The sequence below is a fragment of the Haemophilus sp. HMSC61B11 genome, assembly GCF_001838615.1.
Lineage (GTDB): Bacteria > Pseudomonadota > Gammaproteobacteria > Enterobacterales > Pasteurellaceae > Haemophilus_D > Haemophilus_D parainfluenzae_AD.
Genome location: NZ_KV838003.1, coordinates 91,013 through 148,683 on the forward strand (window position 1 = coordinate 91,013; position 57,671 = coordinate 148,683).

General features: G+C 39.7%; 53 protein-coding genes and 1 pseudogene (1 of these 54 cut by a window edge). 32 read left to right on the forward strand and 22 right to left on the reverse strand.

Going from position 1 to position 57,671, the window contains the following annotated elements:
• Positions 1 to 30: 30 nt before the first annotated feature.
• The 3 genes from HMPREF3263_RS09565 to pssA all read right to left on the reverse strand — a co-directional run bounded on the left by HMPREF3263_RS09565 (position 31) and on the right by pssA (position 3,047).
• Positions 31 to 663, reverse strand: a complete 633-nt coding sequence (locus HMPREF3263_RS09565; protein ID WP_049383195.1) for a BamJ family beta-barrel-assembly machinery protein — start codon at positions 661 to 663, stop codon at positions 31 to 33.
• A 21-nt stretch (positions 664 to 684) separates the two neighbouring features.
• On the reverse strand, positions 685 to 1,554 hold the full coding sequence (asd, locus tag HMPREF3263_RS09570) for an archaetidylserine decarboxylase (RefSeq protein WP_070853242.1): 870 nt from the start codon (positions 1,552 to 1,554) through the stop codon (positions 685 to 687).
• A 125-nt stretch (positions 1,555 to 1,679) separates the two neighbouring features.
• Complete coding sequence (gene pssA, locus HMPREF3263_RS09575) at positions 1,680 to 3,047, reverse strand: CDP-diacylglycerol--serine O-phosphatidyltransferase (RefSeq protein ID WP_070853243.1); 1,368 nt, start codon at positions 3,045 to 3,047, stop codon at positions 1,680 to 1,682.
• 149 nt (positions 3,048 to 3,196) lie between these two features.
• Here pssA and HMPREF3263_RS09580 point away from each other — a divergent pair, with 149 nt between their 5' ends.
• Both HMPREF3263_RS09580 and gss read left to right on the forward strand, forming a co-directional pair.
• Complete coding sequence (locus HMPREF3263_RS09580; RefSeq protein WP_005698721.1) at positions 3,197 to 4,270, forward strand: tRNA/rRNA methyltransferase; 1,074 nt, start codon at positions 3,197 to 3,199, stop codon at positions 4,268 to 4,270.
• A 169-nt stretch (positions 4,271 to 4,439) separates the two neighbouring features.
• Positions 4,440 to 6,329 carry a bifunctional glutathionylspermidine amidase/synthase gene (gene gss, locus HMPREF3263_RS09585; protein ID WP_070853244.1) on the forward strand — a complete coding sequence of 630 codons (1,890 nt, stop codon included), beginning with the start codon at positions 4,440 to 4,442 and terminating at the stop codon, positions 6,327 to 6,329.
• A gap of 51 nt (positions 6,330 to 6,380) precedes the next feature.
• Here gss and HMPREF3263_RS09590 read toward each other — a convergent pair whose 3' ends face one another.
• The 9 genes from HMPREF3263_RS09590 to trmB form a co-directional block, all read right to left on the reverse strand.
• The gene (locus tag HMPREF3263_RS09590) at positions 6,381 to 7,019 is read right to left on the reverse strand and encodes a NapC/NirT family cytochrome c (RefSeq protein ID WP_005698705.1); all 639 of its coding nucleotides are present in this window, start codon (positions 7,017 to 7,019) and stop codon (positions 6,381 to 6,383) included.
• A gap of 11 nt (positions 7,020 to 7,030) precedes the next feature.
• Positions 7,031 to 7,459 carry a nitrate reductase cytochrome c-type subunit gene (locus tag HMPREF3263_RS09595; RefSeq protein WP_005696807.1) on the reverse strand — a complete coding sequence of 143 codons (429 nt, stop codon included), beginning with the start codon at positions 7,457 to 7,459 and terminating at the stop codon, positions 7,031 to 7,033.
• A 21-nt stretch (positions 7,460 to 7,480) separates the two neighbouring features.
• Positions 7,481 to 8,371 (reverse strand): quinol dehydrogenase ferredoxin subunit NapH, encoded by an 891-nt coding sequence (napH, locus tag HMPREF3263_RS09600; protein WP_070853245.1) that lies wholly within the window; start codon positions 8,369 to 8,371, stop codon positions 7,481 to 7,483.
• Positions 8,371 to 9,276, reverse strand: coding sequence for a ferredoxin-type protein NapG (napG, locus tag HMPREF3263_RS09605; RefSeq protein ID WP_070853246.1), 906 nt, complete (start codon positions 9,274 to 9,276; stop codon positions 8,371 to 8,373). The genes napH and napG overlap by 1 nt, the downstream gene beginning before the upstream one ends.
• Before the next feature lie 119 nt (positions 9,277 to 9,395).
• The gene (napA, locus tag HMPREF3263_RS09610) at positions 9,396 to 11,882 is read right to left on the reverse strand and encodes a nitrate reductase catalytic subunit NapA (RefSeq protein ID WP_070853247.1); all 2,487 of its coding nucleotides are present in this window, start codon (positions 11,880 to 11,882) and stop codon (positions 9,396 to 9,398) included.
• Positions 11,883 to 11,945: 63 nt separating this feature from the next.
• Positions 11,946 to 12,209 carry a chaperone NapD gene (locus tag HMPREF3263_RS09615; protein ID WP_005699783.1) on the reverse strand — a complete coding sequence of 88 codons (264 nt, stop codon included), beginning with the start codon at positions 12,207 to 12,209 and terminating at the stop codon, positions 11,946 to 11,948.
• On the reverse strand, positions 12,196 to 12,738 hold the full coding sequence (napF, locus tag HMPREF3263_RS09620; protein WP_005699834.1) for a ferredoxin-type protein NapF: 543 nt from the start codon (positions 12,736 to 12,738) through the stop codon (positions 12,196 to 12,198). Before napF ends, HMPREF3263_RS09615 begins: the two co-directional genes overlap by 14 nt.
• A 222-nt stretch (positions 12,739 to 12,960) precedes the next feature.
• On the reverse strand, positions 12,961 to 13,302 hold the full coding sequence (locus tag HMPREF3263_RS09625; RefSeq protein WP_005696799.1) for a YggL family protein: 342 nt from the start codon (positions 13,300 to 13,302) through the stop codon (positions 12,961 to 12,963).
• A gap of 49 nt (positions 13,303 to 13,351) precedes the next feature.
• Positions 13,352 to 14,098, reverse strand: a complete 747-nt coding sequence (gene trmB, locus HMPREF3263_RS09630; protein ID WP_070853248.1) for a tRNA (guanosine(46)-N7)-methyltransferase TrmB — start codon at positions 14,096 to 14,098, stop codon at positions 13,352 to 13,354.
• 113 nt (positions 14,099 to 14,211) lie between these two features.
• Here trmB and priA point away from each other — a divergent pair, with 113 nt between their 5' ends.
• From priA to HMPREF3263_RS09655, 5 genes are all read left to right on the forward strand, one after another.
• Entirely contained in the window at positions 14,212 to 16,401 is a 2,190-nt protein-coding gene (priA, locus tag HMPREF3263_RS09635) for a primosomal protein N' (protein WP_070853249.1), read from the forward strand.
• Positions 16,402 to 16,495: 94 nt separating this feature from the next.
• On the forward strand, positions 16,496 to 17,386 hold the full coding sequence (gene ftsN / locus HMPREF3263_RS09640; protein WP_070853250.1) for a cell division protein FtsN: 891 nt from the start codon (positions 16,496 to 16,498) through the stop codon (positions 17,384 to 17,386).
• 156 nt (positions 17,387 to 17,542) lie between these two features.
• A complete protein-coding gene (locus HMPREF3263_RS09645; protein WP_070853251.1) occupies positions 17,543 to 18,121 on the forward strand; it encodes a TetR/AcrR family transcriptional regulator in 579 nt (192 codons plus the stop codon).
• 30 nt (positions 18,122 to 18,151) lie between these two features.
• Positions 18,152 to 19,348, forward strand: coding sequence for a multidrug efflux RND transporter periplasmic adaptor subunit AcrA (locus HMPREF3263_RS09650; RefSeq protein WP_070853252.1), 1,197 nt, complete (start codon positions 18,152 to 18,154; stop codon positions 19,346 to 19,348).
• 13 nt (positions 19,349 to 19,361) lie between these two features.
• The gene (locus tag HMPREF3263_RS09655) at positions 19,362 to 22,466 is read left to right on the forward strand and encodes a multidrug efflux RND transporter permease subunit AcrB (RefSeq protein ID WP_070853253.1); all 3,105 of its coding nucleotides are present in this window, start codon (positions 19,362 to 19,364) and stop codon (positions 22,464 to 22,466) included.
• A 126-nt stretch (positions 22,467 to 22,592) separates the two neighbouring features.
• On the opposite strand, the gene HMPREF3263_RS09660 is transcribed toward HMPREF3263_RS09655, so the two are convergent.
• A complete protein-coding gene (locus tag HMPREF3263_RS09660) occupies positions 22,593 to 23,372 on the reverse strand; it encodes a M48 family metallopeptidase (protein WP_049384031.1) in 780 nt (259 codons plus the stop codon).
• Between the two features lie 120 nt (positions 23,373 to 23,492).
• On the opposite strand from HMPREF3263_RS09660, the pseudogene mtr reads away from it, so the two are divergent.
• The 4 genes and pseudogenes from mtr to tsf all read left to right on the forward strand — a co-directional run bounded on the left by mtr (position 23,493) and on the right by tsf (position 27,464).
• Positions 23,493 to 24,748, forward strand: a pseudogene (gene mtr, locus HMPREF3263_RS09665) (tryptophan permease).
• Between the two features lie 65 nt (positions 24,749 to 24,813).
• Complete coding sequence (locus HMPREF3263_RS09670) at positions 24,814 to 25,587, forward strand: class I SAM-dependent methyltransferase (RefSeq protein ID WP_070853254.1); 774 nt, start codon at positions 24,814 to 24,816, stop codon at positions 25,585 to 25,587.
• A gap of 169 nt (positions 25,588 to 25,756) precedes the next feature.
• On the forward strand, positions 25,757 to 26,479 hold the full coding sequence (rpsB, locus tag HMPREF3263_RS09675) for a 30S ribosomal protein S2 (protein WP_005698638.1): 723 nt from the start codon (positions 25,757 to 25,759) through the stop codon (positions 26,477 to 26,479).
• A gap of 133 nt (positions 26,480 to 26,612) precedes the next feature.
• Complete coding sequence (gene tsf / locus HMPREF3263_RS09680) at positions 26,613 to 27,464, forward strand: translation elongation factor Ts (RefSeq protein ID WP_070853255.1); 852 nt, start codon at positions 26,613 to 26,615, stop codon at positions 27,462 to 27,464.
• A gap of 72 nt (positions 27,465 to 27,536) precedes the next feature.
• Here tsf and HMPREF3263_RS09685 read toward each other — a convergent pair whose 3' ends face one another.
• Entirely contained in the window at positions 27,537 to 29,096 is a 1,560-nt protein-coding gene (locus HMPREF3263_RS09685) for a phosphoethanolamine transferase (protein ID WP_005698668.1), read from the reverse strand.
• A 125-nt stretch (positions 29,097 to 29,221) separates the two neighbouring features.
• Between HMPREF3263_RS09685 and pyrH the strand changes: the two genes are divergently transcribed.
• The 15 genes from pyrH (at position 29,222) to HMPREF3263_RS09760 (ending at position 45,116) form a co-directional block, all read left to right on the forward strand.
• Positions 29,222 to 29,935 (forward strand): UMP kinase, encoded by a 714-nt coding sequence (pyrH, locus tag HMPREF3263_RS09690; RefSeq protein WP_005698626.1) that lies wholly within the window; start codon positions 29,222 to 29,224, stop codon positions 29,933 to 29,935.
• Positions 29,936 to 30,059: 124 nt separating this feature from the next.
• Complete coding sequence (frr, locus tag HMPREF3263_RS09695) at positions 30,060 to 30,617, forward strand: ribosome recycling factor (RefSeq protein ID WP_005696784.1); 558 nt, start codon at positions 30,060 to 30,062, stop codon at positions 30,615 to 30,617.
• 88 nt (positions 30,618 to 30,705) lie between these two features.
• A complete protein-coding gene (gene ispC / locus HMPREF3263_RS09700; protein ID WP_070853256.1) occupies positions 30,706 to 31,905 on the forward strand; it encodes a 1-deoxy-D-xylulose-5-phosphate reductoisomerase in 1,200 nt (399 codons plus the stop codon).
• A 40-nt stretch (positions 31,906 to 31,945) separates the two neighbouring features.
• Positions 31,946 to 32,665 (forward strand): polyprenyl diphosphate synthase, encoded by a 720-nt coding sequence (gene uppS, locus HMPREF3263_RS09705; RefSeq protein ID WP_070853257.1) that lies wholly within the window; start codon positions 31,946 to 31,948, stop codon positions 32,663 to 32,665.
• 11 nt (positions 32,666 to 32,676) lie between these two features.
• A complete protein-coding gene (locus HMPREF3263_RS09710) occupies positions 32,677 to 33,543 on the forward strand; it encodes a phosphatidate cytidylyltransferase (RefSeq protein ID WP_005696781.1) in 867 nt (288 codons plus the stop codon).
• A 9-nt stretch (positions 33,544 to 33,552) separates the two neighbouring features.
• Positions 33,553 to 34,884, forward strand: a complete 1,332-nt coding sequence (rseP, locus tag HMPREF3263_RS09715; RefSeq protein WP_005698720.1) for a sigma E protease regulator RseP — start codon at positions 33,553 to 33,555, stop codon at positions 34,882 to 34,884.
• A gap of 26 nt (positions 34,885 to 34,910) precedes the next feature.
• Complete coding sequence (bamA, locus tag HMPREF3263_RS09720; RefSeq protein ID WP_070853258.1) at positions 34,911 to 37,298, forward strand: outer membrane protein assembly factor BamA; 2,388 nt, start codon at positions 34,911 to 34,913, stop codon at positions 37,296 to 37,298.
• Between the two features lie 103 nt (positions 37,299 to 37,401).
• Positions 37,402 to 38,010, forward strand: coding sequence for an OmpH/Skp family outer membrane protein (locus HMPREF3263_RS09725; RefSeq protein ID WP_005696778.1), 609 nt, complete (start codon positions 37,402 to 37,404; stop codon positions 38,008 to 38,010).
• A gap of 12 nt (positions 38,011 to 38,022) precedes the next feature.
• Positions 38,023 to 39,048 carry a UDP-3-O-(3-hydroxymyristoyl)glucosamine N-acyltransferase gene (lpxD, locus tag HMPREF3263_RS09730; protein WP_005698702.1) on the forward strand — a complete coding sequence of 342 codons (1,026 nt, stop codon included), beginning with the start codon at positions 38,023 to 38,025 and terminating at the stop codon, positions 39,046 to 39,048.
• 95 nt (positions 39,049 to 39,143) lie between these two features.
• Positions 39,144 to 39,593 carry a 3-hydroxyacyl-ACP dehydratase FabZ gene (gene fabZ, locus HMPREF3263_RS09735; RefSeq protein ID WP_005696774.1) on the forward strand — a complete coding sequence of 150 codons (450 nt, stop codon included), beginning with the start codon at positions 39,144 to 39,146 and terminating at the stop codon, positions 39,591 to 39,593.
• Between the two features lie 23 nt (positions 39,594 to 39,616).
• Positions 39,617 to 40,405, forward strand: a complete 789-nt coding sequence (gene lpxA, locus HMPREF3263_RS09740; RefSeq protein WP_005698632.1) for an acyl-ACP--UDP-N-acetylglucosamine O-acyltransferase — start codon at positions 39,617 to 39,619, stop codon at positions 40,403 to 40,405.
• Between the two features lie 95 nt (positions 40,406 to 40,500).
• Positions 40,501 to 41,670, forward strand: a complete 1,170-nt coding sequence (lpxB, locus tag HMPREF3263_RS09745) for a lipid-A-disaccharide synthase (protein WP_005698622.1) — start codon at positions 40,501 to 40,503, stop codon at positions 41,668 to 41,670.
• Positions 41,663 to 42,265: a ribonuclease HII gene (gene rnhB, locus HMPREF3263_RS09750; protein WP_005698648.1), complete on the forward strand. Its 603-nt coding sequence runs from the start codon at positions 41,663 to 41,665 to the stop codon at positions 42,263 to 42,265. The genes lpxB and rnhB overlap by 8 nt, the downstream gene beginning before the upstream one ends.
• 35 nt (positions 42,266 to 42,300) lie before the next feature.
• Entirely contained in the window at positions 42,301 to 44,154 is a 1,854-nt protein-coding gene (locus tag HMPREF3263_RS09755) for an SLC13 family permease (RefSeq protein ID WP_005698661.1), read from the forward strand.
• A gap of 98 nt (positions 44,155 to 44,252) precedes the next feature.
• Positions 44,253 to 45,116 carry a lysozyme inhibitor LprI family protein gene (locus tag HMPREF3263_RS09760; protein ID WP_005698614.1) on the forward strand — a complete coding sequence of 288 codons (864 nt, stop codon included), beginning with the start codon at positions 44,253 to 44,255 and terminating at the stop codon, positions 45,114 to 45,116.
• 41 nt (positions 45,117 to 45,157) lie between these two features.
• Here HMPREF3263_RS09760 and aspA read toward each other — a convergent pair whose 3' ends face one another.
• From aspA to ureA, 8 genes are all read right to left on the reverse strand, one after another.
• A complete protein-coding gene (aspA, locus tag HMPREF3263_RS09765) occupies positions 45,158 to 46,576 on the reverse strand; it encodes an aspartate ammonia-lyase (RefSeq protein ID WP_005698683.1) in 1,419 nt (472 codons plus the stop codon).
• A gap of 160 nt (positions 46,577 to 46,736) precedes the next feature.
• Entirely contained in the window at positions 46,737 to 47,549 is an 813-nt protein-coding gene (locus tag HMPREF3263_RS09770) for an urease accessory protein UreD (protein ID WP_005698677.1), read from the reverse strand.
• Between the two features lie 52 nt (positions 47,550 to 47,601).
• Positions 47,602 to 48,237, reverse strand: a complete 636-nt coding sequence (gene ureG / locus HMPREF3263_RS09775; RefSeq protein ID WP_005698685.1) for an urease accessory protein UreG — start codon at positions 48,235 to 48,237, stop codon at positions 47,602 to 47,604.
• Positions 48,238 to 48,319: 82 nt separating this feature from the next.
• Positions 48,320 to 49,027 carry an urease accessory protein UreF gene (locus HMPREF3263_RS09780; RefSeq protein WP_005698658.1) on the reverse strand — a complete coding sequence of 236 codons (708 nt, stop codon included), beginning with the start codon at positions 49,025 to 49,027 and terminating at the stop codon, positions 48,320 to 48,322.
• Positions 49,012 to 49,569 (reverse strand): urease accessory protein UreE, encoded by a 558-nt coding sequence (ureE, locus tag HMPREF3263_RS09785; RefSeq protein WP_005698643.1) that lies wholly within the window; start codon positions 49,567 to 49,569, stop codon positions 49,012 to 49,014. The genes HMPREF3263_RS09780 and ureE overlap by 16 nt, the downstream gene beginning before the upstream one ends.
• A gap of 70 nt (positions 49,570 to 49,639) precedes the next feature.
• Entirely contained in the window at positions 49,640 to 51,358 is a 1,719-nt protein-coding gene (ureC, locus tag HMPREF3263_RS09790) for an urease subunit alpha (protein ID WP_005698665.1), read from the reverse strand.
• Between the two features lie 11 nt (positions 51,359 to 51,369).
• A complete protein-coding gene (gene ureB, locus HMPREF3263_RS09795; RefSeq protein ID WP_005698637.1) occupies positions 51,370 to 51,675 on the reverse strand; it encodes an urease subunit beta in 306 nt (101 codons plus the stop codon).
• Positions 51,676 to 51,747: 72 nt separating this feature from the next.
• On the reverse strand, positions 51,748 to 52,050 hold the full coding sequence (ureA, locus tag HMPREF3263_RS09800) for an urease subunit gamma (RefSeq protein ID WP_005698682.1): 303 nt from the start codon (positions 52,048 to 52,050) through the stop codon (positions 51,748 to 51,750).
• A 165-nt stretch (positions 52,051 to 52,215) separates the two neighbouring features.
• Between ureA and HMPREF3263_RS09805 the strand changes: the two genes are divergently transcribed.
• The 6 genes from HMPREF3263_RS09805 to alaS form a co-directional block, all read left to right on the forward strand.
• A complete protein-coding gene (locus tag HMPREF3263_RS09805) occupies positions 52,216 to 52,506 on the forward strand; it encodes a co-chaperone GroES (protein ID WP_005629492.1) in 291 nt (96 codons plus the stop codon).
• A gap of 22 nt (positions 52,507 to 52,528) precedes the next feature.
• Positions 52,529 to 54,175 carry a chaperonin GroEL gene (gene groL, locus HMPREF3263_RS09810; RefSeq protein WP_005698641.1) on the forward strand — a complete coding sequence of 549 codons (1,647 nt, stop codon included), beginning with the start codon at positions 52,529 to 52,531 and terminating at the stop codon, positions 54,173 to 54,175.
• 111 nt (positions 54,176 to 54,286) lie between these two features.
• Positions 54,287 to 54,835, forward strand: a complete 549-nt coding sequence (locus tag HMPREF3263_RS09815) for a YecA/YgfB family protein (RefSeq protein ID WP_005698612.1) — start codon at positions 54,287 to 54,289, stop codon at positions 54,833 to 54,835.
• 12 nt (positions 54,836 to 54,847) lie between these two features.
• Positions 54,848 to 56,140: a Xaa-Pro aminopeptidase gene (gene pepP, locus HMPREF3263_RS09820; protein ID WP_005698609.1), complete on the forward strand. Its 1,293-nt coding sequence runs from the start codon at positions 54,848 to 54,850 to the stop codon at positions 56,138 to 56,140.
• A 103-nt stretch (positions 56,141 to 56,243) separates the two neighbouring features.
• Positions 56,244 to 56,669 (forward strand): universal stress protein UspA, encoded by a 426-nt coding sequence (gene uspA, locus HMPREF3263_RS09825; RefSeq protein ID WP_005698692.1) that lies wholly within the window; start codon positions 56,244 to 56,246, stop codon positions 56,667 to 56,669.
• A gap of 186 nt (positions 56,670 to 56,855) precedes the next feature.
• On the forward strand, positions 56,856 to 57,671 hold the start of the coding sequence (alaS, locus tag HMPREF3263_RS09830) for an alanine--tRNA ligase (RefSeq protein ID WP_005698656.1). The gene runs 1,809 nt beyond the window's last position; the window shows 816 of its 2,625 coding nt (coding positions 1–816); it begins with the start codon at positions 56,856 to 56,858; the stop codon falls past the right edge of the window.

Consider the following 57,671-nt stretch of genomic DNA (forward strand, 5'->3'; position numbering starts at 1 on the left):
TGCGGTTAATTTTAACCGCACTTTTTCTTTTTAAAGAATATCGAGTAATTCGACTTCAAACACTAAGGTTGAGAATGGAGGGATAGATGCACCCGCACCGCGTTCACCGTAAGCCAGTTCGTGTGGAATAGTGAGTTTCCATTTAGAACCAACAGGCATCATTTGTAATGCTTCAACCCAACCACGAATTACGCCATTTACTGGGAATTCAGCTGGTGCACCACGAGCAACAGAACTATCGAATACGGTACCATCTGGTAATGTACCTGTGTAGTGAACACGTACTTTATCAGTTGCAGATGGTTTGTTTCCGTTACCTTCGCTTAAAATTTCGTATTGTAAACCGCTGTCAGTCACGTTTACGCCCGCTTTTTTCGCGTTTTCTTCTAAGAATTTTTTACCTTCTTCTTCAATCGCTTTAAATTGCGCTTGTTGTGCTTCAGCTGCTTGTTGTTGAAGTGCTTGAACAGAATGCATTAAATCATTAATTTCTAATGCAGGTTGATTACGGTTTAACGCATCGAAAATGCCTTTTGCTACCGCTTCAACAGAAATATCCATTTGGCTATCTGCTAATTGTTGACCGATTTGTAAACCGATACCGTAGCTGCCTTTTTCAGAAATACTTTCTAATTTTACTTGTTCAAAAATTTGAGCTGTCATGTTTTTTCCTTTGTTGTAAAACTATTTTTTCAATGCCAAGATTTCACCCATGCGAACAGGTTCATCAACACTTAAATGATCGGCAATTTTCACTTGGCCGGCTTGGAATAAATTAATCACGGTAGAACCAAGTTGGAACCAACCCATTTCTTGACCCTTGCTTAATTTAACCGCACTTTCACCTTCATAAGTCCACTCTTTCACTTCGTTATGACGTGGTGGGTTAATAACGCCAGCCCAAACAGTGCCGATACTCGCAGTGATTGTTGCGCCCACTAAGATTTGTACCATGGTGCCGAATTCAGTATCAAAGACACAAATTACACGCTCATTACGCGCAAAGAGGTTCGGCACATGTTTCGCTAAAAACGGATTGACGGAGAATAAATCACCCGGTACGTAAATCATTTTGCGAAGAGTACCATCACATGGCATATGCACACGGTGATAATCACGTGGTGATAAATAAGTGGTGATGAATTCCCCATTTTTAAAGGTCTCGGTTAAATCTTTATCTTCCGCTAATAAATCATTTAAGCTGAAGAAGTGACCTTTCGCTTGTAATAGGCGGTCATCATCAATGTGTCCACATTCACTTACACGGCCATCCGCAGGGCAACAAAGTGCGGTTGGATTTTGGTTAATTGGTCGTGCATTTTCTTTTAATGGACGGATAAAGAATTCATTAAAACTGGCGTAATCACTGAATTTTTCTTTTTCAGCAATGCTCATATCAATGTTGTATTTTTTTGCAAACGCTTTAATCACAAAATGTGTCACTGCGCCCCATTTTTGTTTAGCTAACCAACCTGCTGCTTGTGTCATATAGATTTGTGGCATCACATATTGAAATGCAACTTTTAGGCGTTGCCAATAAGAAATTGGGTTCATTGATTTCTCCGATAAGATTAAAAAGTTGGGCGATTATAACAACTTATTTCACTTGCGCAATGTTAGTTGATATTTTTGCGTAAGATCAAAGCAATAAGCCGACATTTGCCGGCTTATTTTTATGTTTATAAAATCATTTTGACTAATTTATCTGCTTGAATCCGCGCAAACTTCTTCAAGAGTTTTTGCACCGGTTCAGGATATTGCGTTAATTCTTCTAATTCAGAATAATCTTGCAATACTTTGGTATGTTGGCGGATATGCGACAATTCTTTTTCCACTTGTGGCAGAAGTTCTTGTTTTGGATCGTGGATTAATAATCCATTTTCCGCATCTAAACGCCATGCGCGCGGGTTTAAGTTGTTCCCCGTTAAAAGAATATACTGGTTGTCCACCCAAACACCTTTGAGGTGATAAGTGTTATCGCCATCTTTCCATAAACGCACCGTTAAATGGCCATTTTTAATGTAAGCATCAAATTTCTCGCAGAAACGACGAAGATTGCTTTCATATAAATAAGGCAATGCACCTGCCATTTTAAATGGCTGCTCTGGTGGAATATAGAAATCGTTCGCGACTTTATCACCCACGATAATTTCGACACGCTTTCCTTGCTCTAATAAGCGGGCAAGTTTACTTCTTAGTGTGCGAGGGAAGTTGAAATAAGGGGTGCAAATCACCAATTTTTCCTGCACTTGTAAGAATAAATCTTCGATAACTTGGTTTAATTCATTGCCCGATGCACCTAAACCAAAAAGTGGTGAAATGGTTAAAACATCGGAAAAACCAACCGCACTTTCCAACTGATATTCCGCATGGGCAGATAAGTTTTTACGATAAGCTTTTATTGCACTACGAATTTCTTTGGTGCGAGGACGATTAGCCACATCTAATGGATGTACTGCGCTGAAATCCAATAAATAATCATTGATGAAATTAACCATAGAGTCTGCCAGTGCAGCATTATGGATTTTTTGATAGCGGTCGTAACGGTATTTATCTTGTTGTTGTAAATACACGTTATTGATGCTTGCGCCGCTATAAAGCACGGTATCGTCAAAGATAAAGCCTTTAATATGCAACACGCCGAAGACTTCACGGGTATTAATAGGTACACCGAAGAACATATTGGGTTCATCAGGAAGTTGATAGGTTTGGCGTTGTTCACAATACCAATCAGCGTTAGTAGCTGATTTTTCTGCACCGAGTAAATTGCGTTGTCCACGATGCCAATCTACTAAAATTTTCACATCCAATTCTGGATGATCTTGTTTTACGCGATAAATTTCATTGAGAATTTCTTGTCCCGCTTCATCTTTTTGCCAATAAAGCGCGGTCACGTAAATACGTTTTTTAGCTTGGCGAATTAATTCTATAATTTGTGCTTTGAATTCAAGCGGACTAAACAGAAACTCAACCTGTTCAGCCTGTAAAGGAAGAAAAGGCAAATTTTTTAAATTTTGTTCTGCTCGTTTAGCTTTATTGATTAACATAATCGATCTCTACACTAAAAATTAATGCTCTAGTTTACAATATTTCCTTTGAGGATTGATAGAAAAAAGGTTTTTTTTCGTTATAATGCTCACAAATTTTCGCATTTTTTGGCGAATTATTATCCAATTTTTCCTTCGAGAAGCAAATTATGAGCAATTCACGCAAACCATCATTCCAAACAAATTCCACCAAATCTTTTCAAGAGCGTAGCCCAAAACGAACATTTAATGATAAAGAACGTCGCTTTGATGAACGTCGTAATAATGAAAAACGTGAGGGAAATCGACCGCACTTTGATAAAAAACGGGATGATCGTAAACCTTCTCGAGGTTTCCAACAGCAAGAAGTGAGAGAACCGAAAATTGCTGAACTTTCATTAAATAAAGCCAATGGTGAAAGTGGCTCGGTAAAAGTAACAGTAAAAAGTACTGGCGTGAGTTATAAAGCGAAAGAAAAGAAAACGGGTGCATTATCACCACGAGCACCAGAGAAAATTAAAAAGAATCGCGCTGAAGAAATGAAAGTGTATGGTGAAAATGCATGCTTAGAATTGTTTGCAGAACGTCCAGAGAGCATCGTTCGCGTATGGGCAACGGTGCAAATGGCGCATCGAATTGGCGAGATTTTCAGTTATTTAGCCGCAAATAAAAAAGTGTATCACGTGGTGGATAGTGATGAGCTAAGCTTAGTAAGCGGCACGGAGCATCATGGCGGAATTTGTATGTTAGTGAAAAAACAACGTACTTTTTCTTTGCAAGGTTATTTAGATGTACCGCATCAAGAAGACTGTTTAGTCGTGCTTGATCAAGTCAATAATGCGCAAAACCTAGGTAGCGTTGTGCGTACTTGTGCCTTCTATGGCATTAAAAATGTGGTAACAAATCAAGTTGAACAGCTTTATGCACCGGCTGCGATGCGTGTAGCTGAAGGCGGAATGGAGCATATTCGTATTTTAGAAACAGAAAGCACTGAAATTGCTTTAGAGGCTTTACGTAAGGCTGGCTATCAGATTATTCATGTATCAACCAATAAACAAGGTGTGGCGTTGGAACAACTCAAATTTGCAGAGAAAGTCGCGTTGGTATTGAGTGAAGGTAGTACGGACGATATTCGTGAGAAACAAGATGTAAATGTGCGTCTTTCTTTAAGTAATCCACTAAAAGCAGGATTAAATATTGCAGTAAATACAGGGATTTTATTAGCACATTGGTATGTGAAATAACCTTAAGTGCGGTTATTTTTAGGTTTGTTTTGGGGCTGACATCTGTCAGCCCTTTTTCTTTTTCAAAATTGTGTGAGATTAAAATTTCGATATTTCTTTTAAAAGCCTTTGGGGGGAATCAGACAAAAGATCTATACTATTTCTAGTTGTTATTTAACAGGGAGTTTTTATGCCTGAACGTTCAGCAAACATCAGTACACACGATCCTTTCGGGAGCTTATTAGGCTATGCACCGGGCGGCATTGCGATTTATTCATCCGATTATCATACAGCCGATGAGAAAGAGTATCCGGATGATGCTGCCTTTCGCAGTTATTTAGGGCGAGAGTATATGGGATATAAATGGCAGTGTGTGGAGTTTGCACGTCGCTATCTCTATCTCAACCATGGCATGGTGTTTACTGATGTAGGAATGGCTTACGAGATCTTTTCTTTACGATTTTTACGTCAAGTGGTGAATGATGCCTTATTACCTTTACAAGCCTTTGCAAATGGTTGCAAACGTAAGCCTGAAGCAGGTGCATTGCTAATTTGGCAGGAGGGCGGTGAATTTAAACATACAGGGCATGTGGCGATCATTACCGAGGTATTAGAAGATAAAATCCGTATTGCTGAGCAAAACGTGATTCACTCTCGCTTACCTAGCGGGCAGCAATGGACGCGTGAATTACCGATGACAGTTTCTGAAACAGGCTATTTTTTGCATGATACCTTTGATGACACCGAAATTTTAGGTTGGATGATCCAAACGGAAGACACCGAATACAGTTTGCCGCAGCCAACGCCAGAAAAAGAGACACTTGAAATTCATGCAGAACATATTGAAAACAACGGTCAGTTTGAGCATAAATGGCTGAATGAGCAAAATGAATTTGAAGCTGCCTATGTGAAGGCTATGGGAGGGCATAAAGTCAGCCATTCGGATCAATATCGCTATTTTACGATATCTGAAACAGCACAACATGAGTTGATTCGTGCAACCAATGAATTACATTTAATGTATTTGCATGCCACAGATAAAGTTTTAAAAGACGATAAGCTATTAGAATATTTCAATATTCCAAAATTATTATGGCCTCGCTTACGGTTGTCTTGGCAAAATCGTCGTTATCAAACCATTACGGGGCGTTTAGATTTCTGCATGGATAATCGAGGATTGAAAGTGTATGAATACAACGCAGATTCAGCCTCTTGTCATGCGGAAGCCGGTGAGTTTATGAATCGATGGGCAATCCAAGGCGGATTGAATATGGGTGAAAATCCTGCTGATGGTTTACGTAATGCGCTAGCAGATTGCTGGAAACACAGTGAAGCTACGTCGCTTGTTCATATTATGCAAGATCATGATGATGAAGAAGATTACCACTCATTGTTTATGCGTAACGCACTGGTTCAAGCGGGATTTCAAGCCAAAATTATTCATGGCACAGAGGGATTACATTGGGATAGTCGTGGTCGTTTAATTGATGATGAAGACAACCAGATAAAAACGGTATGGAAAACATGGGCTTGGGAAACCATGTTAGAGCAACTTCGTGAAGATGCGACAGGTATGGAAGTCGCTCCACCAATTCGTACGGGATATCCAGAAGACAAAGTGCGGTTGATTGATGTGTTACTTCGTCCAGAAGTTCTAGTTTATGAGCCACTGTGGACGGCTATTCCGAGTAATAAAGCGATCTTACCAGTGTTGTGGTCACTATTCCCAAACCATCGTTATCTACTAGAAGCAGGATTTGAATTGACGCCTGAGCTGATTAAAAATGGTTACGCACAAAAGCCAATTGCAGGTCGCCGAGGTGATAATGTGAAACTAATTGGTGAGTGCAAATCTGTACTTGATAGCACAGATGGCCATTTTGATAAGCAGGAAAGTATTTATCAACAGCTTTGGTGTTTACCAAAAGTGGAAAACCAATATGTTCAGGTCTGTACTTTCACTGTAGGGGGGCATTATGGTGGTAGCTGTTTACGCTCAGACCCGAGTTTAGTTATTATGGGAAATAGCGATATGCAACCGTTAAGGGTATTATCTGATAAAGGCTTCCTTAAAAAATAAAAATAAAATCGGCACTCATTTTGAGTGCCGATTTATTATTTCGCTATAAGATTATTTAGCATCTTTGTTATCTGCAGGTTTTTCATTTGCTTTTAACATATCCGCAGGAATAAAGCTTTGTTGTACTTTTTCCATGTGTGGAAGGTTATGCGCAATACCTTTGTGACAATCGATACAGGTTTTGTTTTGTTCCTGTGCAAGGGCGTGCATTTGTTGTGCCACAGTTTTTTGTTGAGTAAAGTCCATATCATTGAAGTTATGGCAGTTACGGCACTCTTGTGAGTTATTCGCTTTCATACGCGCCCATTCGCGTTCTGCCATTTCTAAACGATGTTTTTCGAATTTTTCTTTAGTATCGACTTTACCTGTAAAGTGAGCATAAACTTCTGTCGATGCCTGCATTTTTCGGATCATTTTAGGTACAAATTCATGCGGAACGTGACAGTCTGAACAAATTGCTTTCACACCTGAACGGTTACTAAAGTGGATTGACGCTTGGTATTCAGGTACAACGTCATTAGTATGACAGTCTGAGCAGAATTGCTCTGTATTGGTTGTTGCCATTCCTGCATTAAACAGGTTAGTTCCAACGATAGTACCAATGATAGTTAATAAAATAACCCCACCAATTGCCATTTTGCTTGGAGAGCGTAACCAACGGCAAACTTTCTGAATGCTTGATTTAATCATGGTTTAGCTCCTTATTTACCTTGCATTTGACGAATGGTTTCGAATTTATTTTGAATAATTGGATTTACGTTAGTTTGCTGAACGTGGCATTGTAAACAGAAATAACGACGAGGTGAGGTACCTTCTGTTTTTTGGCCATCTCGTGTTAAAAAATGACTTTCAGGTACGCGAGGTGCCCCCGTTGTTGGAGCAACATCCGGAGAGTGGCAGCCTAAACATTGGTTTGCATTTTTTGTTACTTGTAAGCCACGTACACTATGCGGGACTAGTGGGGGCTGATTTGGGAAAGTTACTGGAATATTGCCTACATCTTTATAAGGGTTAGTAAATGCAGGTGCAATACTTTCTGTTGCTTTGTCGATGCTATTTGCAACTTGTGGCGCATCAGCAAATGCCAATCCGCTACATAAAGCTAGCATGAAAATAAATGATTTTTTCATGAAATCCACTCCATTAAATAATTAAATATTTTTAATTTTTATTTGTTTCTCAAAGCGAGATCCAAATGCAAATACATTTTCTGCGCAGACGTCAATACAACGTCCACAAGTAATGCAATCTTTTGCCAGTATAATTTGGCTATCTTCTGGTCCACCGTGCAAAGGAAGTCTTAATACTTGCGGTTCAGGGCAAACATTATAACAGTCCATACAACGGTCACAGCGATCGCGATCGATTACGTTAATTTTTATCAGGCTTTTAGCGCCAATGACACCATATATCGCACCAATTGGGCAAAGGTGACCACACCAGCCATGCTCAGCAACAAGTAAGTCAAATAAAAAGATGACTGCGACCAACCAAAGGGTTGCACCTGTTCCAAAGACAAAGATACGTCCAAGCGCTGCAACAGGGTTTACCCACTCCCATAAGAGCGTACCCGTTATTGCACTACCTATTAAAATCACGGTTAAAATCACATAACGAAGTTGACGTGAAATTTTTAATGATTGTCGAATACCTAATTTTCTACGTAACCAAGCTGCTGCATCAGTCACAATATTCATTGGGCAAACCCAACTACAAAAGGCTTTGCTTGCAACTATGGCGTAGAATATGATAATAACCAAGGCGCCAATAATCGTTGTAATTTCTGGTAAATAACCTGTCGCTAAACTTTCAGCAGTAATCAATGGATCTGTCAATGGCACAGTATCCAAAAGCATGCTTGAGCTGTAATTGCCTTTTAAAATCCAAACTTGACAAATAGGGCCACTTAAGAACATTAAAATAATACTTAATTGACTGATTCGACGTAGAATTAAAAAGCGATAAGCATGCCACCAACCGAGTTTTTGGCGTGCCTCTAAGCCGGCATCTTTTGGCTTATTTGGGGTATATTTTTCAGCCATTATTTTACCCCCTTAATGTTCAAGTCCAGATTAGGGAATTGCTCAGCTTCTGGAACTGTCGTTGGATTCGGCACATAATCCATTGTTGCACGATTCGGTGTTGCCACCTTTTGGTTCGGTTGAACCTGCATCGGCTGATAAACCGGCTCATGTAAGCCTTCCGGCATACGAGCATCCATTGCTGGACGTAAGCCATCCGGATGTTGCTCCTCAATTAAGGATTTTCCGGCATTTTGTTTTTCTTTCCAGCCTAAGCGATAGTGGCGACCAAGTAGTCCTTTGGCGATATCCATCGGTAAGACTTTAATTGCCGCTTCTTCTAATACACAAGCTTGTTCGCATTTACCGCATCCGGTGCAAGCATCAGAGTGAACAGTTGGAATAAGCTTCGCATGAATACCCGTGCGATCATTATGAATACGTTCAAGTGTAATCGCTTTATCTACTAATGGACAAACGCGGTAACACACATCACAACGCAACCCCTGCCAGTTAAGACAAGTTTCATGGTCTAGCAATACGGCTAATCCCATTCTTGCATCATTGATATCTTTGAGTTCTTCACTTAATGCACCACTTGGACAAGCATTCATACAAGGAATATCAGGACACATTTCGCAAGGTTTATCCCGGGCGATAAAATAAGGTGTGCCAGCTTCCATTGGGGAAATGAGCGAAGCTAAATACAACATATCGTATGGACATGCTTGGACACACTGTCCGCAGCGGGTACAAGCTGCCAAGAAATCCTTCTCCGGTAAAGCACCAGGTGGGCGTAAGGCAACCCCTTCTTTGGCTTTAGCTTGTTGTTGCTGTAAGCCAAGAATCACTCCAACTCCACATACTCCAGCTGCCGTTCTTGTCACGTTTTTTAGAAACTGACGACGGTTAGGATCAAGTTTCATCTGCGTTTCCTTTTATAAGCGGTCTTGTTTTGTAAAAACGTTGCAAAATTTGACCGCTCTTATTTTTAAATTCCTCTCTTTAGTTTAAAGAGAGAGAGACTAGAAACGAAAGGGAAAACCTATGCTTTCACCACTTTAACCGCACATTTTTTGAAGTCGGTTTCGCCAGAGATTGGGTCGGTTGCATCCAATGTTAATTTGTTCGCAAGCTGACCTGCATCAAAGAAGGTGGTGTAAATTAAACCCTGAGGACATTTGTTACGACCACGGGTATCTAAGTAAGAAATCATTTCACCACGGCGTGTAATTAATTTCACTTTATCCCCATGACGTAAGCCATATTTTTTCGCATCTGCTGGGTGCATCCAAACTAAGTTGTTCGGGAATGCACGGTGTAATTCAGGTACGCGACGTGTCATGGTACCGGTATGCCAGTGTTCAAGTACACGACCAGTACATAACCATAATGGATATTCTTCATCTGGTGATTCAGCTGGAGCCTCATAAGGTACACCTAGAATAATCGCTTTTTTATCTGGATAGCCATAGAATGCGATATCTTCACCTGGTTTGACATACGGGTCAAAGCCTTCACGGTAACGCCATAAGGTTTCTTTACCGTCAACAACTGGCCAACGCAAACCACGTACTTGGTGATAAGTATCGAATGGCGCTAAGTCATGACCATGACCACGACCGAAGTCAGCGTATTCTTCGAATAAACCTTTTTGCAAGTAGTAACCGAAGTAATCAGCTTCATCGTTAATATAGCCAGGAACATCTGTTGGTACTTTAAATTTGTTTACTTCACCATTTTCGTAAAGCACTTCATATAAAGTTTTGCCACGATATTCAGGCATTTGAGCTAATAATTCTTCACCCCATACTTCATCAGTTTTGAAGTATTTGGCGAATTCAACAATTTGCCATAAGTCAGAACGAGACTCACCTGGGCCTTTTACTTGTTGACGCCATAATTGAGTACGACGCTCAGCATTACCGTAGCCCCCTTCTTTTTCTACCCACATACAAGTTGGAAGAATTAAGTCAGCTGCAACTGCAGAAACTGATGGGTAAGGGTCTGAAACAACGATAAAGTTTTCAGGATTACGCCAACCAGGGAAAATTTCGTCGTTGATATTTGGACCGCCTTGCATGTTGTTGGTGCTCATTTGCCATAAGAAATTCAGTTTACCGTCTTTTAAGGCACGGCTTTGTTGTACCGCTGCATAGCCAGGTACAGTTGGAATTGTACCTTTTGGTAATTTCCATTTTTTCTCGGTGATTTCAACGTGTTTCGGATTAGTTACAACCATGTCCGCTGGTAAACGGTGAACGAAAGTACCTACTTCACGCGCTGTACCACAAGCTGAAGGTTGACCAGTTAATGAGAACGGACCACAACCTGGTTTAGAAATTTTACCGGTTAATAAGTGTACGTTATAGGTCATGTGGTTAACCCATACACCACGAGTATGTTGGTTAGAGCCCATTGTCCAGTAAGACACTAAGTTCTGTTCTGGATCTGCGTACATCTTCGCTAAAGTTTCAAGTTGATCTTTTGGTACACCAGAAATACGGTGTGCTTCATCTAATGTATAAGGTGCAACGATTTTCTTGAATTCTTCGAAGTCAGAGTCATGCATTTTACCTGCAGTTTTACGATTTTTCGCTGCAACTTCAAGTGGATGTTCTGGACGTAAACCGTAACCGATATCGGTTTCACCACGTTTGAATTTGGTGTGTTTGTTAACGAAATCCCAGTTTACTTTATCATTTTGGATAATGTAGTTTGCAATGTAGTTAAGAATTGCAAGATCTGAATGTGGATTAAATACGATAGGCACATCAGCTAATTCAAACGAACGGTGTTCGAATGTTGACATAACCACAACTTTCACATTATCAGAAGAAAGACGACGGTCAGAAATACGAGACCACAAAATTGGGTGCATTTCCGCCATGTTTGAACCCCAAAGCACAAACGCATCAGTTTTTTCGATGTCGTTATAGCAGCCCATAGGTTCATCCATACCAAATGTACGCATAAATGCAACTGCTGCAGTCGCCATACAGTGACGAGCATTCGGGTCGATAGTATTAGAACGGAAACCAGCTTTCCAAAGTTTTACTTTTGCGTAACCTTCGTAGATGGTTGTTTGACCTGAAGAGAACATACCGACAGCATTCGGTTCTTTTTTCTTCAAGATGTCTTTAATTTTTTCCGCCATGATAGTGAAAGCTTGATCCCAAGAAACTGGTGTAAAGTCACCTTCTTTATGGAATTTACCATCTTTCATACGTAATAACGGAGTTTGTACACGGTCTGCACCGTACATGATTTTAGAAAGGAAGTAACCTTTGATACAGTTTAAACCGCGGTTTACCTCTGCATCTGGGTCACCTTGAGTTGCGACAACTCGACCATCTTTGGTTCCTACCAATACGCTACATCCTGTACCACAGAAACGACATGGCGCTTTATCCCATTTGATGCCCATATCTTCTGCCGCATCAACCTGTTTAACAGGGATGGTCATACCGGCAGCCGCAGCTGCTGCAAGCGCAGCATTGGCTTTCATAAAATCTCTACGATTAAGTTCCATAGTTTTCCCCACTCGTTGTTGAATTTTTTAGAATATACAAAATGGCATGTATACCTAAATTATTTATTTTTCATCTAAGTAATTAGAAATTAAAGACACGACAATTACTCCTGGGATATCTTTAATTTCATCCATAAGATCCGCTAAAGCTAATTGACGGTTACTTTCAAGGGTAACCACCAATTTGCCTTCTTCAGATTTTTCACCATGAATTTCAGCACCTGAAATAGCTAAAATAGCTTCTTTGACTTGGCTGAGTTTTTCAGGTCTGGCTTGCACAACAATACTGCATACATACCAGTTTTCATTTTCGCTAAATTGACTCATCTGTATTTGTTTCAAAATTAAGAATTTTTATTGCTTTTGTTGGGCAAACGCTTAAACAAGCACCACAACCATTACAACTTTCTAAATCTAAAATAGGTTTTGCCACACCACCAAGCTGTAATCGAAAACGGATGGCATTCATCGGACAGCTATCTTGGCAACTTCGACATTCCACTCGATTTTCGGTTAGGCACTGCGTTGTAATCTCAACTTTATGTGCCCAAGGCTCTTCTTCTAATGAACGAAAAATCGGTTGTTCGCAGACTAAAACACATTTTTGGCAGAAAGTGCATTCGCCTTTGTCAAATTGTATTTCAGGAAAGCCGCCATCGCCTTTTACGATAATTTGGGTTTCGCATACCAGTATGCAATCACCGCATCGAGTACATTTATCTGTAAAGTCTGCTTCGTTTACCGACCAAGGTGGACGTATAGCATTAATACCTTGAATTTTAGCGCTTTCAGAATGTAACGATTGCAAAAACTGCCCACGTAATAACTGTCTGCGAGAAGGGTTCTCAATCGCCATATTTTTCTTTAAAATTCGGTATTTTCAGGGGGTGCATTATCTAGTTCTAATGATAAAATAGTAACTACCTAAAAGGAGTAATTTTTAAAAAATATACACTTTTATTGAGTTAGATCAAGGATATTTTTAAAATATGTTATTAATGTAAATAAATTGTTAAGAAATAAGTGAAAATGATTATTAAAAAGGGCGGAAAGCCCGCCCTTAAAAATATTTAAAACATTATGCGTTTTTGGTTGGGTAATCCCACCAAATATCGAATAATTCGCTGATTTCGATTTGTTGCAATTTATTCTCTTCTAACCATTTTTGCACTAATTGGCGATGGCTTTCATCACATTTGCCGATTTTCTCTAAGCACACTAAGCCTTCCCAATGTAAATAGCCGCTACCTTCATAAGCTAAGCCGTTTGGTTGAATCACTTCAGCAATAAAACGATCAACGGTTTCATCGATAGTTTCGATGCTGGTTCCTTCAGCAAATTGCCAATTCACTAAAAAGCCTAATTCTTGGAATTCAGCTAAGTGAAGTTTTTTACGTTGACGTTGATTACGAGTTTTCATTTTCAATGTTCTCCTATGTTAAGGTAATGGGTATAGTCATCATTGATGATCATTTTTTCTTAAAGTATAAATCCCATACGCCGTGACCTAAGCGATGGCCGCGTGCCTCAAATTTTGTAAGAGGGCGGAAATCAGGACGTGGAATATAATCTTGTTCGGCAGTATTGATTAAGTTTTCATTCGCTGAAAGCACTTCGAGCATTTGTTCCGCATAGTTTTCCCAATCTGTTGCCATATGAATAAAGCCATTTGGTTGTAATTTTTGGACGACTTGCTCCACAAAGTGCGGTTGAACAATGCGGCGTTTATGATGTTTCGCTTTATGCCACGGATCAGGGAAGAAAAGCTGCAAACCGCCTAATTCGCCGTCTTTTACACAATCACGTAAAATTTCAGTGGCATCATGGCAAATTACGCGAAGGTTTTTCACGCCTTTTTCTACCGCATAAGCAATACAGGCTCCCACACCAGGCGTGTGTACTTCAATACCGAGATAATTTTTATCAGGATTCGCTTCAGCCATATCCACTAACGATTTCCCCATCCCGAAGCCAATTTCTAATATAACAGGATTCGAATTACCGTAAATCGCCGCAAAATCAAAAGGGGCGTTTTGATAATCTAATCCAAGATCAGCCCAGTGATCGTTCATCATATTTTTTTGAAAATCACTTAAGCGACCAGTCCGCAACACAAAGCTACGAACTTTACGTTTATAACGACCATCTTCTGTAAATTCAGCCGTTTCAACGGTTTTACGTTTTTGATCAGCAAAGGTTTTTTGCGCTTCTGTCATGGTTTTTATTCGCTCAATTAAAATTGGCGGCGATTATACACTAAAAGGCAAGGTTGTGGGATTTTTCCACCTAATTCCCGTATAATGGCGAAAATTTTTAATTGTTTTTTATTATGAATATTGTCCGAGTTGCATTAGCCGTACCGCTTCCCCGATTTTTTGATTATCTCTATGCGCCCGACTTGACACCAATCGTTGGTGGACGAGTGTTGGTGCCTTTTGGTTCGCAAAAACGAGTCGGGATCGTGGTGGATTTGCCGGCTTCTTCGGATGTCGCAAAAGAGAAGTTAAAACCGATTATTGATGTACTTGATGCTGAATCACTTTTTAATTCCACAACGTGGGATTGGTTGGCTTGGTCCGCTAATTATTATCGTGCAGCATTAGGCGATGTGTTGTTTCAAGCGTTGCCAGTCAAACTCCGCAATGGAGAAAGTGCGGTTAAAAATGACCGCACTTTTTGGCGTATTACGGACCTTGGAAAACAAGCGTTAGAATCGGGTGAATTAAAACGCGCCAAAAAACAAATTGAAGCCTTAAATTTATTGCTAACGCAAGATTTAGAAAAAGGTAACAATGAAATCAGTTCCGCAATTTGGTCAGCGCTTAAAGGCAAAGATTATGTAGAAGAGATTATTGTGCCAACAGAACAAAAAAGTTGGCAACAGACTTTAGGGAATAATCCTTTAGTTAATCTTGATAACCGATTGACCTTAAACAAGCAACAAGCCCTTGCATTTAGCCAGTTGATTTTCCAAGAAGGCTTTAATGTGTGGTTGTTAGAGGGCGTGACTGGTTCAGGTAAGACTGAAATCTATCTGCAATACATTGAAGAGGTTTTAAAGAAAGGTAAACAGGTTTTAGTGCTTGTTCCTGAAATTGGGCTTACCCCTCAAACTGTGAGACGTTTCCAAGCACGTTTTAATGTGGAAATTGATGTATTGCATTCTAACTTGAACGATACGCAACGCTTAAATGTTTGGGAGCGTGCAAGAACAGGACAGAGTGCAATCGTGATCGGCACGAGATCAGCGCTCTTCACCCAGTTTTCAGATCTCGGCTTAATCATTTTAGATGAAGAGCATGACGGCTCGTTTAAACAGCAAGATGGTTGGCGTTATCATGCAAGAGATTTAGGTATTGTTTTAGCGCAAAAGCTCAATATCCCTATCTTATTAGGTTCTGCGACCCCTAGTTTGGAAAGTGTGAATAACGTACAAAATGGTAAATATCATCATTTGGTCTTATCAAAAAGAGCAGGAAATGCGACCGCACTTCGTCAATTTGTGATTGATTTAAAACATCAACGAATTCAAAACGGCTTATCGGAACCGCTATTGCAACGTATGCAAGAACACTTAGAAAAAGGCAACCAAGTATTGTTATTCCTTAATCGACGTGGATTCGCCCCCGTGTTGTTATGCCATGAATGTGGTTGGATTGATGAGTGCCATCATTGCGAAAAACCTTATACCTACCATCAACATCAGCGTGTTTTACGCTGCCATCATTGTGGTGCGCAAAAAACAGTGCCGATGCAATGTGGTCATTGTGGTTCAACGCATTTAGTCACAACGGGTTTAGGCACAGAACAGTTAGAAGAAACCTTAAAAGCACGTTTCCCACAATACAATATTGCACGTATCGATCGTGATAGCACGGCACGAAAAGGCAAGCTTGAAGGTTATTTAGAGGATATTCAGCAAGGTAAAAGCCAGATTTTAATTGGTACCCAAATGTTAGCCAAAGGACACCATTTCCCGAATGTCACTTTGGTTGCTTTAGTGAATGTTGATAATGCCTTGTTTTCCCTTGATTTCAGAGCCGAAGAGCGTTTAGCACAGCTTTATGTTCAAGTGGCGGGGCGCTCAGGCAGAGCAGAAAAACAGGGGGAAGTGGTTTTGCAGACGCATTATCCGGATCACCCGTTATTAACCACATTACTTGAAAAAGGTTATCAAGCCTTTGCAGAAGAAACGCTGAAGTTACGCCATAATATGGGCTTGCCTCCGTTTAGTTTCCAAGCGTTGTTTAAAGCACAATGTCGTCATTCTGAAGAGGCGGAAAATGCATTGTCGCAATTGGCGTCTTTCTTCTATGAGCAAAAAATTGAAGGCTTGCAAGTGTTGGGGCCAATTCCTGCACCGTTCAGCAAAAAAGCGGGACAGTATCGTTGGCAATTGTTGTTACAACACGCTTCTCGAAAACAATTACAGACGGCATTAAGTCGATATTCTCCAGAGCTGATAAAGTCTTCTCAAGTGCGGTTGATTTTAGACGTGGATCCATTGGATTTGAGTTAGCAAAAATTCCCTAGAAAAATGCACTGTTTTCCAGTAGAATTAAGCGTTTTTTTATACTCTAAGTTTAATTTATCGAATATTTTAGGATTTTATCGTGGCTCATCGAGATTTTGCGGGTCGAAGCGGCTCAAAAAATAATAAAAAGAAAACAAAGAAAAGTTTTAATCGCAATACCTTAATTGTTCTTGCGTTGGTGGCGGTATTAGGTTTTGGATTAGGGCTTTACTTTTTAAAAAGCAAAACACCAGCACCTGTAGTGACGACAAATGTTCAGCCGGAAAAACCACAACCGAAAAGTGTGTTACCAAATCGCCCAGAAGAGGTGTGGCACTATATTAAAGAATTAGAAACTCGTACGGTGCCGGTGGATAATAATCCTTCTTCAGTTGAAAAAAATATGCGTTTGACGGAAGAACAGCGTCAAGTGCTGATTCAAATGGAAAAAGAACAAAAAGCGGCAGAAGAAGCGAAAAAATTAGAAGCTCAACGTAAAGAGCAAGAAGCGGCGAATGCGGAAAAAGCCGCGGCTCAAGCACAGCAAGCTCAACCAGCACAGACAGTGCAAGCTCAGCCAACACAGCCACAGCAAACAGCAAAAACGGAAGTGAAAAAGCCTGAGCCAGTTAAAAAAACAGAGCCAGTTAAAAAGCCTGAACCTCCGAAAAAAGTAGAAGTAGTGAAGGCGGAACCAGCTAAAACGGAACCAGCTAAAACTGAGCAACTGAAAAAAGCAGAACCGAAACCCGCTGAACAACAAGTACAGGCTGGCGGCAAAAGATTTGGCTTACAATGTGGTGCATTTAAAAATCGTGCACAAGCAGAAAGCTTACAAGGTCGTCTAGCGATGGCTGGCGTAAATGCACAAATTGCGACAAGTGAAGAATGGAACCGCGTACGTGTAGGACCATTTGGTAGTCGAGATGCAGCAACAGCAGCACAAGATAAAGCAAAATCAGTAGCGAGTTGCGTTGTGATTGGAATGTAATTCAGAGTTTAAAAGTGCGGTTAAAAATAACCGCACTTTTTTTATATTTTCACTTGCCAAAAAACGAAAAATCAATAAAATGAACGTTCATTCATTTTAAGTATTCATCTTAAATGACCTTTCTCATATATAACCCTAAGAATTTAATTTTTTATTATGCGACAAGTAAAAGCCTCTAAAACGAAGCTTGATGTCAGCGAGCAGATCTTTGATGCAACAGATCGTCTTATGGCAAAAGAAGGATTACATTATCTTTCTATGCATAAGTTAGCCAAGGAAGCTGGCATCGCAGCGGGTACGATTTATCTTTATTTTAAGAGTAAAGACGAGTTATTAGCACAATTTGCTCGTCGAGTGTTCAATAAGTTTGTTATGGCGATTGAAGAAGGTTTTGATGAAAATCAACCTTTTTTCGAACAATACAGAAAAATGTGGTGGAATATTTGGCATTTTCTTCAAGAAAATCCAACGGTTTTGTCAAATATGAACCAGTATAAATCTTTGCTGGAGTTTATTGAAACCTGCAAAGAAATGGAGCATTCGTGCTGGGATCAGTTTTGTCTCAATGGACAAGCAGCAAATGTGTTAGCTAATTTAGAACCTCGAATTTTATTTTTGCTGAGTCTAGATACTGCAATAGTTTTAGCCTCAGATAACAAATTTCTCGGTATAGCGGTTACCGATGTTGTGTTAGAATCTGTCATTGAACGCTCTTGGCGTGCAATTCAGAAATAGTCATTTTATTGTCTTAATGGAGTTTTCCAAATGAGTATAACTCAAACTAATAGACCAAAGCGCTCACACGTTTTCTTTTTGAAATTAGCGTTAGGCGTATTTGTGTTAATTTTTGCTGCAATGATTTTTCTTAATCATATGAAAGCAAAAGGTATTGCTGATTTCTTAGCAAATAAACCTGAAACAGCTTCTCCTGTTACCGCAATGACAGTTAAGGCTTCAGAATGGACGCCGATCATTGAAACAACAGGTCTTGTTCGTCCAAATCAAGGGGCGATGTTAAGTGCACAAAGCGCTGGAACCGTGTCTAAAGTGCTCGTGCAAAATGGCCAAAGCGTGAAAAAGGGTGATTTGTTAGTTGAGTTAGATAGTTCCGTTGAGCGTGCAAGCTTACAAGCGGCTCAAGCTCAAGTGGTGTCATTACGTCAAACTTATCAACGTTATGCAAACCTTGCTGGCAGCGGTGCCGTTTCTCGTCAAGAATTAGATAACGCAAAATCAGCTTATGAAGCACAAGCGGCAAATATTGAGTCATTAAAAGCAACCATTGAGCGTCGCCAAATCGTCGCGCCATTTGATGGTAAAGCCGGTATCGTGAAAGTGAATGTTGGTCAATATGTTTCAAACGGTACTGAAATTGTGCGAGTGGAAGATCGTTCTTCTATGAAAGTGGATTTTGCGATTGCTCAAAACCTATTAGATAAATTGCATATTGGTCAAAAAGTAACGGCTACGGCAGATGCACGTAAAGGTGAAACTTTTGCCGCAAAAGTTACTGCAATTGAGCCGGCAATTAATTCTTCAACGGGTTTAGTCGATGTTCAAGCAACATTTGAACCAGAAGATGGTGCAAAATTATTATCCGGTATGTTTACTCGCTTAAATGTCGCTTTACCAACTGAGCATAATCAAATCGTTGTGCCACAAGTGGCAGTGAGCTACAAAATGTATGGCGAATCGCTTTATATTTTGACCGCACTTTCCGATGAAGATATTGAGAAATTAGGCGGCGCAGAAAAAGCAGCAAATATGTACCGTGCAAAATCAATCACTGTATTTACGAAAGATCGTCAAGGTATTTATGCACAATTAAAAGGCGATGAAGTCAAAGTTGGCGATAAAATTGTGACCGGTGGTCAGCAAAACTTAAGTAATGGTGCATTAGTTTCTGTTGCAGATAAAGCGGGCGTGGGTACAGAACAACCTGCAAATAAAACGAATCTTTAATTAGGAAAAGCGAATGAGATTTACCGATATATTTATTCGTCGCCCTGTTTTGGCGGTTTCGATTAGCTTGTTAATCATTATTTTAGGTTTACAAGCGATCTCGAAATTGTCTGTGCGCGAATATCCGAAAATGACCACAACGGTAATTACGGTGACCACCGCATATCCAGGTGCAGATGCAAACTTAATTCAGGCATTTGTGACCTCGAAAATTGAAGAAGCGGTAGCACAAGCAGACAATGTGGACTATATGTCTTCAAGCTCTAGTCCAAGCACTTCAACTGTCACCGTAAAAATGAAATTAAATACCGATCCGAATGCAGCCTTGGCAGATGTGTTAGCCAAAGTTAACTCGGTTCGTTCTGAATTGCCAAGTGGTATTGAAGATCCAACGGTTTCTTCCTCTACAGGTGGTTCGGGAATTATGTATATTAGTTTCCGTTCTAACAAACTTGATGCAAGCCAAGTGACTGACTATATTCAACGCGTAGTCAAACCTCAGTTCTTTACTGTTGAAGGGGTCGCGAGTGTTGATGTTTTTGGTGCATCTGAGTATGCACTGCGTATTTGGTTAGATCCTGAAAAAATGGCGGCTCAAAACCTTTCGGCTACAACTGTGATGTCAGCATTAGCGGCGAATAACGTGCAAACGGCAGCAGGTAATGATAATGGCTATTTTGTGACCTATAAAAACAAAGTAGAAACTACGACAAAATCGGTTGAAGAATTAAGCAACTTAATTGTGACATCAAACGGTGATAAGTTAGTACGTTTACGCGATATCGCTGATATTGAATTAAATAAATCAAGCGATAGCTCACGTGCGGTAGCGAATGGCGCAGATTCCGTTGTATTAGCGATTAATCCAACTTCGTCAGCAAACCCATTAACGGTAGCTGCGAAAGTGCGTCCGCTATATGACAGTATTAAAAATAATCTGCCGGATGCTATTGAATCTGACATCTTATATGACCGTACAATTGCGATTAATAACTCCATTAATGAAGTAATCAAAACGATTGTTGAGGCAACGATAATCGTGTTGGTGGTGATTACCATGTTTATTGGTTCATTCCGCGCGATGTTAATCCCGGTTATCACTATTCCGATTTCATTAATTGGGGTAATCATGTTGCTTCAATCATTTGATTTCTCCATTAACTTGATGACTTTGCTAGCATTGGTTCTAGCCATCGGTTTGGTGGTGGATGATGCGATTGTGGTATTGGAAAACGTAGACCGCCACATTAAGTTAGGTGAAACGCCATTCCGTGCGGCGATTATTGGTACGCGTGAAATTGCCGTTCCGGTTATTTCCATGACCATTGCCTTGATTGCGGTATATTCTCCAATGGCGTTAATGGGCGGTATTACGGGTACGTTGTTTAAAGAGTTTGCTTTAACCCTTGCTGGAGCAGTATTTATTTCCGGTATCGTAGCATTAACGCTTTCACCAATGATGACCAGTAAATTGCTAAAATCCAATGAGGCTCCAAGTAAATTGGAACAACGAGTAGAGCATACCCTTAGTAAAGTGAATGCAGCTTATGCGTATGTACTTGATTTGGTGATGGTAAACCGTAAATGTATGTTGATGTTTGCGGCAATCATTTTTGCAACCTTACCCGTGTTGTTTAAATCGCTTTCCAGTGAATTAACACCAGCAGAAGATAAAGGGGCATTTTTAGCGATTGGTTCAGCACCGTCTAACGTAAACGTGGATTATGTGCAAAATGCGATGGCACCTTATCAAGAGATTTTAAAAAATACGCCAGAAGTGCAGTTTGCCATGACAATTTCAGGTGCGCCAAGTTCTAACCAATCTTTAAACGTCATTACGTTAAAAGACTGGAAAGAGCGGTCAAAAAGCCAAACTGAGATCTTAAATGAATTAAATGCGAAAGCGAAATCAATTCCTGAGGTATCTGTACAAGGCTTCTCGTTCCCAGAAATTGATACAGGGGAGCAAGGACCTCCGATTGGTTTTGTGATCAGCACATCAAAAGATTACGGCGATTTAGCAAATGTAGCCGGTAAATTCTTAGAGGATATGCAAAAATCCAGTAAGTTCGTTTATACCAATCTCGATCTTAAATTTGATACCGCTCAAATGCGCATTAAGATTGATCGTGAAAAAGCAGGGACTTACGGCATTACGATGCAACAAATCAGCCGTACATTAGGGAGTTTCTTATCTGCCGCAACCATTGAGCGTGTGGATATTGACGGCCGTGCTTATAAAATTATTTCCCAAGTAAAACGTGACAATCGTTTATCACCGGAAAGTTTTAATAAGTATTATGTGACAGCAGCAGATGGTACCTCTGTACCGTTAAGCAGCTTAGTGACTGCCACATTAGAGCCACAACCAAGCTCATTACCTCGTTTTAGCCAGTTAAACTCAGCGGTAATCAGTGCAGTACCAATGCCGGGTACTTCAATTGGTGATGCAGTCCAATGGTTACAAGACAATGCGAAAAATACGTTACCACAAGGTTATAACTATGACTTTAAAGGTGAAGCGCGTCAGTTAGTACAAGAAGGTAATGCACTTGCTGTAACATTCTTACTTGCGGTAGTGATTATTTTCTTAGTCTTGGCGATTCAGTTTGAATCAATTCGCGATCCAATCGTGATTATGATTTCCGTACCGTTAGCCGTGAGTGGTGCATTGTTAGCCTTAAATGCTTTCGGATTTATTGGTATTGCAGGGACAACGCTAAATATCTACTCACAGGTTGGTTTGATTACCCTAGTTGGTCTTATCACAAAACACGGTATTTTAATGTGTGAAGTAGCGAAAGAAGAGCAGTTAAATCATGGTAAAACGCGTGTTGAAGCGATTACCGAAGCGGCTAAAGTACGTTTGCGTCCAATTTTGATGACTACCGCTGCGATGATTGCAGGTCTTGTACCGTTGCTTTATGCTACAGGTGCCGGTGCGGTATCTCGTTTCAGTATCGGTATCGTTATCGTGGCAGGATTGGCAATTGGTACATTGTTTACCTTATTCGTATTGCCTGTGATTTATTCTTACATTGCGAGCGAACACAAACCATTGCCGGAGTTCGATGAAAATGTGAAACCAATTGAAGGCCACATTAACGAACAACATTAATTAAACATGGCATAAAATAAACCGCACGTTGATTCTTCAAGTGCGGTTTTCTTTTCAGTATAAAAAAAGCGAACATGATGTTCGCTTTTTATTTGTAAAGTGCGGTCAATTTTTTGATTGTTTTATTTAGCCATTTTTATTTTTTGCCGCTTTATAAAGTTCCATCGCTTCTGGTAATAAGCGTTGTAAGTTTTCTTGACGAGATTCATCACTCGGGTGAGTAGAAGCTAACACATCAAGTGCGCCTTTAGAACCACCAGAGGCTTTAGCCATTTTTTGCCATAAACCAGGTGCGACTTGTGGATTGTAGCCTGAGCGAGCCATTAACATGAGACCCACTTCATCGGCTTCAGTTTCAGCGCTACGAGAGTAAGGCTTATCTAAAGCAAAGTCTTTAGTCAGTGTGACTAAATCAGTCACGTCGGCTCCAACGACAACAGATAGAGCTGTTCCACCAATAGCGCCAGCAATCGCACTCATGGTGCCGAAGTTGGCTTTGGCTTTACCGTGTTCTTTTAAGGCGTGTGCCATTTCATGACCCATGACAACCGCGATTTCGTTATCGTTTAGCTGTAAAGTATCCACTAATCCTGTGTAGAAAGCCATTTTCCCGCCTGGCATTGCCCAAGCATTGAGCTCTTTAGATTTAATGACATTGATTTGCCAATTAAACTCCAAGCCTGTTTCATTCTCTTGGTTTGCATAAGGCACCATTTTGTTAAAGACATGATGAATACGTCTTGCAGTATTTGATGTAGTATCAATCGCACCTTGTGAGCGAATTTTCCCCATTTCTTGTGTATAGCTGCTTGCTGCCTCTTGATTAATTGAAGCAGAATCCGCACAAGACGTGATAACCGCCCCTGCTAATACAGCAAAAGCAAAACTTTTGAGTTGTTTTTTCATAAATTATCCTTTTATTGAGATGGCTGATTATATAAATTTATTGCGTTTTGTCGATACAAAAAGATTGCCTTTTAAATTTGTACTACTATAATAGTGCAAATTTTATTTTAGGACTTAATTATGACAATAAAAAAATCTCCTTCTTTATTAGGCGGCGCCATGATTATTGCGGGTACTGCGATTGGTGCAGGTATGCTTGCTAACCCAACCTCAACGGCCGGTGTATGGTTTATCGGCTCTATTCTGGCTTTAGTTTACACTTGGTTTTGTATGACCACATCAGGTTTGATGATCTTAGAAGCCAACTTACATTATCCTACCGGCTCAAGCTTTGACACCATCGTAAAAGATTTGTTAGGTAAAGGCTGGAATATTATCAATGGTCTTTCAGTTGCTTTTGTGTTGTATATTTTGACTTATGCCTACATCACTTCAGGCGGTGGTATTACACAAAACTTGCTTAACCAAGTTTTGGTTCTGCTGAAAGTGCGGTCGATATTGGACGTACTTCTGGATCCTTAATTTTCTGTTTTATTCTTGCGGCTTTCGTGTGGCTTTCCACTAAAGCTGTGGATCGTTTCACAACTGTATTGATTGTTGGGATGGTAGTCGCTTTCTTCCTTTCTACCGCAGGTTTATTGAGCTCTGTAAAAACAGAAGTGTTATTCAATACTATTGCAGAAGGTGATCAAACTTATTTACCTTATTTATTGACCGCACTTCCTGTTTGCTTAGTGTCTTTTGGTTTCCATGGAAATGTACCGAGTCTCGTCAAATATTACGATCGCGATGGTAGTCGTGTAATGAAATCGATCTTTATTGGTACAGGCTTAGCCTTAGTGATTTACATCTTATGGCAGCTTGCGGTGCAAGGTAATTTACCACGTACAGAATTTGCCCCCGTGATTGAAAAAGGCGGCGATGTATCAGCATTATTAGAAGCATTACACAAATATATTGAAGTGGAATACATTGCGGTTGTATTGAATTTCTTTGCTTATATGGCTATTGCAACCTCATTCTTAGGGGTGACTTTAGGTTTATTTGATTATATTGCCGATTTATTTAAATTTGATGATAGCGTATTAGGCAGAACAAAAACCACATTGGTAACATTCTTACCTCCACTATTGTTAAGTTTACAATTCCCTTATGGTTTCGTGATTGCCATTGGTTATGCTGGATTAGCTGCAACAATTTGGGCTGCAATCGTGCCTGCACTGCTTGCTAAAGCCAGTCGCCAAAAATTCCCAAATGCGACTTATAAAGTGTATGGCGGTAATTTTATGATTGGCTTTGTGATCTTATTCGGTGTGTTAAATATTGTGGCACAAGTAGGCGCAAACTTAGGATGGTTTGCAAGTTTCGCAGGATAAGTTTTCGCGTTAATATTGTAGGGGCGTATTGAATACGCCCTTTTTAATTTTACATAGGAAACGAGATGAGTAACAAAACGAGCGTTTACGATAAAGAAAACTTCTTTGCGCTTTATCAAAAACTTCGATCTAACCCAATCAGTCTCAATGAAATAGTGGAAAAGCCGACGATGCTTTCCCTGTTACCTGATTTACAAGGAAAAAAATTGCTCGATCTAGGTTGTGGAACGGGCGGACATTTGCAACTCTATTTGGAACGCAATGCGGAGAGCGTAGTAGGAACAGATCTTTCAGCTAAAATGCTAGAACAAGCTGAACAAGAACTGCAAAAGTGCGGTCAATTTTCAGGGTGTTTTTCGTTATATCAGTTACCAATGGAAAAATTAACGGAATTGCCAGAAAGTGATTTTGATGTCATTACCAGCTCTTTTGCTTTTCATTATATTGAAGATTTTCCTGCTTTATTAGCGTCTATTGCCAACAAGCTTAAGCCTAACGGCACATTAGTTTTTTCCCAAGAGCATCCGATTACAACTTGCCATAAAGAAGGGGAACGCTGGGAAAAAAATGAGCAAAAACAGCAAGTCGCTTATCGTTTAAATCATTACCGTGATGAAGGACTGAGAGAGCGAAATTGGTTTCAACAACCTTTTAAAACGTATCACCGTACGACGGCAACGATTATTAATGATTTAATCGCTGCAGGTTTTCAAATAGAACAAATGGCTGAACCAATGTTAACTGAGCAGCCACAATGGCATGATGAATTTAAAGATTTGCGGCATCGTCCCCCTTTATTGTTTATTAAAGCAAGAAAAGTGATGAATTTAACAAAATAAACTGGTTTTTGACCGCACTTTATGGTATAAATCGCACCGCTGTTTTTGGGTTTCAAAAGCAGCGTTTTTAATTATTAACAACACACACATATCATTAAGGCTTAATCGGGGTGCCAAACGGTCGATTAGCTGATATGTGGAGGCTCAACCCCAACAAAAGGAAAATATTATGGCACAAGTTTCAATGCGCGACATGATCAACGCGGGCGTACACTTCGGACACCAAACTCGTTACTGGAACCCACAAATGAAACCTTTCATTTTTGGTGCTCGTAACGGTGTTCATATCATCAACTTAGAAAAAACTTTACCTTTATTCAACGAAGCTTTAGCGGAATTAACCCGTATTGCTAGCAACAACGGTAAAGTATTATTCGTTGGTACTAAACGCGCGGCTCAAGAAGCAGTACAAGCTGCAGCATTAGACTGTCAACAATATTATGTAAACCACCGTTGGTTAGGTGGTATGTTGACTAACTGGAAAACCGTTCGTCAATCAATTAAACGTTTAAAAGATTTAGAAACTCAATCTCAAGACGGTACTTTTGACAAATTAACCAAAAAAGAAGCGTTAATGCGTACCCGTGAGATGGAAAAACTTGAATTAAGCCTTGGCGGTATCAAAGATATGGGCGGCTTACCAGATGCGTTATTTGTTATCGGTGCAGACCACGAACATATCGCGGTTAAAGAAGCAAACAACCTAGGTATTCCTGTATTTGCTATCGTTGATACTAACTCAACTCCAGCAGGCGTAGATTTCGTTATCCCTGGTAACGATGATGCGACTCGTGCTATCCAACTTTACGTTTCTGCAGCTGCAGCAGCGGTTAAAGAAGGTCGTGGTAACGAAGCTCAAGTTGCTGAAGAATTAGCAGCTGACGCAGAATAATTTAAGTTTTGCAATAAGGCGAAGCCCTTAATAATCAAACGATTAATTGGCATAGGGGCTAAAATTTAGCCCCTATATTTTTATCTAAAAGTGCGGTCAAAATAAATCGCATTTTCGACAGAGGATTTTTAAAATGGCTGAAATCACAGCATCATTAGTAAAAGAACTTCGTGAACGTACCGGTGCCGGTATGATGGAATGTAAAAAAGCATTAGTTGAAGCAAACGGTGATATCGAGTTAGCAATCGACAACATGCGTAAATCTGGTCAAGCTAAAGCAGCTAAGAAAGCAGGCCGTGTTGCAGCTGAAGGTGTTATCCTTGCTCGTGTAGAAAATGGTTTCGGTGTATTAGTTGAAATGAACTGTGAAACTGACTTCGTAGCAAAAGATGCTGGTTTCTTAGGTTTAGCAAACGAAGTAGCTGATTTCGCAGCAGCACACAAAGGCACCACTATCGAAGCATTACAAGCACAATTTGAAGAAAAACGTGCTGCATTAGTGGCTAAAATCGGTGAGAACATGAACATCCGTCGTGTTGCTTACTTAGAGGGCCAAGTTATCGCTCAATACTTACACGGTGCGAAAATCGGTGTGTTAGTTGCGGGTGAAGGTTCTGCTGATGAACTTAAAAAAGTGGCAATGCACGTAGCGGCATCTAAACCAGAATTCGTGAACCCAGAAGATGTATCTGCAGATGTTGTTGAACACGAGCGTCAAATTCAAATTGATATCGCAGTTAACTCTGGTAAACCAAAAGAAATCGCAGAGAAAATGGTTGAAGGCCGTATGAAGAAATTCACTGGTGAAGTTTCATTAACAGGTCAACCATTCGTCATGGATCCTTCTGTATCTGTAGGTGACTTCTTAAAATCAGTAAACACTTCAGTATCTAACTTCATCCGTTTAGAAGTGGGTGAAGGTATCGAGAAAAAAGAAGAAGATTTCGCAGCTGAAGTTGCAAAAATCACTGGCGGTAACGCTTAATTTTCTCCATTGAGATATAAAAAAAGCCGATATTGAATATCGGCTTTTTTGTTGTCTGAAATTTGAGATTTTCTATTTCTTTGGACGAATATCGATAGCAGGATCTGCATCTTTACGATATTTTTCTTCAATCAGTTTTTTCAGACCATAGTCATCTTTGTCTGATTGCTCAGAGAATAAATTTTCTTCTAAAGTGAGCTTCGGATTTTTAATTCCAATCCAATTAGCAATACCTTCTAAGAAATTCAAACCAGATTTAAAGGCTTTGTATTCTTTACGTGCCGTATCATCAGATGAAATCTTAAAGAGCGGAATATTATGATGTAATTGGCTGTGACAGTTTTGGTTAAACAAGGTGACGCCATGTTTATCATCTTCCTGATGACATAAACCATGATCGGAGAAATAAATCATTGAGAAAGTGCGGTGTGTTTTTTGCTCGTTTTCTTTGAGCGTTTCATACACTTTCTTAATAAAATCATCGGTTTTCTTAATGGATGTAATATAGCAATTTAAGTATTCGTTTTTTTTCTCAATGTCATTGTCATTGAAAATTTTCGGGTAATCTTCAACGCGATCGCAAGCAAGCGGATGTGAACCATAAATGTGTAGCACAATAAAGCGTTTACCTTTTGTTGGATCTTCTAAAACTTGGGCAAATTTAGGAATTAAATCAAAATCGCTGTAGTTTGTAGAATTAAAGCTCCCACCTTTTTTCAAGAAAATGGTTTCATCAGATTTTGAGGCAAGCGAGGCGACTGGCGTGTCATATTCACCTAAGAAACCTTGATTAGAAAGCCAGTAGGTTTTCATACCTGCAGACTTAATGAGATCCACCAAGCTTAAATCATAGTTTGGTTCCCATTTTTCTTTATCAGGTAACGTTAACATTAAGCGCAATGAGGCTACCGTGTTGGTTCCGGCAGATGTCATGCCATCAATCAGTGTACCGTTTGCTGATGACATAAATGGCGTGTCATTAACAGGATATCCATAAGCATGTAAGTAGTCTTTTCTCGCACTTTCCCCCAAAATAATCACATAATCTTGGTATTTAGAATTTTCTAATGTGGATTGTTCCCAGCTACTTTCCTGTGACATTTTTTTCAATTTTTGCCATTCATTAACGATCTGTACACTTGAATCTATTGTTTCTTTTAATGGAGCAGCAATCGGTAAGTTGTAGCCAATTAATAAGGTAGCCAGCGCGATGAATGTTTTATTGTGATAAAATTTCACCCCAAATTTGACCGCACTTTTGTAATGTAAAAAGATTAAAACTGGAATAGCCAATGCGGCTAAATAGCTGCTCACAGGGATTTGCATGAGAAACTCTTTGGTCTCTAACATATCTGTCGCGAGAACCGATGCAATATATTGGTAGCTTGGCGCACCAAAATTTAAGCCTGTCGGCGTATAAATTGCGTGTAAGCAAACTAAGGGTAATAAAATAAAATAGAAAGATTTTCGGCTACTACTTAATAAAATAATGAAAATAGCCGCGAGTAAAATCAGACTAATAGATGGCTCAGGAAACATCCCTGAACCTCGTAAAATCAAATAACCGGCAGCAATGGCGCAAGACAAAGAAAAAAGTGTGGTTAAAATTTGTGAGGTTTTTGAAATCTTCATAAAGTTTACCTATAAAATCAAAACAGCGATATTTTATCGCACTTTTCTGACCAATTTCCATTTTTAACTTTTTCGCTCTTTTGCTAGAATAAGCCAAATTTTGTAACCGACAAAGGAAAAGACAAATGAGCCAACCAATTTACAAACGTATTTTATTGAAATTAAGTGGTGAAGCATTACAAGGGGATGAGGGGTTCGGTATCGATCCTTCGATTCTTGATCGTATGGCGTTAGAGATTAAAGAATTAATTGAAATGGGCGTGGAAGTTGGTGTTGTGCTCGGTGGTGGTAACTTATTCCGTGGCGCAAAATTAGCTAAAGCTGGCATGAATCGTGTAGTGGGCGACCATATGGGGATGCTTGCAACGGTGATGAATGGCTTGGCAATGCGTGATGCACTTCATCGTGCAGATGTGAATGCGAAATTAATGTCTGCTTTCCAATTAAATGGGATTTGCGATACCTATAACTGGTCTGAAGCGATCAAAATGTTACGTGAAAAACGTGTGGTCATTTTCTCAGCCGGTACAGGTAGTCCATTCTTTACAACAGATTCTGCAGCATGCTTACGTGGTATCGAAATTGAAGCAGATATCGTGTTAAAAGCGACCAAAGTTGATGGTGTGTATGATTGCGACCCGGCAAAAAATCCTAATGCGAAGCTATACCATAAATTATCTTATGCAGAAGTAATTGATAAAGAATTACAAGTAATGGATTTAGCTGCCTTCACACTTGCGCGTGACCACGGTATGCCAATTCGTGTATTTAATATGTGTAAACCAGGTGCGTTACGCAAAGTCGTACTCGGTACAGAAGAAGGCACAACGATTAGTTAATTTTTTTAAGAATAAAATGGCGAGAGACCATCTCGCCTTTTTTATGAATAAATTTATTCAAAACTCCCTAAAAATCCAGTAAAATCACTGTGTTTTATCTTTATTTATTGAAAAGGACAGATGAATGATTAATGAAATCAAACAAGATGCTGAAGCTCGTATGGAAAAAAGCCTTGAAGCCTTACGTGGGCATATTGCAAAAATCCGTACAGGTCGTGCTCAACCTAGCTTATTAGACGCAATCCAAGTGGAATACTATGGTGCAGCGACCCCACTTCGTCAATTAGCTAACGTGGTTGCGGAAGATGCGCGTACTTTAGCGGTAACAGTATTTGACCGTTCTTTAATCAGTGCAGTAGAAAAAGCGATTTTAACTTCTGATTTAGGTTTAAACCCATCTTCAGCAGGTACAACAATTCGTGTGCCTCTTCCTCCATTAACTGAAGAACGTCGTCGTGATTTAATCAAAATCGTAAAAAGCGAAGGTGAGCAAGGTAAAGTTGCAATTCGTAATGTACGTCGTGATGCAAATGATAAAATCAAAGCATTACTAAAAGACAAAGAAATCAGCGAAAACGATCAACATAAAGCAGAAGAAATCATTCAAAAAGTGACTGATAGCTATATCAAAAAAGTGGATGAGATCTTAGCAGATAAAGAAAAAGAATTAATGGATTTCTAATTGTCGAACCATGTTTTGGGGCAGACCAAGTGTCTGCCCTTGTTCTATTCTGATAAAAAATAAAAGCACAAAGTGCGGTCGAAATTTTATGCAAAAACAAAATCTTGTTATTTTAGGTTCAACTGGTTCTATTGGCCATAGTACCCTTTCTGTTATCGAACATAATCCCGACAAATACCATACCTTTGCGTTAGTAGGAGGCAAAAATGTTGAGACAATGTTTGAACAATGCGTGAAATTTCAACCGAACTTTGCTGCATTAGATGATGAAAATGCAGCAAAGGTATTGCGAGAAAAATTATCCTCACACCACATTAAAACGGAAGTCTTAGATGGACAAAAAGCCATTTGCGAGTTGGCAGCACATCCAGATGCTGATCAAGTTATGGCAGCCATTGTTGGGGCAGCAGGATTACTACCGACTCTTTCGGCAGTAAAAGCGAGTAAGAAAGTTTTGCTTGCGAATAAAGAATCCTTGGTGACGTGTGGCCAGATCTTTATTGATGCAGTGAAGCAGTCAAAAGCAAAATTATTGCCAGTCGATAGCGAACATAACGCGATTTTTCAATCTTTACCGCCAGAAGCCCAAGAAAAGGTTGGGTTTTGTCCTTTGAAAGAATTAGGGGTCAGTAAAATTGTCTTAACGGGTTCCGGTGGGCCTTTCCGTTATACGCCATTAAACGAGTTTGAACATATTACGTCAGAACAAGCCGTTGCTCATCCAAACTGGTCAATGGGTAAAAAAATCTCCGTGGATTCAGCCACGATGATGAATAAAGGCTTGGAGTACATTGAGGCGCGCTGGCTCTTCAATGCATCCGCTGATGAAATGGAAGTGATTATTCATCCTCAATCTATTATTCATTCAATGGTGCGTTATGTAGATGGTTCGGTCATTGCTCAAATGGGTAATCCAGATATGCGCACACCTATTGCGGAAACGATGGCTTATCCAAATCGTACAGTCAGTGGTGTGGAACCATTAGATTTCTTTAAAATCAAAGAATTGACGTTTATAGAACCTGATTTTAATCGTTATCCAAATTTAAAATTAGCGATTGATGCTTTTGCAGAAGGACAATATGCGACAACCGCAATGAATGCAGCAAACGAAATTGCCGTACAAGCCTTTTTAGATGGCTATATTAAATTTACGGATATTGCAAAAATTAATCAAGCATCGGTTGAACAAATGCTATCTTCAACCATTTCAAGCATTGATGATGTATTAGCCGTAGATAAACAAGCTCGTGAATTAGCCGATTCTCTGATTAAAAAGTTGATGTAGAATACGCAAAAGTGCGGTCATAAAATCCGAATATTTTAGAATGAAAGAACTTGATAACAATAATATTCCCGAACATGTTGCCATTATTATGGATGGCAATGGACGTTGGGCGAAACAACAAAATAAGTTGCGTATTTTTGGTCATACAAATGGTGTGGCGGCCGTGCGTCGTGCCGTGAGTTATGCACGACAAACTGGCGTTAAATTTTTGACGTTATATGCGTTTAGCAGTGAAAACTGGAATCGCCCCGAGCAAGAAGTGAGTGCATTGATGACGCTCTTTATGCAAGCACTTGATCGAGAAGTTAAAAAATTACACAAAAATAATATTCGTTTAAAGATCATCGGTGATATTTCTCGTTTTAGTGAGAAATTGCAAGAGAAGATCGCAAAAGCAGAAAATTTAACGGAAAATAATACCGCACTGACTTTAAATATTGCGGCGAATTACGGTGGTTGTTGGGATATTGTTCAAGCGACCCAACAATTAGCTGAAAAAGTAAAAAATAATGAGATTTCGGTGAGTGATATTAATGAATCACTTTTCCAGCAACATTTAGTGACACAAGATGAACCATCAGTCGATTTACTAATTCGCACCAGCGGTGAACAACGCATTAGTAATTTCTTACTTTGGCAAATTGCATATGCGGAATTGTGCTTTTTAGATGTGCTTTGGCCGGATTTTTGTGAAAAAGATTTTAATCAGGCAATTGCCTGTTATCAACAACGTCATCGCCGTTTTGGCGGGACAGAATAAGCGGAGAACTTATGCTTAAAGAACGTGTATTATCAGCCATTGTATTGATTGCTTTGGTATTATGTGCCTTGTTCTTATTTACCCCATTTTATTTTGCCCTAGCCTTAGGCTTTGTGGCGACACTTGGTATTTGGGAGTGGGCTCAATTTGCTCGTTTTAAAAATCCTTTGGCGCGCCTTTGTATTGCGGCGTTTTTAGGCGCATTTATTTTCCTTTGGCTTTACAACGAAGGTAATTATTTAGATGCGGGGAGAGTGTTTGAAAACTACTTACCGTTATTATTGCTAAATTCTGTCGGTTGGTGGGCACTTGCATTGGTGTTAGTGGTGACTTATCCAAGCTCAGCGAAGTTTTGGGGTAAAAATATTCCTTTACAACTTCTGTTTGCTTTTTCTACGTTGATTCCTTTTGTTGCTGCCGTCTTACGTTTACGTTTAGATAATTATACTGCTGATCCACATCATGGTTTATTCTTATTGCTTTATGTGTTTGTATTGGTATGGGCAGCAGACTCCGGTGCTTATTTTGCAGGTCGAGCTTTTGGCAAGCACAAACTTGCACCAAAAGTATCACCGGGAAAAACATGGCAAGGCGTATTTGGTGGCATGATCACCGCAGCGGTATTGGCGTTTGTCTTTATTCATTTCTCAGGTGAAACTTTATTAGGTAGCCGTGCGATGAGCGGTTTTGTTGTGCTTTCTGTGGCAACGGTAGCTATTTCTGTATTAGGTGATTTAGCAGAAAGTATGTTTAAACGTGAATCAGGTATCAAAGACAGTAGTCAATTAATTCCAGGCCATGGAGGTATTTTAGATCGTATTGATAGCTTAACGGCGGCAGTACCATTCTTCACATACTTCTATTTCTTTGTGTTATAAGGGTAGAACATGTCATTTTTGTGGTCGCTTGGCTCATTTATTGTTGCAATCGCCGTGCTGGTTGCCGTACACGAATACGGCCACTTTTGGGCGGCAAGAAAGTGCGGTATTAAAGTTCATCGTTTTTCGATTGGCTTTGGTAAAGTGATTTGGCGACGCACAGATAAATTAGGCACCGAATTTGCTATTTCAGCCATTCCGCTTGGTGGTTATGTCAAAATGCTTGATGGACGAAATGAAGAAGTTCCCGCAGAATTAAAATCGCAGGCGTTTGAAAGTAAATCTGTTGCTCAACGTGCTTTTGTCATTGCAGCAGGCCCCCTTGCGAATTTTATTTTTGCGATTTTGGCATATTGGGTAATTTATTCTGTTGGGATTCCGAGTGTTAAACCGGTTATTGAAAACGTCACGCCAAATTCTCCCGCTGCGATGGCTCAAATTGAACCGAATACTCAGATTTTAGCAATTGATGGAAAGAGTACACCTGATTGGGAAACTATTAATTTATTGCTCACTGATAAGTTAGGTTCTGATTCTGTTGAACTCACATTAACGCCTTTTGGTGAAGATCAACCTTATCAACGAACCATTAATCTGCAAAATTGGACATTTGAGCCGGATAAAGAAACAGCATTTGAAACATTAGGGATCAATCCCATTTCAAGTAAAGTTGAGATGACATTATCTAAAGTAGTAGAGAACTCACCAGCTGAAAAAGCGGGCTTGTTGATTGGCGATAAAATTTTAACAGAAAATTCGACCGCACTTGATTGGAAGGCTTTTGTTGCACTGGTACAACAAGGTCAGCCTTTTACAATTAAGGTTGAACGCAATCAAGAAATTTTTGACAAAACCTTGCAACCGGAGAAGAATCGAGACGGTAAATGGTTTGTTGGGTTAAGTCCGACGTTCTTAAAAGTTGGCGAACAGTATCGAACTGAATTAAAATATGGTATTCTTGACGCCCTAAGAAAAGGTGTGGAAAAGACAGGCCAAATTTCGTGGTTTATTGTGAAGGCAATCGGGAAATTGTTTAGTGGAGAGCTTTCATTTTCCAGTTTGGCTGGGCCAATTTCAATTGCCCAAGGTGCAGGTGCATCTTCTAACGCTGGCGTGATTTATTTCTTGAGTTTTCTCGCGTTAATCAGTGTTAATTTAGGCATAATGAATTTATTTCCGTTGCCAGTTTTAGATGGTGGACATCTCGTATTTTTGGCGGCGGAAGCTATCAAAGGAAAACCTGTTTCAGAACGGGTACAAAATTTAAGTTATCGTATAGGGCTCACTATTTTGTTAATTCAAACAATTTTTGTGCTTTTTAATGATTTCTTACGTTTATAACTATTGTTTTTTATAGGATAAAGTCGATGAAAAAACTTCTAATCGCAAGTTTATTATTCGGTACTACAACGAGTGTATTTGCGGCACCATTTGTAGCAAAAGACATTCGTGTTGACGGTGCTCAAGGAGACTTAGAACAGCAAATTCTTGCAAGCCTTCCTGTTCGTAGTGGTCAGCGTGTAACGGATAAAGATGTAGCCAATATTGTACGTTCATTATTCGTAAGTGGACAGTTTGATGATGTTAAAGCTTTCCAAGATGGCGACGCATTAGTTGTGAGCGTTATTGCGAAACCAATCATTTCTGAAGTGAATATTAAAGGTAACTCCGTTATTCCAACAGAAGCATTAAAACAAAATCTTGATGCAAATGGTTTTAAAAGTGGTGATGTATTAAATCGTGCGAAATTAGAAGAGTTTGCTAAAACTTTAAGAGAACATTATAAGAGTGTAGGCCGCTATAATGCGAAAGTTGATCCAATCGTGACAACTTTACCAAATAACCGCGCAGAAATTACGCTTCAAATTGATGAAGATGATACGGCAAAACTTCGTTCAGTGACTTTTAATGGAAATGAAGCAATTTCTAGCAGCAAGTTACAGGAGCAAATGGAACTCCAACCAGATGCTTGGTGGAAACTTTGGGGTAATAAGTTTGATGGAACGCAGTTTGACAAAGATATTCAAGCTATCCAAGATTACTATCATAATAATGGTTATGCAAAAGCAAGAGTGACAAAAACAGATGTTCAGTTAAATGAAGAACATACTAAAGCAGATGTTACTATTGATGTAAATGAAGGTGAAAAATACAATTTAAGTTCTGCTCGTATTGTCGGTAACTTAGGTGGTATGACTGATGAATTACAACCATTATTAGGTGAACTTCACTTAAATGATACGTTTAGTCGTGCGGATGCACAAAATGTGGAGAGCTTAATTAAAGATAAATTAGGTGAACGTGGTTATGGTAGTGCGACAGTGAATACTGTACCCACTTTTGATGATGCGAATAAAACATTAGCATTAACCTTTGTAGTTGATGCTGGGCGTCGTTTATCTGTACGTCAAGTTCGCTTTGAAGGTAATACGGTTTCTGCAGATAGTACATTGCGTCAAGAGATGCGTCAGCAAGAAGGCACTTGGTATAACTCACAATTAGTTGAGTTAGGTAAAGTTCGTTTAGATAGAACGGGTTTCTTTGAAAGTGTGGAAAACCGTATTGAGCCAATTAAAGGCTCTCATGACGAAGTGGATGTAGTATATAAAGTAAGAGAACGTAATACAGGTAGTATCAACTTTGGTATCGGTTATGGTACAGAAAGTGGTATCAGCTATCAAGCGAGTGTGAAACAAGATAACTTCTTGGGGACAGGTGCGGCGGTAAGCCTAGGTGGTACACGTAATGACTATGGCACTAGTATAAACTTAGGCTATACAGAACCGTACTTTACTAAAGATGGCGTAAGTTTAGGTGGAAATGTATTCTATGAAACTTACGATAACTCAAAAAGTGATACCTCATCAACCTATAAACGTACCACTTATGGTGGTAACATGACATTAGGTTTCCCAGTCAATGAGAATAACTCATATTATGTGGGATTAGGTTATACTTACAATAAAATCAGCAACTTCGCGTATGAATATAATCGTGATTTATACATGAAATCGATGAATTTGACTGGCAACTCAATTAAAACCAGTGACTTTGATTTCTCATTTGGTTGGAACTATAACAGCTTAAACCGTGGTTATTTCCCAACTAAAGGTGTAAAAGCAAGTTTAGGTGGACGTGTAACAATTCCTGGTTCCGATAATAAATATTATAAGTTAAGTGCTGAGCTTCAGGGATTCTATCCATTAGATAGAGATCATCGTTGGGTATTATCTGGTAAAGCTACTGCCGCTTATGCGAATGGTTTAAGCGGTAAAAGAGTGCCGTTTTATCAGCTCTATACTGCGGGTGGTATTGGTTCATTGCGTGGTTTTGCATATGGGGCAGTAGGGCCTAATGCAATATATTGGCAAAAAGATCGTAATGGTAAAGAAGGTTGGATACCAAACACTGATGTGATTGGTGGTAATGCAATGGCTACCGCAAGCGTAGAATTAATTGTTCCAACTCCTTTTGTATCAGATAAAAGTCAGAATAATGTAAGAACTTCACTGTTTGTTGATGCTGCAAGTGTTTGGAACACAAAATGGAAATCGGATAAGGAAGGGTTACCGTCTAGTGTTTTAGTTAACTTACCTGATTATAGTAAAGCTAGCCGCATTCGAGCTTCAGCGGGTATTGGTTTCCAATGGCAATCTCCGATAGGACCGTTAGTTTTCTCTTATGCTAAACCAATCAAAAAATATGAAAATGATGATGTAGAACAATTTCAATTTAGTATCGGTGGATCTTTCTAATAAGTTGAACTTTTACATCTAATCTAAGTCAAAATCTTCGTTCTGTGTCAGTATGTTAGCTGACACAGAAAAATTTACTAAACTAATTTAAGGAAATTTAGATATGAAAAATGTAGTAAAAATGACCGCACTTTCTTTAGGTCTTGCTCTTGCATCAGGTTTAGCCGCTGCGGATGAAAATATCGCATTTATTAATGCGGGTTATTTATTCCAGAATCATCCAGATCGACAAGCTGTAGCAAACAAATTAGATGCAGAATTTAAGCCAATGGCAGATAAACTTGCTGCAAGTAAGAAAGAAATTGATGCTAAAATTGTGGCATCTCGTAAAAAAGTGGAAGAGAAAATAGCAGCTCTGCAAAAGGATGCGCCACGTTTACGTCAAGCTGAAATCCAAAAACGCCAAGAGGAAATCACTAAATTTGGTTCTGATGAAGAAGCGGCATTAAATAAATTAATGGAAGAACAAGACAAAAAAGTTGCTGAGTTTCAAGAGCTAAATGAAAAACGCCAAACAGAAGAGCGTGGTAAATTGTTAGAAAGTATCCAAGTGGCAACTAATAACTTGGCAAAAGCAAAAGGTTATACTTATGTTTTAGATGCAAATTCTGTAGTATTTGCGGTAGATGGTAAAGATATTACTGAAGAGGTATTAAAATCTATTCCAGCAACTGAAAAAGCAGCTCCAGCAAAAACTGAAGAGAAAAAATAATAGGTTCTCATAATGCAAAAATCCTATTCTTTACAGGAATTAGCAACAAAAGTCGGCGGTACCCTCCGCGGTAACGCCGACGTTGTTGTTAATAATATCGCCGCACTGTCAAAAGCAGAACCTAACCAGCTTACGTTTATTTCTAATGCAAAATTTCGTCCTTTATTAGCTAAATCTAAAGCAGGTATTCTTGTCGTGTCAGAAGCGGATGTGGAATTTTGCTCACCTGAAAGTAATTTACTTATCGTTAAAGATCCTTATGTTGCTTATGCAGTATTAGCTCAATATATGGATACTACCCCGAAAGCCGCTCAAAATATCCACCCAAGTGCAGTTATTTCTGAAAAAGCTTCAATTGGTGTAAATGTATCAATTGGTGCAAATGCCGTCATTGAAGAAGGTGTTGTATTAGGCGATAACGTGGTTATTGGTGCAGGTTGTTTTGTAGGTAAATTCACAAAAATTGGCGCGGGTACTCAGCTTTGGGCAAACGTAAGCATTTATCATGAAGTAGAAATTGGACAAAATTGCTTAATTCAATCAGGCGCTGTCATTGGTAGTGATGGCTTTGGCTATGCAAATGATCGAGGTCGCTGGATAAAAATTCCACAAGTAGGTCAAGTGATCATTGGTAATAATGTCGAAATTGGTGCTTGTACCTGTATTGACCGTGGAGCCTTAGACGCGACAGTCATTGAAGATAACGTCATTATTGATAACCTTTGTCAAATTGCCCATAACGTTCATATCGGCACGGGTACAGCAGTAGCTGGCGGTGTCATTATGGCGGGTAGTCTAAAAGTGGGGCGTTATTGTTTAATTGGTGGAGCAAGTGTGATCAATGGCCACATGGAAATCTGCGATAAAGTAACTGTGACTGGCATGGGTATGGTGATGCGCCCAATTACTGAGCCTGGCGTATACTCATCGGGTATCCCATTACAAACCAATAAAGAGTGGCGAAAAACAGCTGCACTTACCTTGGGAATTGATGGTATGAATAAACGATTGAAAGCCCTAGAGAAAAAACTTGGCTAAGATTTTAAAACGTACCCTAGGGTGCGTTTTATTTTTATACAGAAATATCGTATAATTCCAGCGTTTTATTGTTATTTATTTTAAAGGTATTAGACGTGTCAGAGAATCAAGCAAGTAAAGTAATTGAAGCAAAAGAAATTATGACCTTATTGCCACATCGTTATCCATTTTTATTAGTGGATCGCGTGTTAGACTACAAAGAAGGCGAATGGTTAAAAGCAATTAAAAATATCAGTGTAAACGAACCTTGTTTTACCGGTCATTTCCCTGGAGAGCCAATTTTACCGGGCGTGTTAATTCTTGAAGCTTTGGCACAATCAATGGGGATCCTTGCATTTAAAACTCATGAATTAAAAGGTGGCGAATTATTCTATTTCGCAGGTATTGATGAAGCGCGTTTCAAACGCCCAGTATTACCTGGAGATCAAATGGAATTGAACGTTCAAGTGATTAAAGAACGTCGTGGTATTACAGCATTCACGGGTATTGCAACTGTAAACGGTGAAGTAGCTTGTGAAGCCAAATTAATGTGTGCTCGTCGATAATTAAAGAAAATTAAGGGGTAAGTATGATCCACCCAAGTGCAAAAATTCACCCGACCGCGCTTGTTGCTGATGGCGCAGTTATTGGCGAAGACGTTGTTATCGGTCCTTTCTGTATTATTGAAGGGAGCGTTGAGATTAAAGCACGTACTGTTTTAAACTCTCACATTGTCGTGAAAGGCGATACCGTGATTGGTGAAGATAACCAGATTTATCAATTCGCCAGCATTGGTGAAGTAAACCAAGATTTAAAATATAAGGGTGAAGCCACAAAAACCATTATTGGTAATGGAAACCGTATTCGCGAGCATGTGACGATTCATCGCGGCACTATCCAAGGTGGTGGTGTAACACGTATTGGTAATAACAATTTACTCATGGTAAACGTACATGTTGCCCATGACTGCCAAATCAAAAATAACTGTATCTTAGCAAATAACGCAACACTTGCTGGTCATGTTCAATTAGATGATTTTGTAATTGTTGGTGGTATGTCTGCGATTCACCAATTTGTGATTGTAGGGGCACATGTTATGCTAGGTGGTGGTTCTATGGTTAGTCAAGATGTGCCGCCTTATGTGATGGCCCAAGGTAACCATGCGCAACCTTTCGGTGTTAACCTTGAAGGATTAAAACGTCGTGGTTTTGATAAACCAACCATGCACGCGATTCGTAACGTCTATAAAATGATTTACCGCAGTGGTAAAACCCTTGAAGAAGTATTGCCTGAAATTGAACAAATTGCACAAACTGAATCTGCAATTAGTTTCTTTGTGGAGTTCTTCAAACGTTCTACTCGTGGCATTATTCGTTAATTAACGTTTCTTTTCTCGTTAAGAGAAAATGATGAATAACAAAGAGACCGCACTATGATTTGTTCAAAGTGCGGTCGTTTTTTAGGATAAATTTAATGATTAAAGAAAATCCGACTATTGCGATTATTGCCGGAGAGGTCTCTGGCGATATTCTTGGTGCCGGTCTCATTAAAGCACTTAAACGCCACTATCCGCAAGCTAAGTTTGTCGGGATTGGCGGGGAGCGAATGATTGCTCAAGGCTTTGAAAGCTTTTTTGATATGGAAGAGCTCTCTGTCATGGGGCTAGTGGAAGTTCTCAAACATTTGCCGCGATTGCTAAAAATTCGTCGTAGTATCATCGACCACCTCTCTGATATTAAACCTGATGTATTTATCGGTATTGATGCACCGGATTTTAATCTTACCGTTGAACTGAAATTAAAAGAAAAAGGGATTAAAACCATTCATTACGTGAGTCCATCGGTATGGGCTTGGCGTCAAAATCGTATTTATAAAATTGCTAAAGCGACCCACCAAGTCTTAGCTTTTCTTCCTTTTGAAAAAGCCTTTTATGATCGTTTTAATGTGCCTTGCCGTTTTATTGGCCATACCATGGCAGATGCAATTCCATTAAAACCAAATAGAACGGAAGCTTGCCAGACCTTAGGTATTGATGAAAAGGGACGTTATCTTGCTATTTTAGTGGGGAGTCGTGGTAGCGAAGTTGGGTTCCTTTCAGAGCCATTTCTAAAAACAGCATTATTATTAAAAGAAAAATATCCAGATTTGCAGTTTTTAGTTCCTTTAGTGAATGAAAAACGTCGCCAGCAATTTGAGGAAATAAAGGCTCAGATTGCTCCTGATCTTGATATGCATTTAATTGATGGCAAAGCTCGCCAAGTGATGATTGCTGCCGAAGCCACTTTACTTGCTTCAGGTACAGCTGCACTTGAAGCAATGTTGTGTAAATCGCCAATGGTGGTGGGCTATCGAATGAAACCATTCACGTATTTCTTGGCAAAACGATTAGTCAAAACAAAATATATTTCCTTGCCTAATTTATTAGCAGATGAAATGCTTGTGCCCGAAATGATTCAAGAAGATTGCGAACCGCAGAAATTAGCAGAACAACTTTCTCAGTATTTGGGCGATGACGAAAGTTCGGTCAAATCTCGCAGTGTTTTAATTCAACGTTTTACTGAATTACACAAATTAATTCAATGTGATGCGGACACTCAAGCCGCTCAAGCTGTGATTGATTTATTGGAGCAAAAACATGACTGATTTTGTTTATCCTGAAGGTTATCAATTAGTTGCAGGAGTGGATGAAGTTGGCCGAGGCCCTTTAGTGGGGGCTGTTGTCACAGCTGCGGTGATCTTAGATCCGAATAAGCCGATTGCTGGTTTGGCGGATTCTAAAAAACTCAGCGAGAAAAAGCGCCTTGCACTCGCAGCAGAAATTAAAGAGAAGGCCTTAGCTTGGGCAATGGGACGAGCAGAGCCAGCTGAGATCGATGAACTAAATATTCTTCATGCCTCTATGTTAGCCATGGAACGAGCAGTAAAAGCCCTAAAAATTCAACCGCACTTTGTGTTGGTAGATGGCAATCGTATTCCGCCTAACCTTGGTTTGCCAGCTCAAGCAGTAGTGAAAGGAGATTCACTTGTGGCTGAAATTAGCGCCGCCTCTATTTTGGCAAAAGTCGCGCGCGATCAGGAAATGGAAGAATTAGATAAAAAGCATCCTGAATATGCTTTTGCTCAACATAAAGGGTATCCGACCAAATTACACTTAGAAAAGTTAGCGGAACTAGGACCTTTACCTGAGTATCGTCGTAGTTTTTCGCCGGTGAAGAAAGCATTAGGCATAGAAGAGTAGTGAGCTTGAAAGATTTTAAGATTGAAGGATAGAGTATGAACACCATTTTTGAGCATGCACTTTGGGTGAGTCCATTGTTTTGGACATTAATACTGCTTGGTGCTGCCATTATTTTATTTGTACATAATAAAATTCGTATGGATGTGGTAGCATTATTGGTGATGCTCTCTTTTTATCTAAGTGGTATTCTCAGTATTCAAGAGATCTTAGTTGGCTTTAGCGATCCCAATATTATCCTTATTGCTTTACTCTTTATTGTGGGGGAAAGCTTGGTTCGGACGGGAATAGCTTATCGTGTGAGTGACGGCATCTTGAAAGTTGCGGGAAATAATGAAGCTAAAGTACTCATTTTACTGATGCTTTCAGTGGCTGGATTAGGTGCATTTATGAGTTCGACAGGTGTGGTTGCTGTATTTATTCCTGTTGTGATGATGATTTGCCGCCAAATGAATATTTCACCAAAACGACTAATGATGCCATTAAGTGTGGCAGGGTTAATCAGCGGGATGATGACACTAATCGCAACAGCGCCTAACCTTGTGGTGAATGCGGAATTAGTAAAAGACACCAATCTTCGTCTTGAGTTTTTTGATTTCACCCCAATCGGATTGCTGATCTTAGTACTTGGAATGGGCTATATGCTTATCGCTCGTCGATGGCTTTCTGATAATAGTGATGAAAGCAATCAAGATATGGCGCAGAGCTCCATGAATGAGCTAATTAATGAATATGGTTTGAAAGATCGCACTAAGCGTTTGGTGGTGAAAAGCACGTCCCCTTTTGTGGGTAAAACCTTAGACCAACTTCATTTGCGTTCTAGTTATCAACTCAATGTGTTGGCGATTGAGCGTTGGAAACATTTCCGACCAAGTTATATCATGCCGCTTGGCACATCGGAGATAAAAGCAAAAGATATTCTCATGGTGGATTTGGAACGCTGTGATTTCAATTTCGATATGTTTTGCCAAGAATTTCATCTAGAGCCTGCCGAAATTAAATCCCAATCGTTTGATCAGCAAGCTCGTTCTATTGGGATGGCCGAGTTAATTATTGTACCAAACTCAGCTTGTATTGGTAAAACCACTGCAGAGTTACAATTCCGCACAAAATACGGCTTGAATGTAGTTGGGATTAAGCGAGATGGTGTGGTATTGAGTGATGCCTTTAAAGAAAAATATCGCTCAGGTGATTTGCTTTTAGTGATTGGCGATTGGCGTCTTATTCAGGCTATGCGTGATCGTCGAAAAGATTTTCTGGTATTGAATTATCCGAAAGAAATGGCGCGCGCCGTGCCAGCACAACGTCAAGCACCGCTTGCCTTATTATCTATTTTAACCATGGTAGTATTGATGGTGTCAGGTGTCGTGCCAAATGTTGTGGCAGCCTTAATTGGTTGTTTAATGTTGGCTTATTTTCGCTGTGTGGATGCTAAAAGTGCTTATGATTCCATTCAATGGCCGAGCCTTATTTTGATTATCGGAATGATGCCATTTTCGACCGCACTTCAAAAAACCGGTGGAGTAGAGTTTGCAGTGAAATGGCTGACTCAAATCATTGATGGATGGGGAATGTATCCTATATTGATTGTGCTCTTTATATTTTGCGCATTAGTTGGGTTGTTTATTTCCAATACGGCCACCGCAATTTTGATGGCTCCCATCGCAATTTCTCTCGCTACACAGCTTAATGTGTCTCCTGTACCATTTGCTATGGTTGTTGCGATTGCAGCTTCTGCGGCATTTATGACGCCAGTCTCTTCTCCGGTAAATACCATGGTGGTGGGGCCAGGTGGCTATAAGTTTGCTGACTTTATTAAAGTTGGTGTACCTTTTACCTTGATTGTTATGTTGGTGACTGTTTTTATTGTGCCAATATTATTTCCATTTTAAATGAAGAGCAGTTATGACCATAAGAGAGACATTTCTTGCAAAATTCTTGCTCCTAACATTTGGGTTTTAAGGCGAATTTTTTTATTTAAGGAAAAAATATGAAAAAACTTACCACACTAGCTATTTTTTGTCTTTGCTCGTCTTTACTCGCCAATGAAGGTGCGGTATCTATTGATCTCAATAGTGGCAAAGATATCTATTCTCAATGTCTTGATGAAACGATTAAAGAATTAAAAAAAGAAGATTCAGAAGCAGACATTAATAATGCTGTTGTAGCTAGTTGTATGGAATACACCTCATATATGTACAAACAACAAATTAATAGGTTATATAAAGAAATTAACGAACAAGTTAAAAAAGCAAAAAACTCAAGAGATGCTAGTGCTGAATTGAGTCAATTAGAAACTTCTCAAAAAACTTGGATTCAGTATCGAAATAATAAATGTGCGCTTTTTAATTCAGGATTACAAAATCTTTCTTGCTTAATGAATGAGAATGAACAACGTATAGAAAAGCTAAAAAAGATAAAGGTAGGAGATGAACTTTTTTATTCAACGGAAAAAAATGGTAACCTTAGTGAAGATGTTTACTCACAATGTCTTGATGAAACGATTAAGGAATTAAAAAAAGAAGATCCAGAAGCTGGTATCAATAATGCTATTGTTAGTTATTGCATAGACTCGACCTCTGAACAATATAAAAAACAAATCAATCAGCTATATCAAGAAATCACCAGACAGATAAAACAAAGCTCAGATTTAAATGAAGTTAACTATGATTTAAAAGGACTAGAAACCTTTCAAAAAACTTGGATTCGTTATCGAAATAGTAAATGCGCTCTTGTTGATCCTGGATTAGGAGAGCATTATTGTTTAATGAGCGAAAATAGAATGCGTGTAGAAAAACTAAAAAAGATAAAAGCTGGGGAGGAACAGTTTTATTTTGATAAAGATTTTGAATAAACTATTAAAAAAGGGAGCTAAGCTCCCTTTTTATTACGTGTTTATTTATTTAATTTCGCTTTGTAAGTTGGGTTCATTAAGTTTTCTACAGAAAGGATGTCATCCAATTGTTCTGCGGTTAATAAACCTTTTTCTAATACCACTTCGCGTACACCTTTACCGGTTTGAGCACAGATTTTACCCACTAAGTCGCCATTATGGTGACCGATAAATGGATTCAAGTAAGTCACGATACCGATTGAGTTGAATACGTAGTTTTCACAAATTTCTTTGTTTACAGTAATACCGTCTACACATTTATCGCGTAAGTTTACGCAAGCATTGGTTAAGATGTCGATAGATTCAAACATCGCTTGACCAATCACTGGTTCCATTACGTTTAATTGTAATTGACCCGCTTCAGATGCGAAAGTAACGGTAGTATCGTTACCAATTACTTTAAAGCATACTTGGTTTACAACCTCAGGAATAACAGGGTTTACTTTTGCAGGCATGATAGAAGAACCGGCTTGTAATTCAGGTAAGTTAATTTCTTTAATACCTGCACGTGGACCAGAAGAGAGTAAACGTAAGTCGTTACATACTTTAGATAGTTTTACAGCGGTACGTTTTAATGCACCGTGAACCATGACATAAGCACCACAGTCAGATGTTGCTTCGATTAAGTTTTCAGCTGGTACGCAAGGTAATCCAGTCACTTCAGCAAGGTGTTTTACCACTAATTCTGTATAACCTTGTGGTGTATTTAAACCAGTACCGATTGCGGTTGCGCCAAGGTTTACTTCAAGGAGTAACTCAGCGGTACGTTTTAAGTTACGTACTTCTTCTTCAAGTAATACAGCAAAGGCTTTAAACTCTTGACCAACAGTCATAGGTACCGCATCTTGTAATTGGGTACGACCCATTTTTAAAACTTTAGCAAATTCTTTTGCTTTATTATCGAAACCATCATGCAAGTATTGGATTTTGTCGATAAGTTTCAAAATACTGTTATATACCGCAATACGGAAACCGGTAGGATACGCATCGTTGGTAGATTGACTAGCGTTCACGTGGTCCATTGGGTTAATTACATCATATTCACCTTTTTTATGGCCAATTTTTTCAAGCGCGAGGTTAGCAACCACTTCGTTGGTATTCATATTGACAGAAGTACCCGCACCACCTTGATACACATCAGATGGGAATTGATCTAAGCATTTCCCCGTAGTAAGGATTTCATCACACGCTGCCACAATCGCTTTTGCAATATCACTTGGAATTGCACCTAATTCACCATTTGCTAGGGCAGTTGCTTTTTTTACCATTACCATGCCGCGAACAAATTCCGGTACATCAGAAATGGTTACATTAGAAATATTGAAGTTTTCAACCGCTCTTAAGGTATGGATACCCCAGTATGCATCTGCTGGCACATCACGTTCACCTAATAAATCCACTTCTTTTCTGTATTGAGTCATTTTAATCACCTTTTTGGTTGTTAATTAATTTGAGGTAATTATAGGAATTTACATAGAAAATAAATTTGACTTGGATCACATTTCAAATAAGACGTATAAGAGATATTTTCATTTCTCGCATAAATTTTTTTAGGGGAAATATCACTTGGCAATATTAATTTTATGCTGATTTTAGTTGCTCACCGATCTTCTCAAAGAGCTTTTGAATGAGTTCTGCACGATAGCCAAGCACTCGTAGAATAAGTCCACCTTCATTTAATTGAGAAACGCCAATAAGTAGTGATTTTTCGCTTTCCTGTTGTTGAAGTGTTTGGACGATTTGTTTAACTTCAGTTGGCGTTTTCTGCAAATTGAGATAAACCAATGAGCCTTGATGTGAAAAATCTTCCATTTGGCTTAATGCGGTCAATTTCATTTGTGCAGGCTGCCATTGAATACAATCCAAAACAAGCGGTTTAGTTTGCCCATTATTTTGCAAAAGCTGAACTTTCAGATGAGAAGAAAATTGACGAAATTCAAAACGTTCATTATTTGCTACGCGGCCAATAGCCACAATCTCGCCGTAAATCAGAGTGCTATTAGGTTGCATATTGATAAATGTTTTTTGCTTAAATGAAGAATGCTTATGCAATACCAATGGATGGGGTAAATAAAATAAACGACTATTCTCTTCAAGCTGAATGAACGTATTTTGTTCAGCGAAATCGCTTTCATTCATCGCCTGAACACGAGTAAAAGCCTGTGTGTTTAAAGAAAGTGCGGTCGATTCTGCGAGCGTTATTTGAATATCGATACGATCCCCAGATAAGAGTCCTGGCGAAGAAGACATCTGAATGGCATTAAGTCCATTTGTCCAAGCATCCGCATAAGCAGGTAACGTCATCACTTTGAAGGGGGGCGTGGCAAAATATTCCGCAAGCTGAGTTTTACCGCTTGAAGAACGTTTAGTTGAGAGTTTGAGCGTACTGTTCATAATCAATTAAATTTGTAAAATCCCCCTCCTCAAAAGAAGAGGGGAGAGTGCTTTATCTCACTAATGCTTTTGGCTCTTCCACATTTTTCAATAAGGCGTATTTTTCAATCCAACCAATCACACCGTCTAAATTTTCTTTTTTCATTAAGTTGGTAAAGATAAACGGTTGACCATTACGCATACGGCGCGCATCGCGTTCCATAACACTTAAATCAGCGCCAACGAATGGGGCGAGGTCAGTTTTATTAATCACTAATAAGTCAGAACGGGTAATACCAGGTCCACCTTTACGCGGGATTTTCTCGCCTTGTGCAACGTCAATCACGAAAATAGTTACATCCGCCAAATCTGGGCTAAAGGTGGCAGATAAGTTATCACCACCAGATTCAATAAAGACGATTTCTACATCCGGGAAGCGTGCAACCATTTCATCAACCGCCTCCAAATTCATTGATGCATCTTCACGAATTGCCGTATGCGGGCAACCGCCTGTTTCTACACCCATAATACGCTCTGGCGGAAGTAGGCTATTTTTCGTTAAAAATTCTGCATCTTCTTGAGTATAAATATCATTGGTAATCACCGCCACGCTATAGCGGCTTGCCATTTCACGAGTCAGTTTTTCAATTAATGCGGTTTTGCCTGCGCCAACAGGGCCTGCTACGCCAATTTTAATGTAGTTACGCATAATGTTCCTTTTGGGTTGATTACCGTCGAGGTGCTTTTATATCCTCAACGATAAGTAAAAATTCAATAAAAAATGACCGCTCTTACGACATATAAAGTCGCGTATAAAGCACTTCGTGCTGCATGGAGCGGATGTCATTTGCGAGAGTTGCTGCACCTAGCCATTCTTCGTCGGGTTCGAGGCTTAATTCGACAGCTTGCAAGAGTGCACTACGCAAATCAAACAGAATATCTTGCCCATCCATTTGGCTGAGTGGAATGAGTTTCACGCCATTGGTAATGGTGCCGACTGCTGCATTGTAGTAGAACGCATAAAGAGTATCCGCTTTGCTGAGCCCCATTGCTTGCGCCACCATCGCAAACACAATGGGGAAATAACCTTGCACGGTTTTATTCTGAATCGCTTGTTGAAATTGGCTCAACATTGGGTGTTGTTCATAGCGGATAAAAATTTTTAATAACCGCAGGCCGAGTTTAAAACTGCCTTCACGGCTTTCTCGCGCAATTTTGGTCGCAGATAGCGAATGGTCTAATTCGCACAAACGGTCAAAATCATTGGTAGCCATGGCTTCAAATGCCAGCGAAAGATAAGCGCCATCGTTATATACCCAGTTTTGCAAAAGCTGGGCTTGCACATATTCTTCTAAGCTTGGTTTCGTTGAAACAACACCTTGTTGAACAAAGGTTTCTAAACCGTTTGAATGGTTAAATCCCCCGATTGGCAAAGTTGGGTCAACCAAGTGCAACAATGCACCTAAATCAGCCAGGCTTCGGTTTAATGTTGGTGCCAATTGCCGTCTCCATGATGGTGATAGTCATGATGATCGTGCGAATGACTATGCGAATGCCCGTGCCCTTGTGCAGAGTTCGCTCTTAACGCTTGGCTTAAACGGCGTTCAGCTTTTTGCGGATGAAATCCCGCCGCTTGTAACCATTCAAACATTGGCTTATCGTAAGGTAATGTCACTTCATCGCCATCTAAAAACAGCGGAGAGTGTTTATTACCGATCTCATAACAAGCGCGCGCCATTTCTGGCAAGGTTTTAGGTGACAACACAATCACGTCACTCGGTAAAATTTCAATTGCGATGACTAATTCATCGCTGATAAACACCACATCATCGTGCTTTAAACGTTGTCCTTCTTTGAGTAGGCGAAATGCCACTTCACGCCCGGTATTTGTAGTTTTACGCAGGATGTTGCGCTCACTCTCATACCACTGCAATGCAACACGTTCAATGGTTTGATGTGTAATCTTGCCTTCTGATTGAAGACTAGCTAAATCGCCTAAAATGGTATCCATAATAGGCAAAATCGGGTTAATGATTTTCATATTTTATAAATTCGAAAGTAGTGCGTGTCATACACGCACTTTCTTTATTATTGAATGGTGTGCGTTTTTATTAGAACAAGAAATATCGTTGTCCTAATGTCACTGTATCTACGGGTTCGCAGGTAATTAATTCACCATCCACTCGTACTTCATAGCGTTCTGGATCTACCGTGATTTCAGGTGTCGCGTTGTTATGAACGAGATCTTTTTTACCTACGCTGCGGCAGCCTTTCACGGCAATGGTTTCTTTGTGTAAGCCGAATTTAGCACGAATATCGGCTTTTTCAGCGGCTTGTGAAACAAAGAATACTGCTGTTTGTGCTGTCGCCAAACCTTGTGCACCGTACATTGGACGGTAGAATACAGGTTGTGGCGTTGGAATTGAGGCATTTGGATCGCCCATTTTGGCGTAGCTAATAAAGCCTTTTTTAATCACGACTTCGGGTTTTACTCCAAAGAACATCGGTTTCCATAACACGATATCTGCAATTTTGCCCACTTCTAATGAACCAATATGATCCGCAATACCATGTGCAATTGCTGGGTTGATGGTGTATTTCGCAATGTAGCGTTTAATACGGAAGTTATCGTTTCCTTCATTGCCTAGCTCGCCACGTTGCATTTTCATTTTATCTGCGGTTTGCCATGTACGAATAACGACTTCGCCAATACGGCCCATCGCTTGAGAGTCTGAACTCATAATTGAGAAAACGCCCATATCGTGCAAAATATCTTCCGCTGCAATAGTTTCAGGACGAATACGGCTATCGGCAAAAGCTACGTCTTCCGGCACGCGTTTATCTAAGTGATGGCAAACCATCAACATATCTAAATGTTCATCAATGGTGTTTTTCGTAAATGGGCGAGTCGGATTAGTAGATGCTGGCAATACGTTTGGATACATCGCCGCTTTAATGATATCTGGCGCATGACCGCCACCTGCACCTTCCGTGTGGAAAGTATGAATCACACGTCCATCAATCGCTTTCATGGTATCTTCTAAGAAACCACTTTCATTTAGCGTGTCGGTGTGAATCGCCACTTGAATATCCATTTCATCTGCGACTTTTAATGCAGAATCAATTACTGCAGGCGTTGCACCCCAGTCCTCATGGATTTTTAAACCTAATGCACCCGCTTCAATTTGTTCACGTAGCGGATCTAGCGTTGAACAGTTTCCTTTACCGAAAAATCCTACGTTAACAGGTAAAGCTTCTGCCGCTTGGAACATGCGTTCCATATACCATGCACCTGGTGTACAAGTCGTTGCGTGTGTACCATCAGCTGGGCCTGTTCCGCCACCAATTAAGGTAGTAACCCCGCTTTCAATCGCATGTTGTGCTTGTTGAGGGCAAATAAAGTGAATATGCGTATCGATACCGCCTGCGGTCGCAATTAAATGTGCACCATTATGCACTTCTGTGCTAGCACCGATAATCATATTTGGCGTGACGTTATCCATGGTGTCAGGGTTACCTGCTTGTCCGATGCCGACAATGCGACCATCGCGAATACCAATATCGGCTTTAATAATGCCTAATTTCGCATCAATGATCATCACGTTGGTAATCACAAAATCCAATACATTTGGATTGTCACGAGTTGCGGTACCGCTTTGCGCCATGCCATCACGTACACTTTTACCGCCACCAAATTTACACTCATCGCCTTTGGTCAATAAATCTTGTTCAATAGTTGCCCATAAATTGGTATCACTTAAACGGACTTTATCGCCAACGGTTGGGCCATAAGTTGCTACATATTGTGCTCTTGAAATTGTTAATGCCATTTTGCCCGACCTTATAATTTGCCATCAATTTGATTATGGACGCCGTAAATAGTTTGCGAACCACCAAAAGCGACTAATTCAACTGATTTTACTTCACCGGGTTCAAAACGCACTGCGTTGCCAGATGGAACATTTAAGCGCATTCCGCGCGCTAAAGTGCGGTCAAATTTAAGGGCATTATTGGTTTCAAAGAAATGGTAATGGGAACCGACTTGGATTGGTCGGTCGCCTGAATTGGTTACTTCGATTGTGACGGTTTTTCTGCCGACATTGGCAATGATATCGCCTTCAGCTAATTGGTATTCACCTGGGATCATCTTATTTAAATCCTTCTATTTTAAACTTTTTATGAAAGTTCCCCCTCTTTGCTAAAGAGGGGGGATTTTCTTTTATCTAATCGGATTGTGCACGGTAACAAGCTTCGTGCCATCTGGAAAAGTTGCTTCGATTTGTACTTCATGCACCATCTCGGCAACACCTTCCATCACATCTTCGACAGTGAGTAGCGTTGCGCCATATTGCATAACTTCAGCCACACTCATGCCATCTCTTGCCGCTTCTTGTAAATGGCTTGCAATGTACGCGATTGCCTCTGGATAGTTTAATTTTACGCCACGAGCTTTGCGTTTTGCTGTGAGCTCACCGGCTAAAAAGAGCATCAATTTCTCTTGTTCTCTTGATGTTAAATGCATATTGTTGTTCCTTAATTTAGTATTATGCAAAATGCGCTGAATTTTACGTAAAAAAATGAAATAGGAAAAATATTTTATTATATTTTTTTAATCATGCCCCTTGAAATCATAAAAAACTTCCTTATATAGAGGTTGCATTAACTAATTTTAAGAAGGAAATTAATCATGAATATTCGTCCTTTACACGATCGTGTAATCATTAAACGTGAAGAAGTAGAAACTCGTTCAGCTGGCGGTATCGTATTAACCGGTTCAGCAGCGACTAAATCAACCCGTGCAAAAGTATTGGCCGTGGGTAAAGGTCGTATTTTGGAAAATGGCACCGTTCAACCTTTAGATGTAAAAGTTGGCGATACAGTTATTTTCAATGATGGTTATGGCGTGAAAAGTGAAAAAATCGATGGTGAAGAAGTGTTAATCATTTCTGAAAACGATATTTTGGCGATTGTTGAATAATTTAAATTAAGGAAAAAAGAAAATGGCAGCAAAAGACGTAAAATTTGGTAACGATGCACGCGTAAAAATGCTTAAAGGCGTGAATGTATTAGCAGATGCAGTAAAAGTGACCCTTGGCCCTAAAGGTCGTAATGTCATTTTAGATAAATCATTTGGTGCACCAACCATCACTAAAGATGGTGTATCTGTTGCACGTGAAATTGAATTAGAAGATAAATTTGAAAATATGGGTGCACAAATGGTGAAAGAGGTTGCCTCTAAAGCCAACGATGCAGCAGGTGATGGTACAACTACCGCGACAGTTCTTGCTCAAGCTATTGTAAATGAAGGCTTAAAAGCTGTGGCTGCAGGCATGAACCCAATGGATTTAAAACGCGGTATTGACAAAGCAGTAAGTGCGGTTGTTTCTGAGCTTAAAAATTTATCTAAACCTTGCGAAACTTCTAAAGAAATTGAACAAGTTGGTACAATTTCGGCTAACTCTGACAGCATTGTGGGTCAATTAATTGCTCAAGCAATGGAAAAAGTGGGTAAAGAAGGCGTGATTACCGTAGAAGATGGTACAGGTCTTGACGATGAATTAGCTGTTGTGGAAGGGATGCAATTCGATCGTGGTTATTTATCACCTTATTTCATCAACAAACCAGAAACGGCAACGGTTGAATTAGATAATCCATACATTCTTTTAGTGGATAAAAAGGTATCAAATATCCGTGAATTACTTCCAGTATTAGAAGGTGTGGCAAAAGCGGGTAAACCATTATTAATTATTGCTGAAGACATCGAAGGTGAAGCGCTTGCAACTTTAGTGGTGAACACTGTGCGTGGTATCGTAAAAGTAGCTGCAGTAAAAGCACCTGGTTTTGGTGATCGCCGTAAAGCAATGTTACAAGATATTGCGATCTTAACAGCAGGTACCGTGATTTCTGAAGAAATCGGTATGGAACTTGAAAAAGCGACATTAGAAGATTTAGGTCAAGCAAAACGTGTAGTCATCAACAAAGACAATACCACGATTATCGATGGTGTAGGTGATGAAGCACAAATCAAAGGTCGTGTGGCTCAAATTCGTCAACAAATCGAAGAATCAACTTCTGATTACGACAAAGAAAAACTTCAAGAACGCGTGGCTAAACTTGCCGGCGGTGTTGCTGTGATCAAAGTTGGTGCAGCAACTGAAGTTGAAATGAAAGAGAAAAAAGATCGTGTGGATGATGCATTACACGCAACTCGTGCGGCGGTTGAAGAAGGTATCGTTGCAGGTGGTGGTGTTGCATTAGTTCGTGCAGCAACCAAAGTGGCGGCAACCTTAAAAGGTGATAACGAAGAACAAGATGTAGGTATCAAGCTTGCATTACGTGCAATGGAAGCGCCACTTCGTCAAATCGTAACCAACGCAGGTGAAGAAGCATCAGTTGTAGCAAGTGCGGTTAAAAATGGCGAAGGAAACTTTGGTTATAACGCGGGTACTGAACAGTATGGCGACATGATCGAAATGGGTATTTTAGATCCAACTAAAGTCACTCGTTCTGCGTTACAATTCGCGGCTTCTGTAGCAGGTTTAATGATCACGACAGAATGTATGGTTACTGATCTTCCTAAAGATGATAAAGCTGATTTAGGTGCTGCCGGAATGGGCGGTATGGGAGGTATGGGCGGAATGATGTAATTCCCCTTTGCAAAAGAAAGTGCGATCGTTTTTCTTTATAGAAATGCGATCGCATTTTTATTTGTGTGGTGCTACACTTTAATGGTTTTCGATGATTTTATAGGTATAACAATGACAATTTCCCAAACTGAACTTAATCAACAACTCAAATCTGCTGGTATTGGTATTAATGCAACAGAATTACATGGTTTTTTGAGCGGCTTAATTTGTGGTGGACTGAAAGACCAAAGCTGGTTACCGCTTTTATATCAATTCAGTAACGATAACCACGCTTATCCAACCGCATTAATTCAGCCAATTACCGAAATTTATGAGCAGATTGGTAAAACCTTATCGGATGTAGAAGGGTTTGATTTTGAATTGGGCTTAACAGAAGATGAGAGTGTGTTTGCACGTGCAGACAGCCTATCAGACTGGGCAAACCAATTTTTACTGGGCTTAGGTCTTGTTCAGACAGAGTTGGATAAAGAAAAAGGCGAAATTGGTGAAGCGGTAGATGATTTACAAGATATTTGTCAGCTTGGTTATGAAGAAGATGATGATGAAGAAGAGCTTGCTGAAGCCTTAGAAGAAATTATTGAATATGTTCGCACCATTGCTATGCTGTTTTATACCCATTTCAACGATGATGCACAAGAAATAAAACCGATATTACATTAAAAGGAGCGAAACATGGATCTCGCATACATGGCGGCATTACCGCAAGAGGAATTTACAGAACGTCGTCAAAAAGTATTCGCGCAAATGCAGCCAAATTCTGCTTTGTTGCTATTTTCCGAAATTGAAAAACGTCGTAATAACGACTGCGATTTTCCTTTCCGTCAAGACAGCTACTTTTGGTATTTAACGGGTTTTAATGAGCCAAATGCAGCGTTGTTATTGATTAAAACGGAAGAAACTGAAAAGACGGTTGTATTTCTTCGTCCGCGAGATCCTTTGCTTGAAACCTGGAATGGTCGTCGATTAGGCGTTGAGCGCGCACCGCAAAAACTCAATGTCGATGAAGCCTATTCTATCGATGATTTTAAATCTGAATTTCCAAAATTAACGGAAAAATTAACCGCACTTTATCATGTGGCCGATCGTCATCCTTGGGGAGATAAATTATTAGCTGAAAGTGCGGTGAAATTTTACGCTGTTTTTGATTGGCAGCCGATGTTAAGTGAAATGCGCTTAATCAAATCTCCAAACGAAATTCGCTTAATGCAGCAAGCGGGACAAATTACAGCGTTCGGACATATTAAAGCGATGCAAGTGACTCGTCCAAATCGTTTTGAATATGAAATTGAAAGCGAGATTTTACATGAATTTAATCGTCACGGCGCAAGATTTCCTTCTTATAACTCCATTGTTGCTGGCGGTGATAATGCCTGCATTTTGCATTACACCGAAAATGATCAACCATTGAAAGATGGCGATCTTGTGTTAATTGATGCAGGTTGTGAATTTGCTATGTATGCAGGGGATATCACACGTACATTTCCAGTGAATGGTAAATTTACTCAGCCACAACGTGAGATTTATGAATTAGTCTTAAAAGCACAAAAACGTGCGATTGAGTTATTAGTGCTCGGTAATTCAATTAAATTGGCGAATGATGAAGTGATCCGTATTAAAACTCAAGGCTTGGTTGATTTAGGCATTCTGAAAGGGGATGTGGATAAGCTGATCGAAGAAAAAGCCTATCGTCAATTTTATATGCATGGTTTAGGCCATTGGCTTGGTTTAGATGTACACGATGTTGGCCGCTATGATGATGAGCGTAGTCGCACGCTTGAAGTGGGGATGATCATCACCGTTGAGCCGGGCATTTATATTTCAGAAGAAGCAGATGTGCCAGCCCAATATAAAGGCATTGGTGTGCGTATTGAGGATAACTTGCTAATGACAGAATATGGCAATAAAAATCTGACTGCGGCGGCACCAAAAGAAATTGATGACATTGAAAATTTAATGAAAAATTGAGAAGAATTCTCAAAATTGTGATCTAGTGCAAGTTTTTTGTGCAGTTAAGGTGCTAATATACTGTTAGATAAAAAAGACCAATCAAATCAGTAAGGAGTCGATTATGTACAAACACGTTTTAGTTGCGGTAGATCTTTCTGACGAAAGTGAATTTCTACTCAAAAAAGCCGTGGGAATTGCAAAACGTAATGATGCGCAACTTTCCATTATTCATGTAGATGTAAACTTCTCGGATCTCTATACTGGTTTAATTGATGTCAATATGTCATCAATGCAAGATAGAATCTCGAGCGAAACCCAAAAAGCGCTAATTAATTTAGCCGAACATGCGGGTTATCCAATAAAAGAAAAATTGAGCGGTAGCGGTGATTTAGGTCAAGTTTTGACAGACGCTATTGATCAGTATGATGTAGATCTACTAGTGACAGGTCATCACCAAGATTTCTGGAGTAAATTGATGTCTTCAACACGTCAAGTGATGAATACCATTAAAATTGATATGTTGGTTGTGCCACTTCGCGACGAATAGTGATCAAAAATTATTTTAGCCCTATTAAAATAACGTAAATTTTAACCGCACTTCTCAATTAATGCAGTAGAGTGCGGTTTTCTTTTTTAAGATCAGTGAAAAAGCCTTTTTCTCTAGGTTAAAATATGCAAAAATAGTGAGCTTTTTTATAAATCGTGATCGAGATAGAGACACAAGGTTTTATCAATGAAAACAACAGCAGAAATTAGACAGTCATTCCTTGATTTTTTCCATAGCAAGGGGCATCAGGTCGTCGCAAGTAGTTCGCTTGTGCCTGAAAACGACCCGACATTGCTTTTTACCAATGCCGGGATGAACCAATTTAAAGATGTGTTCCTTGGTATGGACAAACGTCCTTACTCACGTGCGACAACTGCACAACGTTGTGTGCGCGCAGGTGGTAAGCATAATGACTTAGAAAACGTCGGTTATACGGCGCGTCACCATACTTTCTTTGAAATGCTCGGCAACTTCAGCTTTGGTGACTATTTCAAACATGATGCGATTAATTTTGCGTGGGAGTTCTTAACCTCTCCACGATGGCTCGGCTTACCAAAAGAAAAATTATGGGTAACCGTGTATGAAACCGATAATGAAGCTTATGATATTTGGCACAAAGAAGTTGGTGTGCCAGCGGAGCGCATCATTCGTATCGGTGATAACAAAGGGGCACCTTATGCATCAGATAACTTCTGGGCAATGGGTGATACAGGTCCTTGTGGTCCATGTACCGAAATTTTCTACGATCACGGTGATCATATTTGGGGTGGACCTCCAGGCTCACCAGAAGAAGACGGTGACCGCTATATCGAAATCTGGAACGTGGTGTTCATGCAGTTTAACCGTCAAGCAGACGGTACAATGGAAAAACTACCACGTCCATCTGTTGATACCGGGATGGGCTTAGAGCGTATTTCTGCCGTATTACAGCACGTAAACTCTAACTATGAGATCGATATTTTCCAAAAATTAATTGCGAAAACAGCAGAAATCGTAGGGACA

Bases quoted from the DNA above. Each gene is read 5' to 3' on its own strand.
- HMPREF3263_RS09565 (WP_049383195.1), bottom strand. From the start codon at position 663: ATGACAGCTCAAATTTTTGAACAAGTAAAATTAGAAAGTATTTCTGAA.
- asd (WP_070853242.1), bottom strand. From the start codon at position 1,554: ATGAACCCAATTTCTTATTGGCAACGCCTAAAAGTTGCATTTCAATAT.
- pssA (WP_070853243.1), bottom strand. From the start codon at position 3,047: ATGTTAATCAATAAAGCTAAACGAGCAGAACAAAATTTAAAAAATTTG.
- HMPREF3263_RS09580 (WP_005698721.1), top strand. From the start codon at position 3,197: ATGAGCAATTCACGCAAACCATCATTCCAAACAAATTCCACCAAATCT.
- gss (WP_070853244.1), top strand. From the start codon at position 4,440: ATGCCTGAACGTTCAGCAAACATCAGTACACACGATCCTTTCGGGAGC.
- HMPREF3263_RS09590 (WP_005698705.1), bottom strand. From the start codon at position 7,019: ATGATTAAATCAAGCATTCAGAAAGTTTGCCGTTGGTTACGCTCTCCA.
- HMPREF3263_RS09595 (WP_005696807.1), bottom strand. From the start codon at position 7,459: ATGAAAAAATCATTTATTTTCATGCTAGCTTTATGTAGCGGATTGGCA.
- napH (WP_070853245.1), bottom strand. From the start codon at position 8,371: ATGGCTGAAAAATATACCCCAAATAAGCCAAAAGATGCCGGCTTAGAG.
- napG (WP_070853246.1), bottom strand. From the start codon at position 9,276: ATGAAACTTGATCCTAACCGTCGTCAGTTTCTAAAAAACGTGACAAGA.
- napA (WP_070853247.1), bottom strand. From the start codon at position 11,882: ATGGAACTTAATCGTAGAGATTTTATGAAAGCCAATGCTGCGCTTGCA.
- HMPREF3263_RS09615 (WP_005699783.1), bottom strand. From the start codon at position 12,209: ATGAGTCAATTTAGCGAAAATGAAAACTGGTATGTATGCAGTATTGTT.
- napF (WP_005699834.1), bottom strand. From the start codon at position 12,738: ATGGCGATTGAGAACCCTTCTCGCAGACAGTTATTACGTGGGCAGTTT.
- HMPREF3263_RS09625 (WP_005696799.1), bottom strand. From the start codon at position 13,302: ATGAAAACTCGTAATCAACGTCAACGTAAAAAACTTCACTTAGCTGAA.
- trmB (WP_070853248.1), bottom strand. From the start codon at position 14,098: ATGACAGAAGCGCAAAAAACCTTTGCTGATCAAAAACGTAAAACCGTT.
- priA (WP_070853249.1), top strand. From the start codon at position 14,212: ATGAATATTGTCCGAGTTGCATTAGCCGTACCGCTTCCCCGATTTTTT.
- HMPREF3263_RS09645 (WP_070853251.1), top strand. From the start codon at position 17,543: ATGCGACAAGTAAAAGCCTCTAAAACGAAGCTTGATGTCAGCGAGCAG.
- HMPREF3263_RS09650 (WP_070853252.1), top strand. From the start codon at position 18,152: ATGAGTATAACTCAAACTAATAGACCAAAGCGCTCACACGTTTTCTTT.
- HMPREF3263_RS09655 (WP_070853253.1), top strand. From the start codon at position 19,362: ATGAGATTTACCGATATATTTATTCGTCGCCCTGTTTTGGCGGTTTCG.
- HMPREF3263_RS09660 (WP_049384031.1), bottom strand. From the start codon at position 23,372: ATGAAAAAACAACTCAAAAGTTTTGCTTTTGCTGTATTAGCAGGGGCG.
- HMPREF3263_RS09670 (WP_070853254.1), top strand. From the start codon at position 24,814: ATGAGTAACAAAACGAGCGTTTACGATAAAGAAAACTTCTTTGCGCTT.
- rpsB (WP_005698638.1), top strand. From the start codon at position 25,757: ATGGCACAAGTTTCAATGCGCGACATGATCAACGCGGGCGTACACTTC.
- tsf (WP_070853255.1), top strand. From the start codon at position 26,613: ATGGCTGAAATCACAGCATCATTAGTAAAAGAACTTCGTGAACGTACC.
- HMPREF3263_RS09685 (WP_005698668.1), bottom strand. From the start codon at position 29,096: ATGAAGATTTCAAAAACCTCACAAATTTTAACCACACTTTTTTCTTTG.
- pyrH (WP_005698626.1), top strand. From the start codon at position 29,222: ATGAGCCAACCAATTTACAAACGTATTTTATTGAAATTAAGTGGTGAA.
- frr (WP_005696784.1), top strand. From the start codon at position 30,060: ATGATTAATGAAATCAAACAAGATGCTGAAGCTCGTATGGAAAAAAGC.
- ispC (WP_070853256.1), top strand. From the start codon at position 30,706: ATGCAAAAACAAAATCTTGTTATTTTAGGTTCAACTGGTTCTATTGGC.
- uppS (WP_070853257.1), top strand. From the start codon at position 31,946: ATGAAAGAACTTGATAACAATAATATTCCCGAACATGTTGCCATTATT.
- HMPREF3263_RS09710 (WP_005696781.1), top strand. From the start codon at position 32,677: ATGCTTAAAGAACGTGTATTATCAGCCATTGTATTGATTGCTTTGGTA.
- rseP (WP_005698720.1), top strand. From the start codon at position 33,553: ATGTCATTTTTGTGGTCGCTTGGCTCATTTATTGTTGCAATCGCCGTG.
- bamA (WP_070853258.1), top strand. From the start codon at position 34,911: ATGAAAAAACTTCTAATCGCAAGTTTATTATTCGGTACTACAACGAGT.
- HMPREF3263_RS09725 (WP_005696778.1), top strand. From the start codon at position 37,402: ATGAAAAATGTAGTAAAAATGACCGCACTTTCTTTAGGTCTTGCTCTT.
- lpxD (WP_005698702.1), top strand. From the start codon at position 38,023: ATGCAAAAATCCTATTCTTTACAGGAATTAGCAACAAAAGTCGGCGGT.
- lpxA (WP_005698632.1), top strand. From the start codon at position 39,617: ATGATCCACCCAAGTGCAAAAATTCACCCGACCGCGCTTGTTGCTGAT.
- lpxB (WP_005698622.1), top strand. From the start codon at position 40,501: ATGATTAAAGAAAATCCGACTATTGCGATTATTGCCGGAGAGGTCTCT.
- rnhB (WP_005698648.1), top strand. From the start codon at position 41,663: ATGACTGATTTTGTTTATCCTGAAGGTTATCAATTAGTTGCAGGAGTG.
- HMPREF3263_RS09755 (WP_005698661.1), top strand. From the start codon at position 42,301: ATGAACACCATTTTTGAGCATGCACTTTGGGTGAGTCCATTGTTTTGG.
- HMPREF3263_RS09760 (WP_005698614.1), top strand. From the start codon at position 44,253: ATGAAAAAACTTACCACACTAGCTATTTTTTGTCTTTGCTCGTCTTTA.
- aspA (WP_005698683.1), bottom strand. From the start codon at position 46,576: ATGACTCAATACAGAAAAGAAGTGGATTTATTAGGTGAACGTGATGTG.
- HMPREF3263_RS09770 (WP_005698677.1), bottom strand. From the start codon at position 47,549: ATGAACAGTACGCTCAAACTCTCAACTAAACGTTCTTCAAGCGGTAAA.
- ureG (WP_005698685.1), bottom strand. From the start codon at position 48,237: ATGCGTAACTACATTAAAATTGGCGTAGCAGGCCCTGTTGGCGCAGGC.
- ureE (WP_005698643.1), bottom strand. From the start codon at position 49,569: ATGAAAATCATTAACCCGATTTTGCCTATTATGGATACCATTTTAGGC.
- ureC (WP_005698665.1), bottom strand. From the start codon at position 51,358: ATGGCATTAACAATTTCAAGAGCACAATATGTAGCAACTTATGGCCCA.
- ureB (WP_005698637.1), bottom strand. From the start codon at position 51,675: ATGATCCCAGGTGAATACCAATTAGCTGAAGGCGATATCATTGCCAAT.
- ureA (WP_005698682.1), bottom strand. From the start codon at position 52,050: ATGCATTTAACATCAAGAGAACAAGAGAAATTGATGCTCTTTTTAGCC.
- HMPREF3263_RS09805 (WP_005629492.1), top strand. From the start codon at position 52,216: ATGAATATTCGTCCTTTACACGATCGTGTAATCATTAAACGTGAAGAA.
- groL (WP_005698641.1), top strand. From the start codon at position 52,529: ATGGCAGCAAAAGACGTAAAATTTGGTAACGATGCACGCGTAAAAATG.
- HMPREF3263_RS09815 (WP_005698612.1), top strand. From the start codon at position 54,287: ATGACAATTTCCCAAACTGAACTTAATCAACAACTCAAATCTGCTGGT.
- pepP (WP_005698609.1), top strand. From the start codon at position 54,848: ATGGATCTCGCATACATGGCGGCATTACCGCAAGAGGAATTTACAGAA.
- uspA (WP_005698692.1), top strand. From the start codon at position 56,244: ATGTACAAACACGTTTTAGTTGCGGTAGATCTTTCTGACGAAAGTGAA.